Raw genomic sequence first — 57,671 nt, forward strand, 5'->3', positions numbered from 1 at the left:
GACTCGACCAGCACCGCGAACGACTCCCGCGCCACCGAGTCGCCGGCCATGAGCCGTACCGCCGCGACGTTGCCGTCCCGGACGCCGTCGACGCCGGCGGCCGCGCGTTCGATGTCGGTGGGATAGATGTTGCGCCCGCCCATGATGATGACGTCCTTGCGGCGGCCGCAGACCACGATCCGGCTGTCGACCAGGTAGCCCTCGTCGCCGATGTCCAACCAGCCGTCGTCGTCGAGGGCGGGGGCCGGACCGTCCTCGGTGAGGTAGCCGCGGGTCACCGAGTCACCGCGCAGCTGCAACCGGCCGACCTCGCGGTCGCCCAGCTCGGCGCCGGAGTCGTCGACGACCCGCACGGCGACGCTCGGGTGGGCGGCGCCGAGCATGGGCAGCCGGCGTACGCCGGCCGGGTGGTCGTCACCCGCCGGTACCGCCCGCCGGTTCTTCTCCAGCTCCAGGGCGTCGACGGTGTCGAGGAGCATCGGATCCGACAGCGCCGACAGCGAGATGACCAGGGCGCTCTCCGCCGCGCCGTAGCAGCAGTTCACCGCCTCCGGCCGCAGGCCGAACCGTGCGCCGGCCGCGACGAACGCCTCCACCGTCGACGGGTCGATCGGCTCCGCCCCGTTGCACAGGGCCTTCAACCGGGACAGGTCGAGCGAACCGGCGTCGGCGCGGGCGAGCTGCCGGGTCAGGATCGCGTACGCGAAGTTCGGCGCGGCCGTGATCGTGCCGCCGTAGCGGCTCATCAGCTCCGCCCACACCATCGGGCGGGCGAGGAACTCCGCGGGCGTGACCATCACCAGGTCGATGCCGGTGAACATGGGCAGCAGCAGGCAGCCGACCATGCCCATGTCGTGGAAGAGCGGCAGCCAGCTGACCAGCACGTCGTCGTCGCCGCACTCGAGGTGGGCCGCGGTGTCGACGAGGTTGGCGTGGATGTTGCGGTGGGTGATCCGCACCGCCTTCGGCTCGGCGGTCGAGCCGCTGGTCAGTTGCAGCAGCGCGGCGTCGTCCTCGGCGGCGGGCACGACGGTGAACTCCCGGTCGCTGTCCAGGTCGCCGATCATCAGGTGGGGGATGCCCCGCTCGCGCAGCACGCCGGCCATCGCCTCGAACGGGGCGCCCACCAGCACCAGCCGCGCGTCGATCATGCGCAGCACCCGCAGCGTGTCGTCGCGCCAGACGGACAGGTCGGTCCGCGGGGTCGGCTGGTGCAGCATGGTCACGCTGCCGCCGGCCAGCCACGTCCCCTGGGCGACCCGCGCGACCTCTCCCGGGTCGCCGGCCAGGACCGCGACGGCCTGGCGGGGGGCCAGCCCGCCCGCGACCAGCGCCGCCGCCGTACGCCGGGCAGCCTCGTGCAACTGCCCCCAGCTGCGCCGCACCGGGTCCGCGGGGGCGCCGGTGACCATGCCGCCCGGCGACCGCCCGGCGGTGCCGACCACGGCCTCGACGAAACGGCTCACCTCAGTCTCGCCAGAATCATGCGGGCCAGCCTAGACAGGCCGATCGACAAAGACCATAGATCCTTTGTGGAGTCCGTACGGGCGATTGTGCCCGCGACCATGGCCGATAAAGGATGACCGCTGCCCGGTAGTCGACCGCGGCACTGACGATGATGATCCGGAAGGCGGCCGCCTGCATGGGTGACTCCAGGACGCAGTGGTGGTTGGATGTCGTACGCACCCAGGCGGCCGAGGCGCTCGGCCGGCCGCGGGGTGACGTCACTCCGGACGGCGCCTTCGCCGACCTGGGCTTCGACTCACTGACCGCGCTCGAACTGGCCGACCGCCTGTCCGAGGCGAGCGGTCTCCAACTGTCCGGCACCCTCGCCTTCGACTATCCCAACCCGCAGGCGCTGGCCGAGTACCTGGCCGCACAGGTCGACGGCCCGGACCCGGACCCGGGAGCGGGGCGCCACAGCGCGGCCGGCGAGCCGGGCGGCACGCGGTCGGGTGAACCGGGCGGCACCCGGTCGGGGGAGCCGGAGCCGATCGCCATCGTGGCGATGGCCTGCCGCTTGCCCGGCGGAGCGGCCACCCCCGAGGACTTCTGGGCCTTCCTGGCCGACGGCCGCGACGGCGTCGGCCCGTTCCCGACCGACCGGGGCTGGGACCCGCAGGTGTTCCATCCCGACCCCGACCACCCCGGCTCCACCTACGCCCGGCACGGGGGATTCCTCTACGACGCCGGCGACTTCGACGCCGGGTTCTTCGGCCTGTCGCCCCGCGAGGCGTTGGCAACCGACCCGCAGCAGCGGCTGATGCTGGAGATCTCCTGGGAGGCGCTGGAACGCGCCGGCGTCGACCCCCGCACGCTGCGCGGAAGCCGCACCGGCGTCTACACCGGCGTCATCGCCAGCGACTACGCCCCGCGCCTCGGCGCCATCCCGGCGGAGGTCGCCGGCTTCCTGATGCCCGGCAACGCGTCCAGCATCGTCTCCGGCCGCGTGTCGTACGCCCTGGGCCTGGAAGGGCCCTCGCTGTCGGTCGACACCGCCTGCTCGTCGTCGCTGGTCGCGCTGCACCTGGCGGCCCGCTCGCTGCGTAGCGGCGAGTGCGACCTCGCCCTGGCCGGCGGGGTCACCGTGATCGGGACGCCGTTGGTGTTCACCGAGTTCAGCCGCCAGCGCGGCCTCTCCCCGGACGGGCGGTGCCGGTCGTTCGCCGCGTCCGCCGACGGCACCGGGTGGGCCGAGGGCGCCGGCGTGCTGGTCCTCGAACGGCTCGCCGACGCACGCCGCCACGGCCGGCGCGTCCTGGCGGTCCTGCGGGGCAGCGCGGTCAACTCCGACGGGGCGTCCAACGGCCTCACCGCCCCCAACGGCCCGTCCCAGCAGCGCCTCATCGCCGACGCGCTCGCCGATGCGGGGCTCGACGCCCGCGACGTGGACGTGGTGGAGGCACACGGCACCGGCACCCGGCTGGGCGACCCGATCGAGGCTCAGGCGCTGATCGCCGCGTACGGCCCCGGCCGGCAGCGTCCGCTGTGGCTCGGGTCGGTCAAGTCGAACATCGGACACACCCAGGCGGCGGCCGGCGTGGCCGGTGTCATCAAGATGGTGTCGGCGCTGCGGCACGGGCGGCTGCCCCGCACCCTGCACGTCGACGAACCCACCCCGTACGTGGACTGGTCCGCCGGCCCGCTGCGGCTGCTCACCGACGAACAGCCCTGGCCGGCCGGCGACCGGCCGCGCCGCGCGGCGGTGTCGTCGTTCGGGATCAGCGGCACGAACGCGCACGTCATCGTCGAGGAGGCGCCGCAGGACGAGCCCGCCGTCGCGACCGACGACGCGGCCGTGCCGGCGCCGCTGGTGCTCTCCGCGCGGACCGTCCCCGCGCTGCGCGAACACGCCCGCCGCCTCGACGCCTTCCTCGACGCCCACCCCGACCTGCCGGCCCGCGCGGCGACGGTCGCGGCGGCCCGGCGTACGGCGTTCGAACAGCGCGCCGTCGTCCTCGACCGCGCCGCCCTCGCGGCGCTCGCCGCCGGGCAGGACACCCCGGCCGTGGTCACCGGCACGGCCGGCGAGGGCAGGCTGGCCCTGGTCTTCCCCGGTCAGGGATCGCAGCGGCCCGGAATGGGGCGGGAACTCGCCGCGGTCGAACCGCGCTTCGCCGCCGCCCTGGACGAGGTCTGCGCCGCACTGGACCGGCATCTGGACCGCCCCATCCGCGCGGTCGTCGACGGCGAGCCGGACCTGCTGGACCAGACCGAGTACACCCAGCCGGCGCTGTTCGCCGTGGAGGTGGCCCTGTTCCGGCTGCTGTGGCACTGGGGCGTCCGGCCGGACTTCGTCCTCGGCCACTCGATCGGGGAGATCACCGCCGCCCACGTGGCCGGAGCGCTGTCGCTGGACGACGCCGCCCGCCTCGTCGTCGCCCGCGGACGGCTGATGCAGGCGCTGCCCGCCGGCGGCGCGATGGCCGCGATCCAGGCCACCGCGCAGGAGGTCGAGCCGCTGATCGCCGACCCCGCGGCGCAGGTCGGGCTCGCCGCCGTCAACGGCCCGACGTCGGTCGTCATCGCCGGCCCGCGCGACGCGGTGCGGGCCGTCGCCGACGCGTTCGCCGCCCGAGGCCGCAGGACCACCCGGCTACGCGTCAGCCACGCGTTCCACTCTCCGCTGATGGAGCCGGTGCTCGCGGACCTCGCCAAGCTGGAGGCGGACCTCACCCACCGGGCGCCGGAGATCCCGCTGGTCTCCAACGAGACGGGCCTGCCGGTGGACATGATCACGCCGGGGCACTGGAGTCGGCACGCGCGGCAACCGGTGCGGTTCGCGCAGAGCGTACGCCGGCTTCGTGAGCAGGGGGTGAGCCGGTTCCTGGAGGTCGGGCCCGGCGGCGTGCTGTCGGCCATGGTCCTCGACTGCGTCGGCGACCTGGACACCGACACGGGTGACCCGACGATCGCCGTGCCGCTGCTACGCGACGGGCGCGACGAACGGGACTCCGCCTGGGACGCCGTGGCCCGCCTGTTCGTCGGCGGCGTGGACGTCGACTGGCCCGCGCTGGTCGGCGGGGACGTCCCGCCCGCGGAGCTGCCCACCTATCCGTTCCAGCACCGGCGGTACTGGTTGACCCCGGCGGCCCGGCCGCTGCCCGGGGAGCCGGTCGAGACGCCGGGCGCCGCGGTGTTGACCGGCGAACTGTCGGTCGCCGCCCAACCGTGGCTCGCCCAGCACCGGGTGGGCAGGGCGGTCGTCGTGCCGGGGGCGCTGCTGGCGGAGCTGGCGGCGCGCGCGGGGGCGCACGCCGGCTGCCCCGAGGTGGTGGAGCTCCTGCTGCAGGCGCCGCTGGTGCTCCCCGAGGACGGTGCCGTGCAGACCCGGGTGGTCGTCGCCGGGACCGACGGCGACCCGACCCGCCCGCTGACGATCCACGCGCGCCCGCCCGGCGGAGCGTGGACGCCGCACGCGACGGGAACCGTCGCCCCGGTGCGGACCAGCGACGCCACCCGGTTGAAGCTGTGGCCGCCGCCGGGCGCGGCGCCGCTGGACACGGAGGGCTTCTACGACCGCCTGCGCGCCGGTGGCTACGACTACGGCCCGGTGTTCCGGGGCGTCGGCCGGGCCTGGCAGCGGGGCGACGAGATCTTCGCCGACGTGACGCTGCCGGCCGACGCCGCCGGCGCAACCGACGAGTTCCTGCTGCACCCGGCCCTGCTCGACGCTTCGCTGCACGCCCTCGGCCTGCTCGGCGACGCCGGCGCGGACGACGGGATCGCGCTGCCGTTCTCCTGGGCGGGCCTTCAGGTGCACGCCGCGGGCGCCACGGCGCTGCGGGTCCGGCTGACCCGCGACGGCGACGGTGTCGACGTCGTCCTCGCCGATCCGTCCGGTGCGCCGGTCGCCTCGGTACGGCACGTCGCGCTGCGGCCGATCGCCCCCGACCGGCTCGCCCTCGGGCCGTCCGGGTCGGGCGGCGGGTACGAGCTGCGCTGGGTGCCGGCCGCCGCGGTCCGCTCCGAGCGGCCGGTGGTATGGCTCGACGAGTCGACGGCCAGCGATGAGGTTCCCGACCTCGTCTTCACCGAACTGCCGCCGGGCGGTGACGACCCGCACCCCACCGTCGCCGCCACGCTCGACCTGGCACACCGCTGGCTGGCCGACCCGCGGTACGGCGCCGCCCGGTTGGCGGTGGTCACCCGGGGGGCCGTCGGCGACCGGTGCCGGGACCTGGCTCAGGCGGCGGCGTGGGGGCTGCTGCGCTCGGCGCAGTCCGAGCACCCCGACCGGCTCGTGTTGATCGACCTGGACGACGACCCGGCGTCGCGGCAGGCGCTCGCCGCGGCCGGCGCCGCCGGAGAACCGCAGGTCGCCGTCCGCGCCGGCGACCTGCTGGTGCCTCGGCTGCGCCCGTCGGCCGCCGACGGCCACGGCCCGGAGACCGCGGCCCCCACCGATTCCCCGGCCGTCACCGGCGTCGGAGCGCGGCCGTGGGCCCCGCAGGGCACCGTCCTCGTCACCGGCGCCACCGGCGCCATCGGCCGTCTCGTGGCACGGCACCTCATCGAGCGGCGCGGGGTGCGGCACCTGGTGCTCACGTCCCGGCGTGGGGCCGACGCCCCGGGCGCCGACGACCTGCTCGGCGAGCTGTCCGCGCTCGGCGCGGAGTCGGTGCGCGTCGTCGCCTGCGACGTCGCCGACCCGGCGGCCCTGACCGGCCTGCTGAGGTCCGTCCCCGCCGAGCATCCGCTCACCGCCGTGCTGCACCTGGCCGGTGTGCTGGACGACGGGGTCGTCGAGACGCAGACCCCGCAGCGGGTGGCCGCGGTGCTGCGGGCGAAGGCGGACGGCGCCCGGCAGCTGCACGAGCAGACCCGCGGCTGCGACCTGGCCGCGTTCGTCCTCTTCTCCTCCGCCGCCGGCCTGCTCGGCTCGCCCGGACAGTCGGGGTACGCCGCCGCCAACGCCTACCTCGACGCCCTCGCTGAGCAGCGGCGCGCGCAGGGGCTGCCCGGGCAGTCGCTGGCGTGGGGCCTGTGGGAGCTGCCGGACGGGATGGCCGGGCAGGTCGGCGCCACCGGCCTGCGGCGCATGCGCGGGATCGGGCTGACGCCGTTGTCGCCGGCACGCGGACTGGCCCTGCTGGATCGGGCGCTCGACTCGGACGCGGTGACGCCGGTCCTCGTCGACGTGGACGGCGCCCTGCTCGACGGGCACGACCGGCGGTCGGTGCCGCCGGTGCTGCACGACCTGATGGCCACCGCCCGCCTGGCCGGCGCGCACGACGCCGGCCTGGTGTCGCCGGCCACCGCGTCGGTCGACCCGATGACCGGAGGCGTGCCCGGCGGCACCCGGGCCGCGGGCACGGACCTCGCCGGGACGCTGCCCGGGCTCGCTCCCGCCGAACAGGACCGGGTGCTGCGTGAGCTGGTGCTCGCCGAGGCCGCGATGGTGCTCGGCCACACCTCCGCCGCCGACCTGGACGGCACCCGGAGCCTGCCCGAACTCGGATTCGATTCGCTGACGGCGGTCGAGCTGCGCAACCGGCTCGCCGCCGCGACCGGGCTGACGCTGCCGGCGACCCTGGTGCTGGACTACCCGAACGTGCGGGAACTCGTCGGCTACCTGCGCGGTGAGCTGCTGCCCGAGCAGGCTTCCACCCCGATCGGGGTGCTGGAGGAGCTGACCCGGCTGGAGTCCAGCCTGGCCAACCTGACGATGGACGCCGTGGCGCGCAAGCGGCTCGCCGACGCCCTGAACCAGCTGCTGTCGCTGGTCGACACCGAGTCGGACAAGGTCGACGCGGCGAAGGACGACTTCTTCGACCTGCTCGACTAGGGGTCCCGCCTCGGCCGCAGCAACGCGGGCCGTCCTCCAGCCGCTCCGGCGACTGGAAGGCGGCCCGCGGGTCGCTCAACCGACCGGGGCGGCCTCCACCACGGTGACCTCGATGTCGGAGCCGAACAGCCCGAGCAGGATGTTCCGGATCGAGTCGCGCATCGCCGTGCACGCCACCGGGTCGATCAGGCTCGCCAGGGAGGCGATGCCCAGGTCGAATCGGCTCTCGAACTCGACCCGCACCGCCTCGCCGGCCTCGACGACCAGCCACGAGCCGGTGAACGTCGCGAAGTCGCCCTTGGTCTGTTCGAAGTCGATGCGGCGGTTGACCGGGTCGATCTCGTCGCGTTCGGTCCAGACGAGGATGCCCCGGCGGAAGTTCACCTCCCACGTCGACTCCACCCGGGTCGGGCTGACCTGGGTCACCCCGACCGTCCGTACGGTGTCGGTGAACTCCGGATACGCCGCGAAGTCGGCCAGCCGGTCGAACGACTCCTTGGTCTCTGCCCTGGGCAGCAGAGCGTGCACGATGACGGAACACTCCATCGCGGGTGACCTCCTCAGCTCGGGTTGAGGATCACTGCCGCAACCCCCGGATCAGGTGACGCAGGCTGACCCGCCACGCGTCCTCGGCCTGCGCCGGGGTCATCGCGTCCGGTCCGCCGGGAATCGTGCCGAACGACGTCGGCAGCAGTTCGGGGATGATGACCAGCCCGCAGACGGCCACCACGCCGTCCAGCCGTGCCAGGTCCTCGGGGGGAAGGACGTCCGCGAACGCCGGCCGGACCAGCCGGTCCACGATGGACGGGTCGGCGATCCGGCCGTCGGGCACGTCCATGCCGCACTCGCGGGCGGTCTCCGTCACCAGTTCGAGGTAGCGCTCCACGGGGATGCCGGCGGGTCCGGCGGTCAGCCAGTAGTCGCCCTTGCGTAGGTCGGCGTCGAGCACCGCGCGGATCGCCTGCGCGACCATGTCCTGCGGGACGAGGTCGAAGAACGTGCCGGGATGCGCCGGAACGAAGGGCAGCTCGCCCGTCACCAGGTACTCGGCGAGCTGGTGCACCCCCTGGTGCTGGCGGATGACGCCGGTACGGGAGTCGCCGATGACGATCGCCGGCCGGACGATCACCGCGTCGATGCCGCTGTCGCGGACCAGCTGCTCGCCGAGGTACTTCGACGTGACGTACTCGTCGGTCCGGGCGGCCGCCTTCTCGGTGCCCAGCCTGCCGCCGCCGCCTTCGCAGCCGTACCGGGACACGTAGGCGGTGCTGACGTGGACCAGGGTCGCGTCCGCCTCGGCGGCGAACTCGACGACCCGGCCGAGGCCCTCGATGTTGAGCCGGTTCACCTCCGCCTGGTCGGCGGAGAAGTTGACGATGGCGGCCGAGTGGACCACCGCGTCGACCTCGGCGCACAGCTCGCGGTAGGCGCGGCGGTCGAGCCCGAGCGAGGGGGCGTGCAGGTCCAGCCTGACCACCCGGTTCGCGCCGCCCGGCAGGCGTCGGTAGGCGGCGGCGAGCACGTCGTACCCGGAGAGCTCGGCCAGCACGGCGGTGCCCACGACGCCGCTGGCCCCGGTGACCAGCACGGTACGTCGCGTCATGCGGGGGAGTCGCTTCCGGTGGCGGGGAAACGCGCGGCCAGGCCGGCGCAGGCCCGCTCGAACGAGGCGACCAGCCGCGTCTCCTCGTCGGGGGTCATCGTGGCGGGCGGGGTCAGCCGCAGCACCGGGTGCGCGTTCATCGAGTGGTTGACGACCACGTCGTTGTCGAGCAGGTCCATCAGGAACTCCGCGGCGTGCATGGCGGAGCGGAACTCCACCCCGATGAGCAGCCCGGCGCCGCGTACGTCGGCCACCAGATGCCCGATCGGGCGCACCGCCTCGGTGATCGCCGCGAGCAGCCGCGCGCCCAGCTCGGCGGCCCGCTCCACCAGCTTCTCATCCCTGATCACCTCGACCGTCGCGCGGACGGCGGCCATGGCGAGGGGGTTCGCGGAGAACGTGGACGTGTGCAGGTAGGGGTCCTTGTCGAACGGGGCGAAGGCCTCCGCGGTCGCCAGGGTCGCCGCGACCGGCACCAGCCCGCCGCTGAGCGCCTTGCCGACCAGCAGGACATCGGGCCGTACGCCTTCGCGGTCCGCTGCCCACCAGGTCCCGAGCCGCCCCAGCCCGGTCATCACCTCGTCCAGGACGAGCATCGCCCCCCGATCGCGGCACAGCGTCTCGACCGCCTTGAGATAGCCGGGCTGAGGGATGATCACCCCGCCCTCGCTCTGCACCGGTTCGACGACCACGCAGACGTCCCGGTCGACGACGGCGGCCAGCTCGTCCAGGTCGCCGAACCTGACGTGGGTGACCTCGGGCAGCAGCGGGCGGAACGGATCCTGGTAGAGCGACCGCGCGGTGAGCGACAGCGCGCCGACCGTCTTGCCGTGGTATCCGCTGTGCATGGAGACCAGCCGGTGCCGCCCGTTCGCCCGGGCGATCTTGATCGCGGTCTCGACCGCCTCCGCGCCGGAGTTGGAGAAGTGCACCTTGACCAGGCCCTCCGGCGCCACCGAGACCAACGCCTCGGCGGCCCGGGCGGCGGGCTCGTTCAGCAGCACCCGGGTGGACAACGCCTGCCGTTCGAGCTGCTCGCGCACCGCCGCGAGCACGACCGGATTGCCGGCACCGACGAAGAACACGCCGTAGCCGGCGCAGTTCAGCAGTTGGCGACCGTCCGCGGTGTGCACCACGGTGCCGGTGGCGCCGACCTCCAGTGGGGTGTGGAGCATGGCGGCGACCCGCCCCAGCCCCTCGCCGAGATGGCGGCGGTAGATCTCGAAGACACTGGAGGACACGGCGGAAGTCTGCCCCAACGGCACCAGCGGAACAATGGTCTACTCAGGACAGCCGACGGTGACCGAACAGCCGACCCGCCGAGCATTGCTGCGGGCGTTGACCTTGCTCTATGGTGCGGCCGTGGACACGTACCGCGAGATCACTTACTCCGTTTCGGACCGGATCGCCACGGTCTCGCTCAACCGTCCCGAGGAGCGCAACGGCTACACCCTGCGAATGGCCGACGAACTCGCCCACGCGTTCGACCGTGCCGACCGCGACGACGACGTCCGGGTCGTGGTCCTCACCGGTACGGGCGAGCACTTCTGCGCCGGGCTGGATCCGTCCGTGACGGAGTTCGACACCCCCGACGACCCCGAGGCCGAGTGGGCGGAACCGGCGGGGCGGTGCTCGATGCGGATCTTCGCGATGAACAAGCCGGTGATCGCCGCGATCCGGGGCGCGGCCGTCGGCGCGGGCGCCACCATCATCCTGCCGGCCGACTACCGCCTCGCCGCCACCGACGCACGATTCGGGTACGTCTTCAGCCGGCGCGGCATCTACGCCGAAGGCGCGTCCACCTGGTTCCTCCCGCGGCTGGTCGGGATGGGCTGCGCGCTCGACTGGATGATCAGCGGGCGGGCGTTCGACGCCGCCGAGGCGCTCTCGGCCGGCCTGGTGCACAGCGTCCACGAGCCGGAGCACCTGCTCGACAAGGCGTACCAGCTCGCGCGGACCATCATCACCACCACCGCGCCGGTGTCCGTGGCGGTCATCCGGCAGATGCTGTACCGCACCAGCGCGCTGGACTCGCCGTACCCGGCGCACCGGCTGGACTCCCGCCTCTCCGCCGAGGCGCTGACCAGCGCGGACGCGAGGGAGGGCTTCGACTCCTTCCGGCAGCGACGCGCTCCGGCCTTCCCCGGGCGGGTCAGCAGCGACCTGCCCGACCACCTCCCGTGGAGGAACGAATGACATCTGTGGTTGCGGCATGACGCGGGCAGCCGGGCACGGTCCGGAAATCGCCGAACAGATCACCGTCGCCGCACCGGCGGGGGCGGTCTACGCGGCCGTCGCCGACGTACGGCGGATGGCCCGATGGAGCCCGGAGTGCGTCGCGGTCTGGGTCACCCGGCGCGACGGCGGGCAGCCGCGACGGTTCGTCGGCTGGAACCGGCGGGGCCCGTTGCTGTGGTTCACCACCTGCCGGGTCGTCACCGCCACGCCGGGCAGCGAGTTCGCCTTCGACGTCACCACCTTCGGCCAACCGGTGGCCCGCTGGGGCTACCGGTTCAGCGAGACCGACGGCGGCACCGAGGTGACCGAGTACTGGCAGGACCGGCGCAACGGGGCGGCCCACGTTCTCGGCCGGATCTTCACCGGCAAGGTGGCGGGCGACCGCCCGACCGCGAACCGGAGCGGCATGCGTGAGACCCTGCGCCGGTTGAAGCGGGAGCTGGAAGCGGCCTGACCCGGGTCGCAACTTGAACATGGGCACTGATATCGCTGGTGGGGTGGAAGTCCGCCCGTACGGTCGTGGTTCGCCGTGGCTACTGGCCAATGTCAACCTGGATGCCCTACCTCGCCACTACGATGCCTTCGGACTGCTGTTTGGTGTACGAAACTTCGCCGGGTTCGCACCCGTTGCGCCCGGCCGCGGCCTACCGGAAGACGCCAGCCCGGAGTTGCTTGGCCTCCAGTGCGCGGACAGCGAACACGGTCAGACTTGGGTGTCATGGACGGAGCTGGCCCAAGTCGATTGGAGCGTACGAGCGCTCCGCGTTGACGACCGGATTCACGAGTACAGGCTGACAAGCGACGGACCGCGTCTCGTCGGCAAGGCCAGCCATCATGGGCATGCCTGGCGCGCGGTGGCCGGCGAGCGTGCCGATCCCAGGGGCAGCGCCTACCCGGAGGGAACCGAATGGCGTGCCGGCGATCGGTTGTGGCGAGTGGAGCGCCTCTCCCGCGGTGACGTGTTGCGTGTCGATCCGCAGTTGCGGGCACTGCTGGACACCATGCGTGATCTCGCCGAGCGGCATGGCGGCGACAACGTACGGCTGCTTGTGTGGTTCGACAGTTAGCAGCTGGCGACCAGGACCTCTACAGAGAGTTCGTCGCACTCCCGGGGCGGTTGCGGCCAGGCGGTGGCCCGGCTGCTGGAACTCATCGGTGTGGTCTGGCCAAGCCATACTCGGGAGTCATGGGGTTCGAAGAGGAGTGGCAGGACCTGGTTGCGGGTACCGACCGCGTTTCTAGCATCGGGGTCGCGGTCGGCGGGCTCGACGGTGACGTCCGGGCCGCCGGTCACGACCTGCTGTTCCCGGCGTGCTCGATCAGCAAGCACGTCGCCGCGTTCGGCACGCTGCGGCTGGTCGCCGACGCGACCCTCGACCTCGACACCGACGTCAACGCCTACCTGTCCGCCTGGCAGTTGCCAGGAACCGGCACGGTGACCGTACGCCAGCTTTTGGCCCACACCGCGGGCCTGACCGAGAACTGGTTCCCCGGGTACGCCGCGGGCGAGCCCGTGCCAGCACTGAAGCAGATTCTGCGGGGTGAGCCACCGGCCAACACGCCCAGGGTCCGGCGCGAGCTGCCGCCGGGCACTGAATTCCGTTACTCAGGCAGCCACTACGCGGTTCTCGAACAGCTCCTGACCGACGTGACTTCGACGCCGTTCGACAAGCTGATGGCGACGCTCGTGCTGGAACCGATGGGCATGGCGGACAGCAGCTACGATCAGCACTTCCCGAACAGGCACCGGGACCGTGCGGCCCGCGGCCACTGCGGCGGCACCCCCGTGCACGGCGGCTGGCACACGCAGCCGGAGATGGCCGGCGCTGGGCTGTGGAGCACCCCGGCAAACCTGGTGCGGCTGGAGCTGGAGATCGTCCGTGCCGCCGCCGGCAGATCCGCGCTACTGCCGCAGGATCTGGCCGCGCAGATGCTGACCCCGCAGGTGCCCGGCGGGTTTGGTCTCGGCACCGAACTTGGCGACGGGCGCTTCGGGCATACCGGGCAGAACACCGGCTACAGCTGCTTCTCGTTCGCCTGGCCGGTGTCGGGCACAGCGGTCGCCGTGATGATGAACGCCGAGGACTGCCACGACACGCTGCTCGCCCTCATCGAGCTGGCCGGCCGCAACTACGGCTGACGCCCGGCAGCGCCAACTCACCCGGCATCGCGGGCACGCAGACATTCTCCGAGAGAAGCTCCTCGGGGCTTTGTCGTCGCGGTTCGACGGGCATTTTGATGTCACCGACTGGGACCGGACTGCCGGCCGGGCCGGCTGGCGGGAGACGCTGCGCTGGTGCCCATGGCGGGACGAGGCCCGCGCGCCGGATCGAAGACGCCGGCGCGGAGGGCTGCGGCGGCTGCGGCGGCGGTACGTTGTGCGAACTCCTCGTCGATGGGTTCGTCGACGACGAGCAGCCGCAGGAAGAAGGGCGCGCCTAGGATCTCGATCGCGGCCCGGGTGTTGGTGCCCTGAGGCAGTTCGCCGCGGGCGATGGCGTGGTCGACGACGGCCTTGGCGAGGCCGAACCGTTCGGCGAAGAAGCCGCGGACGATCTGCGCGGCGCGCGGGTTGCGGGGCGCGGCCGCGGCCAGGGCCGTGATCAGCTCGCCGGGTTCGCCGGTCATGCCGCGCCGGACCAGCAACGCCAGTTCTTCCAGGTCCGTGTCGAGGTCGCCGGTGTCCGGGATCGGGACGACCTCACTGGCGTACTCGCTGAGCAGGTCGCCGAGGACGCCTTCCAGGTCGGTCCACCGGCGGTACACCGACGTCTTGTTGACGCCGGCCACCTGGGCGATCCGTTCGACGGTCAACTCGGCGTACCCGTCGGCGAGGAGACCATGGGCGGCTGTGAGGACCGCGGCCCGGACACGGGCGCTGCGCCCGCCCGGTCGCTGGCCAGCAGACATCGGACACCTCCTTTAACGCACCGGCTGTTGCGTTACCTCCTACCATCATGTCAGACTCAGAAAGCAACACAAGTTGCGATTGGAGGGGTTATGAAGACCACTGTCTGCGTCGTCGGCGGCGGGCCCGCAGGGCTCGTCCTGGGGCTGCTGCTCGCCCGGCAGGGAGTGGAGGTCACCGTGCTGGAGAAGCACGCCGACTTCCTCCGGGACTTCCGCGGCGACACGGTGCATCACTCCACACTGAACATGCTCGACGAGATCGGGCTCGGCGACCGGATGGCGGCGCTACCCGGGCGCAAGGCCGGCGCGTTGCACGCCACCTTCGACGACGGCACCTACACCGTCGCGGACTTCACGCGCCTGCCGACGCCACACAACTACCTGTACTTCGTTCCCCAGTGGGACTTCCTGGAAATGCTCGCGACCGAGGCGGCGAAGTGCCCCGCCTTCACGCTGCTCCGCTCCACCACCGTGACGGGCCTGCTCCGCGACACGTCCGGCTCCGTCACCGGCGTGCGCGCCGTAGGCCCGGAGGGCGAACTGGAGATCGAGGCATCGCTCACCGTCGCCTGCGACGGCCGCGATTCGGTGGTACGCCGCGAACTCGACCTGCAGCCGGTCGACTACGGCGCTCCCATGGACGTGCTGTGGTTCCGGATCTCGCGTCGCGCAGGCGACGGCGACGGCCTGGCGATCCGAATCGGCGCCGGCGGGCTGATGCTCGCCATCGACCGCGGCGACTACTACCAGTGCGCGTACGTCATCGCCAAGGGGGGCTACGACGAGATCCGCGCAGCCGGGCTGGAGGCGCTGCGGGAGCAGGTGACGCGCCGGCACCCGGTCCTCGCCGACCGGGTCGGTGAACTCGCCACCTGGGACGACGTCAAACTGCTGACGGTGAAGGTCAACCGACTGCAGCGGTGGCACGCACCCGGCGCGCTGCTCATCGGCGACGCCGCACACGCCATGTCCCCGATCGGCGGCGTCGGCATCAACCTGGCAGTGCAGGACGCCGCGGCCACCGCCCGGATGCTGGGCCCGAACCTCGCCGCCGGGCAGCCGGTCACCGAAGCGGACCTCGCCGCGGTGCAGAAGCGCCGGCACTTGCCGACGGTGGTGACGCAGAACATCCAGCGCGCCGCGCAGCGGCGCGTCGTCGACCCGCTGCTGCACGCCACCGGCCGCATCGAGGCCCCGGCACCGATCCGCCTGCTGCAGCGGTTCCCGGCGCTTCAAGCCCTCCCCGCCAGGCTCGTCGGCATCGGCGTACGCCCCGAACACCTGCGCTGACCGATGGTCCCGGCAGTCGGACGGAGACGTGATCTGCTGTGACGGGGACGGTTCCAGTTCTGCCCGTTGCGCCCGCCGCCCCAGGTGACGGACTCATTCGGCATCCGGATCCGCCGCGATCAGGGGTGGGGGAGCGTGGAGTCAGTGTGCCGTCGGTGCCGGTCTGCGGCGATCCCGCCACCACACCTCGACGAGGATCGGTGGCAGCGCGATCGCGGCGCCGGCGAACGCAAGTGCCGCGGTGCGTCGTTGCTGGATTTCTTCACGTAGTTCTTCGTAGGTGGCCTGGTGCTCGATGACGTCGCCGCGGGACCGTACGCATTCGTCGCCGGGCCCGATCAGGACATCGTGGTTGGCCGGGTTGGCCTCGAAGCAGGCGATCCTGGTCGGCTTCAGTTCCCAGTTGACGCGGTCCCAGTCGACATCGATCCACGACTGCGACGTGCACACGTCGCCTGAGCAGGAGGTGCGCATCGGCAACTCCCAGCCGGAACGCAGCATGAGAGCGCCGACGAACAGGCCCAGCAGGACAGAGCTGAGGGAGACGACCGCGCGCATGTCAGGTTGGACCGTCGGCAGTCGTGCCTGGTTCCACCGGCGGCCCTCCAGAATGATCCTTTTCGCGCTCGCCGCGGTGTACTCCACCGAGACGAGCCCGAGTTTGCGTCATCTCACCCGGAGTGGCCCGGCGGGCGGTTCACCGACCTCGACCGAGGCCGGGCAGTCCTCCGCGCCGTACACGCGTATCGCGGCCGGGTCCGAACTCGATGTCGTCGGTCGGCGGTTTGTCGTCCATCTCCGCCATCGCGAGTTCGATCCGTTCCGCGCGAATCCGCACGTCGCGTCGCTCGCGTCGTTCCGCGACCTCGTCGCTCGGCTGACGCGGACGCCCGTGCCCCTTAGCACTCATAGCGAGTAAGTGTGGTAACTCGACGGCATGCCCTCAAGAGCCAACTGGCCAGCACGCCTCGTCCTTCGGGCGCCGAGTCCCGCGATAGTCGGCTATCTGCTTCTGCCGCAAGGCGCGAGGTCGGCTGGCCTGTGTCGCTCTGGCGCTTTGCAACCGGTCAGCTCGCGCTGGCGGTGCCGTCGAGATAGCCGACGTCCGTCGAGCCCGACGCGACGTGGACCTGGTAGCCCCAATGCCGCAGAACCTGGACGATCTTCGTGGCACCAGCCGGGTTGGCGGAGTGGACGTAGACGACACCGATGTCGAACCGGCGATCCTCGAAGGCGGCCCGTTCCAGCACCTCCACGACCGGCCAGATCGTGTCGTTTCCGCCCAGGTCATGGTCCAGCCACAACTCGTCCAACCGCTGCCCCCGGTACCGATCGAGGAGCTGAACCCCAGCCGCACTGCTACGGGCCACTCCCGCACTGCGGCCGTCCACGAAGGAACGCAGATCATCAACCAGAACGATCCTGGCCTCGCTGGCATCCACCCAGAGATGATGCCTGAAGTCGCCGTGTTCCGGCATCCGGATCTGCCGCCGACCGCGCTACAGAACGTCCACGGCAAGCGGATCGAGTCGGCTTCCCGTCGTGCCGATGTGCGGATGCCGGCCGACGATCGGTCAGCCGAGGTGGTGGGCTCGGCGTTGAAGGTATCGCTGTTCGACCTGGTTATGGGTCAGAGCGGCTGCTTCGCGGTACCGCGCCGCCGCGCTGGCCGCGTCACCGGTCATCTCAAGCAGATGTGCGCGGATCGCGCGTTCGCGTTGCCGGGTCAGCGGATCCTCGTCCAAGTGGTAGCCCCGGTTGAGGTCGTCGAGCAGGGCCAGCCCCCGGGCCGGCCCGTACGCGTGCGCGACTGCGACCACCCGGCTCAGCCGTACCGGCGCGGTCGGACTGAGCCGTTCCAGTCCCAGGTACAGCGCCGCGATCTGGGGCCAGTCCGTGCGGTCCGGCGACGCGGCGGCGGCGTGCACGGCCGCAATCGCGGCCTGCAGCTGGTACGTGCCGACCTCGCACCGCCGCCAGACGCTGTCGATCAGCTCGGTGCCCTCGCGGATCAGCTCGGGATCCCACCGTGTCCGGTCCTGCTCGTCCATCGGCACCAGTTCGTCGCCGTCGGTACGGGCAGCGCGCCGCGACTCGGTGAGCAGCATCAGGGCGAGCAGCCCGGTCACCTCGGGGTCGTCCGGCAGGGAGTCGCGGAGCATGCGGGTCAGCCGGATCGCCTCGCGGGTGAGGTCCACGCGAGAGAGCTCGTCGCCGGTGGAGGCGGTGTAGCCCTCGTTGAAGATCAGGTAGAGCACCTGCATGACGGCGTTCATCCGGCTGTCGCGGTCGGCGTCGGTCGGCGGGGTGAACCGGGCGCCGGCGCGGGCCAGTCGCTGCTTGGCGCGGCTGATCCGGGCGCCCATGGTGTTCTCGCTCGTCCCGTACGCGTGTGCGATCTCCGCCGTCGTCAGGCCGCCGACCGCACGCAGGGTGAGCGCCACCTGGGAGGTGGGGCTCAGCGCGGGGTGGCAGCACAGCAGCAGGAGCGTGAGACTGTCGTCGGCTTCCTGCGTAGGGCCTGCCTGGCGGATCGGGTCCCGCATCGCCAGCTCGCTCATGCCGGCGTGCCGCTCGCGGCGGCGTCGGGCCTGGTCGGTGCGGAGCAGGTCGACCATCCGCCGGTACCCGATCCGGATCAGCCAGCTGCGCGGGTTCTCTGGAACGCCGTCCGTCGGCCACGCCCGGCTTGCGACGAGTAGTGCCTCCTGTACCGCGTCCTCGGCGATGTCGAAGTGGCCGAAGCGCCGCACCAGCGCGCCGAGGACCTGCGGCGCCTCGGTGCGCAGCAGGTGCTCGACGTCCGGCGTCACGCCGGTACTGCCGTTCGTGTGCCCTCCAGGCATGCCGCCGTCCGGCGACGCTGGATGCGGCGGCTCATGCCGCGAAGTCCGCGCCCATGATCGGCCGGATCACCATCGGCTCGCCCAGAACCTCGACCATCCGCGAGACGATCTCGACGGCGCGCTCCTGGCTGCCCACGTCGATCACCGCGAAGCTGGCCAGGACCTCCTTGAGCTCGACGAACGGGCCGTCGGTGGCCACCACGCCGGTCGGGGTCCTGCGGACCGTGGTGCTGACCGCCGGGTGACCGAGTCCCTCGCTGCTGACGAACTCGCCGGTCTCGATCAGCTCCTGTTCGAACCGCTGGTACGCGGCGAACGCGGCCAGCGCCTCCTCGGACGGGGTGTCGGCGGTCGCGGCGTCCCAGGCGGCGGCCGGTGTGTAGCTGAGCAGCAGATACTTCATGGTCATCCTCGTGTTCGCGGGGCTCGGATCACGCTACGCCGACCAGCTCGAACGGCGCAGGGAGAGGGCGACGACCGTCGTCCAGGTGAAGGCGACCAGGCCGTTCACGGCGATCTGGATGCTCATGTGGCTCGGCGACATCGGCATCAGCAGGATGAGCGCGGCGAGGCCGTTCAGTACCGCCGGCAGGGCGGCCCGACGGCGGACGTGACGGATGGTCAGCACGATGGCGGCGACGGCCAGCGCGGTGAAGGCGATGGCGGCCGCCGCCGAGTGCGCGATGCTGTGCCAGGACATCTCGTCGACCGGCCCGTCAGGAGTCCCTACCGGGAAGCCGTACTCCGGATCCATGGTGAACACCCCGGCCGCGACGAGCCCGGCACCGAAGATCCCGACGAGGATTGGCAGCACACGCCGGCCGGTGCCCTCGGTGAGCGTGCGCCGGACACCGATGGCGAGGGCGATCCCGCCGAGGCCGGCGAGCACGAACGTGGTGATCTGGATCCAGCCGAGACTTCCGGTGGCCAGCTGGCTGATCGGGTGCCGTGTGATGTCGTAGCCCTCCCGCATGAGCATCTGCGTCACGGCCGAGGCTGAAAAGACCGGTCCGGCGAGGCCGCCGGCAAGGAGCAAGCGGGCGGACGAGCGGCGGACGGCAGGAACGGTGGCGGCGATGGTGGCCATGACTTCCTCCTCGGTGGGTGCTTGCCGCTACCTCGCGCCCGCACCGCGAAACTTGACGCACCAGAAGTGCGACCTGAGTCACATCATGTCGATGTCGAAGCCCGGGTGCCGCCTCCGAGGTACCGGCAAGCACCCACCGAGGAGGACGCGATGTCTGAGAACACCCAGCCGAGTGCCGAACTGACCGCACTGGACCGCCTGGTCGGCACCTGGTCGGTGACCGGCGGCGCCGAGGGAACCGTGCGGTACGAGTGGATGGTCGGCCGGTTCTTCCTGCTCCAGCACATCGAACTGAGCCAGTTCGGCCAACCCGTCACCGGTCTGGAGGTCATCGGCAACCTGCACCCGTTCGGCGAGCCGGTCGGCGCGGACGTGGTGTCGCGGTTCTACGACGCGGCCGGCAACACCTTCGACTACGTCTACGAACTCGTCGGCGACAAGCTGACCATCTGGGGCGGCGCGAAAGGCAGCCCGGCCTACTACGAGGGCAGGTTCAGCGCCGACGACACCACGGTCACCGGCGAATGGACCTACCCCGGCGGAGGCGGCTACGCCTCCACCATGACCCGGATCTGAAATCGGAAAGCCGCACCGACCCGAGCGGCCGGAGCGCCAGTGCCTCCTCAAGGACGAGGAGACACTGGCGCTCCGGCCGACGAGCGTGCACCGGAGGCGCTACGCCCACGGTGGAATGTAGCGGCCTACGTACGCGCGAGCACGGGGGAGCGGGTCATGCCAATACTGGTTCGGCATACGGCTGTGGTGCTTCTCGCAGAACTCAGCGAGACTGACCGTGATCTTGACGCGCTCCAGCGGGCGGCCTTCGAACTCTGTGTTGACCGCCAGCAACTGCGCCTCGGGATGCCAGCCCGAGTGGTCGAACGCCCAGCCATCCCAGATCGCGTAGACGTGGAAGACCTGCCGCTCGCGGCGGATCTCGGCGACGGTCAACGCGATGATTGACGGGTCAGCGGGGCCTGGACACAGACATTCGGCGAACCGTGACGAGAACGCCGGCTCCCTACAAAATCGATGTTGCCAGGTCGCTCCTTGGGTTTGGATGCACCATGAGCATCATTTTGAGCACCCCGAGCGTTGATGAGCTGTCACCAGCGGTGGACGCGCTCAAGGGGTGGCAGTACGACGGGGGACCGCTGCATCTGCATTCCGGCGATCTCGGCTGGCACTCGGTACGTGGTGCCGAGGCTACGGCCGCTGCCATCCGGATGTGGTCGCGCGACGGGGAGGTTCTCGCGATCGGGCTGCTGGACGGCCCCGAACTGGTGCGCATGGCCGTCGCTCCCAACTGGCGTGATGACGAGGCACTGGCCCGCCGGCTCGCCGCTGATCTGGACGAACCAGGGCGTGTCCTGGCTCCCGACGGTGCGACCGTCGAAGCCCGAGGTGCGGGGCTTCTCACCCAGCTACTGCTGAAGCGGGGTTGGGAGCGGGATGAGCCGTGGACAACGTTCCACCGCAGTCTCTCGGACCCGGTGGAGGACTGCGGTCTGCGTATCGAGACGATCGAGCCCGATCGCGCCGAAATGTGGGTCGCCGTCCACTGGTCCGCGTTCCGCGGGTCGCCCTTCACTGATGCCGACCGACGCCGCACGGTCGGAGGTTGGCTCGCCATGGTTGGTGGCCCGTTCTACGGTGACGCACGCTGCCTCGCCGCATTCGATCAGAACGACGACGCCGTGGCAGTGGCGGCTGTGTGGTCAGCCGGCCCGGGGCGGCCAGGACTCCTGGAACCGATGGGCGTGCACCGCAGTCACCGAGGCCATGGTTACGGCACTGCGATCACGCTTGCCGCCGCTGCGGCCCTTCGCGACATGGGTTCGTCCAGCGCGAGTGTGTGCGTGGAGAGTTCCAACGTCGGCGCCGTAGCTACCTACACCTCGGCCGGCTTCACGCCGTCAGCCGAGGTGGCCGATCTGCGCCGCGGTTCCCGGTGAACACCGGGCGAAGGTCGATACCCCTCGTGCCGGTAGTCGTAGCCAGCGGGCCGCATTGATCTGGCCTACGTGTCACCGGCGGGGCGGGCGATGATCGATCGTCGGCTCTACCTGCCGGAGACAACCTGGCGCGACCGGCCCGACCGCCTCGCCGCCGCTGGTGTGCCGGATGACGTTGGGTTCGCGACGAAGCCGGCCCTGGCCCGGCAGATGATCGCCGCCGCGATCGAGGCTGGTGTCCCGTTCGGGTGGGTGACCGGCGCCAGTCTGCTGAAGTGACCTCGGACGCTACGGGAGGGTTGGGTGGAGGCCGCGCGCCCGTCGGGAGCGATCGACAATGGCCGCATGCTCTCCGACGTTCTTGCCTACTACAAAGACCTCGAGACCACTGGACTGCCGGTGGCGATGTGCTGGACGGTGACACAGCCGCTCGGCGCTGCCCTGGCCCTCGAGGACGTCGCGTCCCGACTTGGTGGCGACCCCGACGATCTCGAAGTGCTCGACCTGTCCGAAGCGTACGAGATCGGCCCGAACGACGGATGGGTCCTGCATCTCGATCAGGCAGGCCCCGCTGTCACCATCTTCGAAAACAACGGCTTCCAGGGCACCCGCCCGGAGGTGCTGCGGGCGCTCAGTATCGACGCGAAGGTTCACAGTGCCTGGTGGGATGTCGACGCGATGACACGGTTCAGCTTTGCGACACAGGGCGAGCTCATCACCGCGATGGAAGCTGGATGGCCATGCGCGGGAGTCAGACCCGACGCGCTCGACGCCGAGCTTGCTGATCTCTACGACGCCATGCGGACTCCCGGTCTGTGGGTGGCAGGGATGCTCGCTGCCGTCGAGCGCCGTACCGGTATCCGTCTTGATCGCGACTGGTTCGATCGCCCGCACGAAGCCATCGTGATTGCTCGCACGTGAACCAGAACGGCCACCGGCAGTGCCGCGCGCCCTTCCGCTGATCAGAAGGCGTTCTGACACGGACACCCGCCGGCTAGGCCTTCGAAGATCACAGATGACACATGCATCCGCTTCTGCCGCAAGGGCTCGTCACCGCAGGTGACGTCGGTGCCGGTCGCCGACGTCCGGACGCGCCAAGATCCGTTGCTCGAAGGTTGGGGTGGAACCAGCGGAGGCGGCATCAGGTCTCACTGACGTGAGAACCCGATTTCGACCTGCCTCGGTACTGATGTGGACATCCTTGGCGGCCCTGGCGGCGGGATGTGGAAGCACCACAGAACCACAGACCTCAAGGCCAGGTCAGACCTCTTCGCCCAATTCGAGTACATCGGCTCCGATGGCTACGGATGGCGATGCCGCCATCTGGAGTCTCGGTCCGGACCAGAGCCTTCAGCGATCGTCCACGAGGGTTACTGCCCTCGTCTCGCGACTGGGCTGTAACAGCGGGATCACGGGGCAGGTCTTGACGCCGGAGATTCGCACGAGCGAGTCCGAGATCGTCGTGACCTTCAGCGTCGCTCCGAAGCAGCCTGGCGGCGCAAGCTGCCCCAGCAACGATCAGGTGCCCTACGAGGTCGTGCTCGGCGAGCCATTGCGGAACAGAAGACTGGTTGATGGCCAGTGCCTGCCTGGCGGAGAAGCGATCACCACATCCTTCTGCGCCACTGGCCCCACGCGATCCAGTCCATGAGCCCCATCGGGGCGTCTCCTCCTGGAGTCCCGCCACGCACTGACATGCCGCCAACCGCGCGTTACACAGTGTCACCACACTCGGTCGAGGCGGCGCCCGGGGGCGTGTCGAAGCAGTAACGTATGGCACCCGCATCGTCGCCCGGATTAGCTTAGCGCCGGAGAACGTAGGCGAGTGTCGATAATCTGCGCTCTCTGGATTTTGAGAGGGTGGAGGCGTGCGGAAGATAGCTGTCATCGCCGAGCCCGGCGTGTTCGACGCTTGGGGCGCCGTGATGCAGCTCGGCGATGCCATGGGGCTCCAAGCACACAACGTGGGGGACCTCTGCCGAGCGGCAGTGCAGGGTGCCACGGCGTGGGGCTGGCGGTTCGCGAAACACATGCAGGCCGGCGAGCTGGTACCGGACGAGGTGTTGGGCGAGTTCGTTGCGTACACGTTGGCCGGGTCGCCGGGCTGCTGGCTGCTGTTCGGCTACCCGCGCACTATTCGCCACGCCGAACTGCTGGCCGAACACGGTCACGCACCGGATACCGTCATTCAGGTGATGCTCGATGAAGGCCGCGTCGACCAGGACTGGCGGCTGGCCGCGAAGCGCGACCAGATCCCGCAGATTCTCGCCGAGCACCGGCTGCGCATAGCTCCCGTGCGGGCCTTCTATCATGCGTCCGATACGTTTCACGTAGTACAACAGCCTGCATCGATCGAGGATCTCGTTGCCGACCTGCGGGCAATCGTGTCCGGTGCGAGGCAATAGCCGTCAGACTCCAGACGGTGTACTGATCTGCCGCGAGTCGCACGCTACGCAACGTCACGATGCTTGGTCGGTCGGCGTCCCGTCGTGCCGATGAGCGGCCGTCGCGACAGGAGCATCCGGCGCGTCTCGGTCAGGGGCATGTGCTGTGCGAGGTAGGGCCGGATGCGGCATTCGCCGCAGCAATTTCAGGGGCCTCCAGAGGCAGAGGCCCGGCCTACGATGGGTCCGGGATCGGTCCCTAACCATTAGGCGCATTTGCCCTCCGCTCACGAACTTGGAGGTACCTTGAAGCTCTTGCTTACGTCCGGCGGTGTCACGAACCCAAGCATCCAGTCGGCGCTCCTGCAGCTTCTCGGTAAGCCGGTCTCCGAGTGCCGCGCCCTTTGCGTCCCGACGGCACAGTGGGGTCACCCGATGTGCGGACCGGCATCGGTGCGGGGCTTCTTGGCCGCCGACCCTGCGCGCGATTGGCAGCACCTGTCCGGCCTGGGTTGGGCTTCGCTCGGTGTCCTCGAGCTCACGGCGCTGCCCAGCATCGGCGCAGAGCGATGGATTCCCTGGGTCCGGGAGACCGATGCGCTGCTGGTCGACGGTGGCGACGCGACATACCTGTGTCACTGGATGCGAGAGTCCGGGCTGGCCGATCTGCTGCCCTCGTTGCCCGACACCGTCTGGGTGGGGGTGAGCGCGGGAAGCATGGTGATGACGCCCCGGATCGGGTCGTACTTCGTCGAATGGCGGTCGGCGCCGGACGACCGAGCTTTGGGAGTCGTCGACTTCTCGATCTTCCCGCACCTGAACCACTTCCCCACGAACACCCTGGCCGACGCCGAGCGGTGGGCGGCCGGCATCGGCGTCCCGGCCTACGCCATCGACGAACAGACGGCCCTCAAGGTCGTCGACGGCTCCGTCGAAGTGGTTTCTGAAGGGCAGTGGACGAAGTTCGGGTGATTGCCAACTCGGCGGCCATCCGGATCTGCCGCCGACCGGGCGCGGGGTTCTCTCACCGTTTGCCCGACGGGCTGCGCCGCCCCCTCGTGCCGAGGGGCGCGTGCCTTGCCGGGATAGCGTTGGTGGCGTGACGGAGCCTGACTACAGCCTCGCGAAGATCGCCGTCCTTGAGTTCGACGACTCCGTACGCAAGCAGCCCGGTATGTATTTCGGGGTAGGCAGGGAAGATCCTCGTCTGGCGACTCGGGTGCTTTGCGCGGTTGTGGGGCACGCGTTTCATCCGCCAACCAGGGTCGCCGCGAGTCACACGCCCGACGTCGTGGCGGAAATCACTGCTGATCTGGTCTTCTCGGTGACCGACGACCAGGCGGACATCTTGACCGGGCGGGGCATGCCGAAGCTCGGCTACTACGACTCTCTCCTCGCCTGCGACCGATGGTCGAGCGCTGCGGCGGCGGCCGTGAGTGCGCAGACCGTCGTCGAAGTCTGGCGACATGGGCACGGCTTTCGGCAGAGCCTCATCGGCTTACGGCCGGTCGAGCCACCTGCGGAGTTCTCCGCTCCCGCCGGAGCCGGCACCCGTGTGGCCTACATCCTCGATCCCGCCTACTTCGGTTCAGCCGCGATCACCACCGATCTCGCCAGCCTCGACGTGCACGGTCCGCACTGCGCCAACACCACCGGGCCCGGCAAGGTCGTGGTCCGAGACCGCAGAGAGCGGGGCCGCCCGCACGAATACCGGTGTGCCTGACTCGGGCATCCGGATCTGCCGCGGACAGGTCATCGCAGTGCGGAGACCGAGCGGACGGGAGGCGGCGGAGCGGGCCCAGCGGGCCGCCGAGTTGTTGACCACCAGACGTCGTCGGACACCATGCCTCGCATACCCCATCAGTCAGCTGAGCCGAGCACCTGCTTGATCTTTCGGCTGGCGTAGTGACCGAAGGCGTGGTGTCAGCCCAGCCGAGCTGCCACCGCGCCGTTTGTTGGTCACCCGACGGCCGACGGGTCCGCAGACGCATCTTGGCGGACGTACTCCCAGACCGGTTCGGAGAGATCCTCATCGGATCGCTTCTGTCCCACCACCTCGTACCAGGCAAGGTTCTCGATCCAGAACCGGGCCACGATGCCGATCAGAATTGACCAGGCCGCCAGTCGGCGCAAGAAGGGATCGAGGGGTGGCCGACCGACCTTCACGCCGGATCGATGTTCCACGCCCGCGGCAGATCGCTACCACAGACATAACAGACGAAGTCGCCGTCTTTGACCACGCTCAGCTCGGCACAGTCCAGGCAGCGACGAAACACAAACTCGGACGTGAGCCGCCCAGGATGATCAAGTCCTGCCTGGTGCAGTGCTGCAGCCACCGCCGGCCAGCAAGACGGATCGGGACAATAACCCGTCGACTGGTTGCTGACCTCGCTGACTGACCATCCATCCGGACGCCGCACGAAGGCGATCTCTCCGGCTGCGAGCACCTCACCGCCCGCAGCGCATGCCACGTGCTCACTGCGTCGAGCCGCAAGCCGCAGTACGCCATTGGCATCCACCACATAGGTGAACGGCTCCGCCAACTCCCGGGCATCCACCGAATCCACCCAGGAGCTGAACTCCTTCGCCGACCGGATCAGCCGGCCCTCGCCACCCTGCAACGCGACCGACGCTATGTCCGCAGGCCCGACATAGCGATAACGCCGCCGATCACCAATCACAGCCTGACCGTAGGCCAGAACCGCGGAGTCGAGTGCCCGCTCACCACCGAGATGCAGCAAGGCGAGCAACGCAGGCATCAGGAGGCGGCGGGCGGTGGCTTCAGACGCTTTCGCTCGACCACGCTCGTCGCCGTCACCACAGTCAGCGGCGGCACGTCCTGCGCGACGACGGCGCCCGCGCCGACGACCGAGCCGCGACCGATCGTCACCCCAGGGGTGACCGTGGCGGCGGCGCCGATCCACACGTCATCCTCGATGACGATGGGCGCGTGCGTGATGAAGTCGTACCGTTCGTCGAGTTCGACGGGGTGCCCGGCCGTGCTCAGGGTCACCCGGGGACCGATCATGACGCGGTCACCGACGGTGATGCCCCCGTAGTCGAGGAAGAAGCACCCCTGGTTGATGAACACGCGCTCGCCGAACGACGCGCCAAGCCCGTAGTCGCAGTGGAACGGGGGCAGGATGGACAGGGAGTCCGGGATCGGTGCGCCGAAGATCTCGGTCAGGAGCGTCCTGCGCCCTTCGAGGTCGTCGAACGGCAGCGCGTTGAGGCGCGAGGTCAGGTCCATGACGAGCCGTACGCGCTCCGCGAAGGCTCGCGACTCGGGCGTCCGTGTCCGTAGGCGTTGCTGGTTGCGCACGAGGCCATGCTGGCACGGCGGGTCGGGGACCCGGTGAAGAGCACCGGCAGGGGGAGGGCGTCGCCACGTACCGATCCGCGCGGATCGGTACGTGGCGCAGGAGCGACGGCCCAGCGAGCGGTCCTGCCCATCAGCGGTCGCTTCGTGGTGCCGGGAGAACTCCGCCTGCTTCGCCAGTGCAGTGAACCGCGGAGATGGCCCGGGCCTTGGTCGGTGACCTCGGCCCGGGCGCTGTGACGGACCTCAGTTCAGGGCGATGTAGAGCCGTTGACCGGCAGGTCGGTAGCCGGCGCGCTCGTAGATCCGCCACGATTCCTCGCCGGAGGCCTCCAGCCAGGCGATCTCCGCGCCTGCCGTGAACAGGCGCCGGGTTGTCTCGGCGGTGATCGCGCCCGCCAGTCCCCGGCGGCGGTAGGGCTTGCGGACGGCGATGCCGGCGACCTCGCTCACCGCGCCGGTGGGCGGGGCCGCCCCGCCACCTCCTGCGCAGGTGCCGTCGTCAGTGACGGCCATGACGGCCACCCCTCCGGCGCCCTGCTGGTGCCGGAGGCGGGCCACGTCGGCCTCGGAGGCCACCGGGTCGCCGCCGAAGGCTTCGTTCTGCGCGCTGATCAGCGCGGCGCGCTGAGCATCGGTGCCCGGTTCGTGCAGACCGAGGTGGTCGAGCGTGGGTGGTGCCTTCACTGTGTCGGGCGTACAGAGCAGGTAGGTGTGCCGGGCTTCCACGGTGAAGCCGGCGGCGGTCAGGAGTGCTTCCAGGCTGGGGGCGCAGCTGGTGACGTACTCCAGGCGGGGTTTGCGATCAGCCGCCTGGAAGGCGGCGACCAGGGCGGTGACATCGGCCGCGGTGATGGCGGCACCGGGACGCGGCGTCGCGTAGTTGATGTAGGGACTGGTCGTGGTCGGATCCATCCCGATCACGAACGGCCCCACCTCTACGGGCGCGGGTCGGTTGGACAGGTTGGCGACGACGGACTGCTGGATGCGGACATCCATGATCAACGTGAACCTCGATGCAGGAGAGAAGCTGCGGTGCGCGGACAGAAACGTTGGACCGCTCATCCGTGATGGAGCCGCGCGACGATCATTCGTCGCGTCGTCAACACTCAGGCGGCCGCTCGGCCTACCCGGATCACAGGCGTCATTCCCTCATGCAGAGTGCCCACGCCGATCGCGTGGCCGGCTGCAAGGTTGCCGCAGCCGGCTCGGGCTTGTCAACCCGCTGTCACTGCCGCGTCCGCAGCTGCCGCCGACCGCGCGTCACCCGACGGAGCCCCTGTCCATGGATGGCGGTGCGCGGTCGTGCCGACGAGCGGACGCGACGCGGCCACGCAAACCGGTTGACGGCGCCGGCAGGATGCTCGGTGTGCGTACGTTCAGTGACCTGGTCGATGAGGCCGCCGCAGCGGACGTGTCCGGCTGGGACTTCGCCTGGCTCGAGGGCCGGGCAACGGAAGAGCGGCCGCCGTGGGGGTACTCGCGGTTGATCGCGTCCCGCCTGCCCCACGTCACCTCGGCCCTGGACATCGACACCGGTGGCGGCGAGATCATCGCCGGGGTGCCGCACCTACCGCCGAGAATGGTCGTCACCGAGGGCTGGCGCCCGAACGCCGAGCGCGCCCGTCGGGCGTTGTCGCCCCGCGGTGTCGAGGTCGTGCCCGTCGAGCAGGGCCGGCCCCTGCCCTTTCCCGATGCCAGCTTCGATCTGGTGACGAGCCGTCATCCGGTGGACCCCGACTGGAGCGAGATCGCCCGCGTGCTCACCGATGACGGCACGTACCTCGCCCAGCACGTCGGGCCGGCCTCCGCGTTCGAGCTCATCGAGTTCTTCTGCGGCCCGCTGCCGCGGGAGCGGCTCGGCCGTCAACCCGATCGTGAGGCCGCGGCCGCGCGGGCGGCGGCGCTCGAGATCGTGGACCTGCGCACCGCTCGTTGCCGGATGGAGTTCTTCGACATCGGCGCGGTCGTCTACATCCTGCGCAAGTGCGTGTGGTGGGTGCCCGACTTCACCGTGGAGCGGTACCGGGGCACCCTCGAGCGACTGGACGCCCACATCCGCCACCACGGCGCCTTCGTGGCCCACTCGACGCGGACCCTCGTCGAGGCCAGACGGGCACCCCGCTGAAACGCTGCACCGGCTCGTCGACCCGGACGCGGTGGGCGCTCGCATCGTCGCCTCGACCGCACGTTGGGACCCCCCCAGCCGACTGAGGCCGACACGCGTTCATGCCGATCGTGCGCGCCGGCCGCCCGATCGAGATGGTCCTGTCCGTCCGTCTGGTCGATCGCTACGTCACCGGCAGTCCTCACCTCACGGCGCGCGCATCCAGCACATGCGTTCTGAGTTCCCCTTCCGGGAACGTGGCCGAAGGATCCCGGTGGCTCACCCCGGGTGGACACCGTGACCGGCGAGCGGCAGGCGAGGGCCGAGGAGAGCGCGGGCGCTGAATACCAGTCCTCCGCTTGCGCGGAGGTACCGAATCGAACGGAATAGCAGGAAGCGCCCGCATGGCCTCGGCTCTCGCCGCTCACTCAGGGATCAGCTCACTGAGCCGATCAAGCGTATACGCCTCCGATCCGTCCGGCAGGTCGTCGGGCGCCTCGATGCCGATGAAGGTGACCGGCTCGTCCGGCAGCCGGCCGTTCCACATCGTCACCTCCGCCCGCGCCCGCCAGCGGTCGACAAGGTAGGACACGGTGAGGTGACGCCGCTCCATCAGCGCCCGTACCCGGTCGGCCGTGGTGAACGTGTTCTCCTCCACCCGGTTGAACGACGGCGTACCCCGCAGGTACAGGTGCAGCCACACGGCCTGCCAGCCATGCTCGCTCCTGGCGAACACCATCGGCAGCGCGACGCGACCCTGGCCGCGCAGGTGCGAACGCGCCCGCACGGTCCGTGCATCGAACGGGGCGCCGAGCTGGTCCCGTGCGCGGGTCTGGTATCCGAACATCGACTCGGCGACCTCGTCGAACGACTCGCCCGAATAGATGTTGACCTGCGGGACCACATAGTGCCCGCGGGCGGTCAGCGGCACGTCGATGAACTCAGTCGCGCCGTTCGTCGCGTCGGTGATGTCACCGGAATGCACCACGCCGTCGTGGCGGTAGTTCGTCCACGACACCTGGCCCGCACTGTGGAACGCGTCGTCGAGCAGCAGCACCGACAGGTCGTAGTCGGTGCGACGGCTGCTCTGGCGCCAGTACGTGAAGAAGCGCAGCAGCTCACCGGAGACCGATGCCCGCGAGCCTCTCGGCAGGACCGCGAAACCGTCCTCGGTCGCCTTGCCGGACAGCGGCAGGGCGACGTCGAGCACCTGCGGGTCCACCACCAGCGGTCGTGCCGACTCCGGCAGCCGGGCGCCGATCTCGGCGTCGAGCAGCGACGACAGCTCGGCCACCAGCCCGGCCGGCAGTGGCGGCCGCTCGTCGGGTCCGACCCAGGCGTTGCGCGAGCGGCTCGCGTACATCCGGGCGGACGCGGGCGTCAGCCGGTTGTCGACGTGCTCCCGCAGCGAGAGAAGCACCCGGCCCGACGCCGAGCCGAGCGCACCGGTGACCGCTTCGACGACGGCGGTGCGCTCCGATGCCGGCGCCAGCCGCAGCAGCCGGTCGGCGGATCGCAGGAGCAGGCCCGGCGCAGCCGACAGCACCGACGCGGCGCGACCGACGGCTCTGGCGCGGATCGCCGCCTCCGCGCGGCCGGCGATGGTGCGCACCCGCCGCTCGCCACGCGCGACCGCGAACACCTCCTGCGCGTGCGGCCACTGGTCGTACTCGTGCGGGTGCAGCCGTTCCCCGAGCCGCTTCCACCGCTCCGCGTAGCGCACGACGTCACCGAGCTTCTCCGGACTCGCACCGACGACCTCGTTCAGCGCGGCCAGCAGCATCCGCCGCTCCGGGCGCCGGAAGGCACGCAACCGCGTGGGCGTCGCGAGCGAGGCGTCCCCACCGGAGACCTGGCAGGCGAGGCGCAGCACGTCGGTCGTCGTGTCCACGCCGACCAGCGGCCGGCCGAGGACGAGCCGGATCCCGTTGAGCACGGCACGGTTCTCCCGCACCGGAATCTCGGCCGGCTGCGCGCCGTCCACGCAGGCGACCGCCAGTTCGCTGAGGATCGCGAGGTCCGCCTCGCCGTGTGGCGTCGCGCTGCCGGCCAGGGCCAGATAGAGCCGCGCCGCCTCCACGTCGGCGGTGTCGCCGAGACGCAGCAGGGTTACCCGGTCACCGGCTGCGGTGACCAGGTCGTCGTGCGCGGCCAACAGCTCGGCGTAGGTGTGCTGGTAGGTCCCGTAGGCCGGCAGGTCGAGCAGGTTCACCCCGCCCGACGCGACGGCGTCCCGCAGCTGCTCGTCGGTCGCCGTGCCGCCGCCGGTGAGGATGGCCGCCCGTAGCCGGTCCGTCCAGAACTCGATGGTGTCCGGCACGCCGTCGGGGAAGCCGATGAAGTAGGCGTTGTGCTGGACGTGGTCGCCCACCAGCTCGCGTACCGCCGAGACGACCGTGGCGGCGAGGTCCATCGCCGGCGCGGGGGCCAGGGTGCCGATGTGTTCCAGCAACGCCCGCGACGCCGAGAACCCGACATCGAGCAGCGCCGCGTCCAGTTGCCGGGCCACCGGTGTGCCGTCGCCGGCCGGGCCGCTGCTGGCCGGCACGCGCAGGGTCTTCTGGATGATCAGCTTCTCGAGCACGTGGTCCTCCGGTCCGGTCGACTCCGGCGGTTGCCGGCGTGCAGCCGCGGCACAGTGGGTCGCCGGGGACTCGAACCCCGAACCCTTCGATCCAACAAGGAGAAGGAAGCGCTGCCATGACCGCACAGGCGGAGAGCGGACGCGCTACTCAGTCGAATGCTCTGCCATTGAGCTAGCGACCCGGATGTCGATCATCGCATCGGCCGAGTCGGCATGGCTATCGGGTTTCGGAGTTCCAGAGGCGTGACGAATCCGTTGCAGGACAGGCTCGACGGCCCGGGTTCCGTCACCCCCTAGAGTTCGACCTCATGGGCTGGTTCGGGACGCTGCTGCTGGCAAGACCGACGACCGCCACGCTTGCGTCGCAGCCGGGGGTGCGCGAGGCGTTCGGCTCTTGCTTCGCCACGCCGACCCCCTGGGGCAACAAGCTCGGGCTCTACGACCTGGGCCAGGGCTGGCAGCGGGTGGGAGTCACGCCGTTCCGCACGGAGCGGCTGCGGTTGTCCGCGGGGGTGGAGGGTCTCGCGGCGGTCACGGCGGCACCAGCGCTGGCGGCGTACGTGTCCAACAGCGCCTGCGCCCACCTGGAGTGCCGGACGCCGGCGGGCCGCAGCTTCTCGCTGCACCTACCCGACACGGACGAGCCGTGCGGGTACCGGCACCCGGAGGGCAGGCCCGGGCGGGTCGACCCCGACGTCGCGGTGGAGGCGTTGCGTGGCTGGGCGGTGGAGGCAGGCCGGACGCCGTCGACGGACGCCGTGGCGGCCGTCGTCACCGGCCGCGAAGGCGACCTGCCGGTGATGCAGGACGCCGTGTTGATGCTGTTCGCGGGTCTGGGTTTCACGTCGGAGGCTGAGATCCCGCCCGTCGTCAACCCCGACGACCCGGCGTTCGGAAACTACGAACTCGTGGTGCGCATGGCCGACGTCAGGGCGGCTGGTGAGCAGTACATGGCGAGCAGAGGGTGGCCGCTCGACGATGACCAGAAGGCGACCCCACAGGACCTCGACTACCTCCGCTTCCGGGACCTGCTGTGGAGTTCCGTCTACGGCGGGGGAGCGACCCGGGACGAGTTGGTCGCGCAGTACCGGCAGTTGGCCGTGCGATGGAAGAAGCACTGACCTTCGCCCGGTCCCGCTGCTGCTCGGTCACCACAAGCGGTGTCTTCAGACCAGGAGACGCTCCCGCATCCTCGCGCCCAGGTTGATGGCACCCACGGCCCGGGGGCCGGCCGGATCGTGCACGTGGAGGGTGTTGTTGCGGCGCATCAGCTCACGGACCGCGGGTGGCAGCCGGGGCGGGTCGTCCATGGCCGCGAGGATCTGCCCGGCGCTCGAGATCAGTCGATCCGCCAGGGCGGCGGCGTCGGTGTCGATCCGCACCCGGCCGTACTCCCAGCCGGCGGTGGTGAGGTCGAGCACCTCGAAGACGTGGGTCACCAGCGGGTGCGGGTCGGTCACCCGGTCGAGCCGGGACGCCTGGCTGCCGACCACCGCGACGGCGGCGGCCACCTGGACGTACGGGTGGAAGCCGCTCGGCAACGCGAACAGTGGCCAGCGCAGCGCCGGGCCGGCCTCCACCCACAGCGGCCGGTAGTTGCGGCGGTGCACCAGGAGGCGCCGGCCCGTCCGTCGGTGTATCTCGTGGGCCTGGGACTGTAGGTCAGCGTAGGCCTCGTCGGCGACCTGGCTCACTATCCGGGCCGCCACCACCAGGCCGTCGTCGCCGGTCAGCATCCCGGTGATCGCCTCGACCTGCTCGGGAAACCGGATCTGCGCGTGGGCGCCGTACCGGTGCTGGACGTCCCGTAGCAGCGCCTGCTGTCGTCCCGGGTCGAGCTGGACCCGCCCGCCGCCCAGCAACCGCTGGAACCAACGCATTTCGCCTCGTTTCAGCAGAGCCGTCCCGGACTGGGGCAATGCTAGTGCGTCGGACCCCTCTCGTGTCCGAAGGGGTGGCTGAGCGATCCCTCGACCGTGATCGCGCCGTACGCAGACGGCGAGGGGGTGCGGCATGATGCTGGGGTGCGCGCGGAGAAGGACGACGCACAGCCTCGCGATCAGAGCAGCTCGCCGGCGCAGGATTCGTGCTCGCCGCAGCCGTAGCAGGTGTACCGCATGCAGCCGGTGCAGATTCCGAGGTTCTCCAGTCGGTACCGGTCATGGCAGGTCGAACAGGTCTCGCGGCGGTTGAGCATGGCGTTCCAGCCGGCGGGCCCGCCATTGGACTCGTACGAGGCGGTGACGAATTCGGCAAGCCCGGCGTCGTACGCCGGAGCCGTCGGGTCGCCGATCCGGTAGTTCACGCTCCAGCAGCGCACCGCGAAGAACGTCGTGCCGGTGACCAGGAAAGCGGTACCCAGGCTGTCGCCGCCCCGCCCGTCGCTGGCTCGGCGCGACCCCAGGGGAAGCGACGACGCGGTCGGGGCCCGGCTCCGCGCCGGGCCCCGACCGCGTGTCGGGGATCAGCCCTTGCGTCCCTGGGTGGCGACGCCTTCGATGAAGTACCGCTGGCCGAAGCTGAACAACAGCAGCATGGGCAGCGTGACGAGCAGCGAGGCGACCATGACGTACTGGTAGTCGCCCTCCCCGCCGGCCGTGGGGCTGTACTTCGTCATGGCGTACGCGATGCCGAGCGGAGCGGTGAAGTCCTCCATCGACTCCCCGTTGAGATAGATCAGCGCGCCCTGGAAGTTGTTCCACGCCGCCTGGAACTCGAACAGGAAGACGATGACGAACGACGGGATGGACAGCGGCATGGCAATCTTCCAGAACAGCTGCCAGTAGTTGGTCCCGTCGATCCGGGCCGCCTCGAACAGTTCCCGGGGCAGGCTCAGGTAGAACTGCCGTTGCAGGAAGATGTAGAACGCCGAGCCGAACAGGTTGGCGCCGAACAGCGGCACCCAGGTGCCGAGGAAGCCCGCTTCCTTCCAGATCAGGTACATCGGGATCATCGTGACCGCGCCGGGCAGCATCATCGTGCCCAGGACCAGCCCGAACAGGAGGTTGCGGCCGGGAAAGCGGAAGTAGGCGAAGCCGAAGGCCACCATCGAGCTGGAGATGGCGACCGTTACCGCGGCGAGCAGTGAGATCGACACACTGTTGAACACCCAGTGCAGCAGCGGCAGCTCGCTCCAGACCTGGACGTAGTTGTCCCACCGCCAGGTCTCGGGGATCAACGAGTTGTCGAACACCTGGCTGGCCGGCTTGAGGCTGGCCGCGACCAGCCAGACCAGGGGATACAGGAACAACGCGGCGAACCCGACGAGCAGGAGGGTGAGCAGTACCCGCCCGATCGTCCACCTCGTGGGTCGGCGCCCGGGATCCCGTCGCCCTCCGGGGGGCGCGGCGTCCACGGCCTGGGCCAGGACGGGGGCCGCGGTGGGTGCGGTGCTGGGGCCGATTGTCGTCACGACCGCTCTCCCTCGTAGTACACGAAGCGGTTGCCGACCTTGACCTGGATGAAGGTCAGGATCATCAGGATGACGAAGAGCAGCCAGGCCATCGCCGCGGCGAAGCCGAAGTTGAACTGCCGGAACGCCTCCTGGAACAGGTAGACCGCGTAGAACAGCGACGCCTCGGGCGCCACGTTGTTCTGGTCCCGCCAGAACAGCAGGTACGCCTGGTCGAAGACCTGGAAAGCCGCGATGGTCAGGATGATGACGTTGAAGAACATCGCCCCGGAGATCATCGGCAGGGTGATGGAGAAGAACTGGCGGACGGGTCCCGCCCCGTCGAGCGAGGCGACCTCGTACAGGTCACGCGGCACGTTCTTCAGCGCGGCCAGGAAGATGACCATCGTGCCGCTGACCGTCCAGAGGGTCATGAGCACGATCGACGGCTTGACCCACGTGGGGTCGACCAGCCACTGCGGGCCCTCGATGCCGATGAAGCGCAGGCCCTGGTTGATGGCGCCGGTGTTGCCGTTCAGCAGCAGGAAGAAGATCGACGCCGTGGCCACCGCCGGGGTCATCTTCGGCAGGTAGTAGACCGTGCGGAAGAACCCCGCGCCGCGGCCCACCCGGTTGAGCAGCACGGCCAGCAGCAGCGCGAAGCAGATCTCCAGGGGTACGGCCAGCACGGCGTAGAACAGGGTGTTCGCCAGCGACTTGGCGACCTTCGGATTCTCCAGCAACGCCTCGTAGTTGCTGGTCCCGGTCGGTCGGATGACGTTCGTCGCCAGGTTGTACTTGCTGAACGAGATGACCAGGCTGTAGATCATCGATCCGGCGGTGAAGACGAGGAAGCCGATGATCCACGGCGAGATGAAGAGGTAGCCGGCCAGCGCCTCCCGGCGGTTGTACTTCCTTCCCCGGCCCGGCCGTTTCCTGCTGCTGTCGCGAGTGCCGTCGCCGGAGGGTGCGACGGTGGTACTTGTCATCCAACGCCTCCATGGTGTGCCGGGTGCCGGAGATTCCCGGGGTGGATCGCAAGATCTCCACAATGCGGCGTGGCGGGCTCCCGCGCCATGCGAGGGCCCGCCACGCCCCACGAGGAACGTTGCTGGCGGTCAGCCGCCGGTAACGGTCTTGTACGCGCTCATCGATGCCGTCTGGGCGTCGGCGAGCGCCTGCTGGGCGGGCTTGCTGCCGAGCAGCGTCGCGGTGACGGCGTTCAGCAGCTCCTGCTTGATCTGCTGGCCGGCCGGCGAGGCTCCCACGCTCTTGCCGGCGCCCGCGACCTCGTAGTACGTGCTGATCACCTGGTCGAAGCCGGCGTCACCGCTGGGCTTGACGAACTTCTCCCGGATGGCCTTGTCGGACACCGGCGACCCGGTGAACAGGCCGGTGTTGATGGACTTCTTCTCCTGCACCGTCTTGGCCCGGGCCTCGGCGGCGGCGTTCCAGGAGCCCTCCTCGGTCAGCGCGAGCGCCCACTTGCAGGCGGCCGAGGGGTTCTTGGCCTGGGCGGGGATCACGAACGAGGTGCCGCCGGCCTGGGTGACCGGGTTGCCGTCCTTGCCCTTGAACGGCACGGCGCCCAGCTTGATCTTGTCCTTGTACGGCGAGAGGACGTTGGGGTACCACTGGGCGTCCACTTCCGCCCCGACCTGGTTCTGGACGAACTGGTTCTTCTCGCCGAACATGTCGAACGAGTCGGTGAAGCTCTTGTACTTGGCGAACCCGCCCTGCGCGTCCACGATCTTCTTGAGCAGCTCGAGCGCGGCCACGTTGTTCGGGTCGTCCAGGGTGGGCTTGCCGTCCGCGTCGGCGAGCTTGCCGCCCATGCCGACGAGCCAGAGATTGATCTGGCCGGTCGCCTGCGGGTTGAACCCGAGCGTCGTCGGCACGCCGTTGCTGGCCTTGTACATCTTCGCGACGGCGGCGAGCAGCTTGTCGGGGTTCGACGTGTCGATGTCGGCGTCCTGCACGCCCGCCGCGTCCATGGCCTTCTTGTTCAGGATGATCGCCGCCGGCTGGTAGAACTGCGGCACCGCCCACATCTGGCCCTTGTACGTGACGTCGTTGGCCACGGACGGGTACCAGCGGTCCTTGGTGACCTTGTTGACCTCCAGGCACTTGTCCAGCGGCTGGATGAGGCCCTGGGCGGCGTAGGTGAGGACCAGCTCGCGGTCCATCTGCACCACGTCGGGGACGTTGCCGCTGGCCTGACGGGTGGTGAACTTCTGCGCGTCGAAGCCGGTCTGGTCCATCTCGATCTTGACGCCGTCGAGCTGCTTCGCCGCGTACTCGATCCGGGCCTTGCCGACGTCGTCGGCGTTGTTGAAGCCCCAGGCACTCAAGGTGCCGGTGGGCTTGGCGTCGAAGTTCGCGGCCTCGCCGCCGTTGTCGCCTTCGGACGAGCCACAGGCGGCAGTCGCGACAAGTGCGGCGGCGACGCCTGCGGCTATGAAGGCAGCTCGCCTTTTCCTCATCTGGGTCCCTTCGACGGCGTGCGGGGCCGGCAGGGCCGGCCCTCAAGAGGCTGAAGTCAGCATGGAATCCGTACCAGGCGGGACCGTATCCGAACGTGACACCGGACACAAGTGGAGAATGTTTCCATTAGATATCGGCCCAGGTCAGCGGCAAAACTGGGGTTGTCAGACTGGCCGAAGTGGAGTTGGATCCGGTGTGACAACGATGCCACAATTGGGGGCCTGAGTGCCGGCCATCAGCCAGATCCTGCTCATCGGACATACCCACCACGACGTGGGCTACACCAACAGCCCGCGGCTGCTGGACGACCAGCACCGGCGCGTCGTCGCCGAGGTGCTGCGGCTCTGCGAGGCGTACCCGCAACCGGGCCCGGCCCAGTTCCGCTGGACGTTCGAGGTGGCCCGGCCCGTGCTGCGCCACCTCGCCGAGACCGGCGAGGCCGAGGCGGCGCGGCTGCGGCAACTCGTGCACGAGGGGCGGGTCGCCGTGACGGGTGGCTACCTCAACATGACCCAGTTGCCGTCCGATGCGGAGTTCGGGGCGGCGTACGACGCGCTCCAGGCGCTGCGGGCCGCCGGGCTGCCCGTCCGCACCGAGCAGCACGGCGACGTCAACGGGATCCCCTGGGGCGCCGTCGACGCGATGCGCCGGGCGGGGATGTCCCGGCTCGTGATGGCGCTCAACCCCGACCACGGCCGGGCGCCGTACGAGCAGCCGACCGGGTTCTGGTGGGAGGGTCCCAGCGGCGACCGGGTGTTCGTGTGGCTCTCCACGCACTACGGCATCGGCGAGGAGTGGGGGATCGTCGACGGCGACGTGGTCGCCGCGCAACGCCACATCGCGGCCTTCGTCGAGCGACTGGCGGCGCGCCCGGACTACCCGTACGACGTCGCGGTGGTCCACGCGGCGAACGACAACCGCTGGCCGACGCCGTTGTTCCTCGACGTGGTGCGGCACTGGAACTCCGTACCGGGCAACCCGCCGATGCGCACCGCGACCATCGACGAGGCCCTCGACCTGCTGGAGTCGCAGGCCAGCCGGGCGGACGTGCCGGTCGTACGCGGCGAGTGGTCGGACTGGTGGTCGCACGGCCACGGCTCCACGGCCCGGGAGGTGGCCGTCTACCGGGAGGCCCGGTCGTTCGCCCGGGCGGCCCAGACGAGTCTCGGGCTGAGCATGCTCAGGGGGGACGGCGAACCGGCCCTCGCCCACGTGCTCGGCTACCGGCGCGGGCCGACGCGGCTGCGCGACGAGGACGAGTTGGTCGCCGACCTGGCCAGGGTGGACGAGGACCTGCTGCTCTTCGGCGAGCACACCTGGGGCTCCTGGGAGACGTACTCCAAGCCGCACTCCACCTTCAGCCACTCGCACTGGAACGCCAAGGCGGGTTTCGCGTACCAGGCGTACGACCTCGCGCGCGACCTGGCCGTCGAGGGGATGTTCCGGCTTGCGGCGAGCGGCGCGGGCCCGGCCGACGCGGCGCCCGTGCCGGCCGCGGGCGACGGGATCCTCGTGGTCAACCCGACCGAGCGGGACCGGACCGAGCCCGTCGAGGTCGAGCTGGACACCACCCGCCGGTGCCGGCTGGTCGCCCGGGCGCCGGCCTTCGGTGTGGCCATGCTGCCGCCGCCCGCAGCGGCGTCGACGGCGCGGCACGGCCGGGAGATCGCCAAGGGGCCGTACCGGGTGGTGGTCGATCCGGCGCGCGGCGGTGTGGTGTCCCTGGTCGACCAGCGCGACGGTCGCGAACTGGTGGACACCGCCGTGCCGCACGGGCTGGGCGCCGTCGTGATCGAGAGGATCCCCGCCGGCTGCGAGCACCCGATGGTGGTGCGCTCGCCCAAGGACTTCCATCCGGACCACCCGGGGCCGGACTTCGAACGGCTGGTCGCCCGGGGCGAAGACGAACCGACCATCGCCGAGTCGGCCGAGCTGGCCACCATCACGTGGCGGGTCACCCCGCCGGATCTCCCGGCGGCCACCGTGGCGCTCACCCTCTACCGCGACGTCGACGTCGTGGACCTCGACGTGCACCTGGTCAAGCCCGCGCGACTGGAACCGGAGAGCATCTTCGTGGCGTTCCCGTTCGCGGTGCCCGACCCGGAGTTCCTGCTGGAGACCACCGGCGCGGTGTACGCGGCCGAGACCGAACAGCTCCCGGACACCAGCAAGGACTGGTACTCGGTCCAGCACGCCGTCGGCGTGACCAACCGCGACCACGGCATCCTGTGGGGCAGCTTCGACGCGCCGCTGGTGCAGGTGGGCGGCTTCCACACCGGGCGGTGGGCGCGGACCCTCGCGGTGGCCGGTGGGCAGGTGAACAGCTGGCTGATGAACAACCTGCACTTCACCAACTTCCAGGCGAGCCAGGACGGGACCCGGCGGTACCGGTACCGGTTCGCCGCGCGCCCCGGCCCCGTGACCCGCGAGCAGGTCCGGGTGTACGGCCGGAACCTGCTGGAACCGCTGCAGGCGCGGCGCTACGCGGGACCTGTCGCCGTGGCGGGCGGCAGCGGGCTCCGGGTGGAACCGGCGGACCGCCTGCTCGCCGAGGTCCGGCCGGCCGGCGGGCAGGCGGTGCGGGTACGACTGCGCAACATCGGCGCCGAACCGGTGACGGCCACCGTCGACTGGGCCGGCCCGGGGGTGACCGGCGGCGGCCCGGTGACCGTCGCCGGCCACGGGGTCGCCGACGTGACGCTGCGCCGCGCCGACCCGCCGTCCTGACCCCAGCGACCCGGGCGTGATCTTCGCTGACGGACTCAGCGAAGATCACGCCCGGGTGTCACCACGCTCTCTCAGGCCCGCGCCGGCCTGAGCCGGAGCGTCACCACCTGGAACGGCGTCAGGGCGAGGTGGACGGCGTCGCCCTCGACCGTGATCGGGGCCAGCGCGGCGACCGACTCGTCCACCCGCTCCAGCAGGTCGACCACCCGCGCCTCGGCGAGGTCGAACGAGGTGCGCAGGCGGGCGCGGGCGCGCCCGCCGAGCGACTCGTACAGCCGGACGATCACGTCGCCGGAGCGGTCGTCGGCCAGCTTCACCGCCTCCACCACGACGGCCGGGTCGCTGACCTCGATCAGCGGGTCCACCGGGTGCCCGCCGGTGCGCCGGCGCACCGGCAGGTTGGCCCGGTAGCCCTCGCGTACCGCGTCCTCGATCTCCGCCCCGCAGACCAGCGCGTAGCCGAAGCGGTGCGCGCCCCGGTCGGTGTCCGGGTCGGGATAGCGGGGGCCGCGCAGCAGGGACAGCCGCACGGTGGTCGGCTGCGCGCCCTGCGCGTCACCGGGCGGCCGGCGCGTCACGTCGTGGCCGTACGTGCCGTCGTTGACCAGCGCCACGCCGTATCCCGGTTCGCCGACGTGCAGCCACCGGTGCGCGCAGATCTCGAAGCGCGCCGCGTCCCACGAGGTGTTGGTGTGGGTAGGCCGCTGAAGGTGGCCGAACTGGATCTCCGAGCTGGAGTGCGGGGCCTGGACGTCGACGGGGAAGGCCACCTTGAGGAACGTCTCCCGCTCGTGCCAGTCCACCTCGGTCTCGAACCGCAGCACCCGCTCCCCGGCGGCGAGGGACACCGTCTGCACGTACGCGGAGTTCCGGTCGTTGCGGCTGATCCGGACGCGGACGCGCCGGGGATCGTCGGCCTGGACCGTCAGCCCGGTGACCTCGGTGAGGTCGTGCCGCCGGTTGCGGTAGAACTCGTCGACGTCCCAGGCGTCGAACTTGTTCGGCAGGTCCGGGTGCAGTTGCAGGACGTTGGCCGGGGCGCCGGCCGGCAGCACCTCCCGGTCGGCCACCAGGTCGCGGATCGCCGCGACGGTCCCGTCGGCGGCGATGCGCACCCGGAGCAGGCCGTTGTCCAGCACGGTGCCGTCCGGGCCCGTCCGCACCGACACCCCGTCAGCGGCGACGTCGGGCGCGGTGCCGTCCGCGCGGGTCGTCGCGATCCCGAGCGCCGGCACGCCGGGCCGCGCGTGCGGCGCGGCGTTGGCGACCAGCGGCACCGAGCCCGGGCCGGTGAGCGCCGCGAGCGCCGCGTCGATCAGCGTCTCGAGGCGGTCGGCCAGTCTCGCGTACGTCTGCCGGGCCTCGCGGTGCACCCAGGCGATCGAGCTACCCGGCAGGATGTCGTGGAACTGCAGCAGCAGGGTCTCCTGCCAGATGGCGTCCAGTTCGTCGTACGGGTACTCGTGGCCGGTCCGCGCCGCCGCCGTGGCGCACCACAGCTCGGCCTCGCGCAGCAGGTGCTCGGTGTGCCGGTTGCCGCGCTTCATCGCCGACTGGCTGGTGTACGTGCCCCGGTGGTATTCGAGGTACATCTCGCCGTTCCACACGGGCGCGTCCGGGTACTCGTGTTCCGCCTCGGCGAAGAACTCGGCCGGGGTGCGGATGGCCAGCCGGGGCGAGCCCTCGAGGTCGGCGACCCGGCGGGCGATCTCCAGCATCTCCCGGGTCGGCCCGCCGCCGCCGTTGCCGTAGCCGAACGGCAGCAGCGACGCGGTGGAGCGCCCGTGCTCGGTGAAGTTGGCGACCCCGAACGCCAGCTCGCGCCCGCTCAGCTCCGAGCTGTACGTCTCGGCCGGCGGGAAGTGGGTGAAGATCCGGCTCCCGTCGATGCCCTCCCACCAGAAGGTGTGGTGCGGGAAGCGGTTGGTCTGGTTCCAGGACATCTTCTGGCTGAGGAACCAGCGGAATCCGGCGAGGCGGGCGAGCTGCGGCAGGGACCCGGAGTAGCCGAACGAGTCCGGCAGCCAGACCTCGCGTGGCTCGACGCCGAACTCGGCGGCGAAGAACCGCTTGCCCTGGGTGAACTGGCGTACCAGGGCCTCGCCGCCCGGCATGTTCGTGTCGGACTCCACCCACATGCCGCCGACCGGCAGGAACTGCCCGCTGGCCACCTTCTCCGCCACGCGGCGGTACACCTGCGGGTGGTGCTCGCGCAGCCAGGCGTACTGCTGGGCGGAGGAACAGGCGAAGACGAGCTCGGGGTACTCGTCGGCGAGCGCCACGACGTTCGAGAAGGTGCGCGAGCACTTGCGGATCGTCTCGCGTACCGGCCAGAGCCAGGCGGAGTCGATGTGCGCGTGACCGACGGCGGTGACCCGGTGGGCGCTCGCCGCCGCCGGGGAGGCGAGGACGCCGGCCAGCCGCTTGCGGGCGGCGGGCGCGCTGCCGGTGAGGTCGCCGAGGTCCAGCTCGTCGAGCATCAGCTCCAGGGCGCGACGGATCTCGTGGTGCCGCGGGTCGGTCACGGCCAGCTCCAGGGCGAGCTGGTGCAGCACCTGCACGTCCAGGACGAGCGCGTACACCTCCTCGTCCCGCATCGCCAGTTCCGCCCGGTCGAGCCGGTAGAGCGGCGTGTCGGGGGCGGTCTCCCGGTCCCCGAGCTGCGTGACGGTGCCGTCGAAGCGGGGGTTCGCCGCGGCCTCGACGTACACCTCGACGCGCTCGCCGCCGGCCGCCTCCCGCGCCACGGGCACGTACGCCGTCCGCGGCTCGATGCCCTTGATCGGCGTGCCGTCCGCCGTGTACGCGAGACCCTCCGAGCGGAAGCCGGGCCCGGCCCGTTCGAAGCCGAGATCGACGATCAGTTCCACCCGCCCGCCGCGCATCCGCTCGGGCACCTCGCCGGTGAACCGGAACCAGGTGGTGCTCCAGGCGGGGCCCCAGAACTGGCCCACGGTGAACGGCGCGTAGGGCAGCGCCAGCCCGACATCGGCGGGCACCGGCTCGCCGGGCAGGTGGGCCGCCTCGACGGTCACGGGTTCGACGTCGCGGTAGATCGCGGGGATCAACCGTTCGAGCAGCACCCGGTCGATCCGCTGGGTCAGGTTGGACAGAGAGCGATGCATCGGGAAGCTCCCGGGGGGGGGGTGAGCGGCCGGGGCCGCTTGTGGGAACGAATCCACAGACGCAACCACACGCTTTTTGCTCGTGTCAATGCGTTCTGTCCGTCCGATCCCTGGCCCAGTAGGGGTACTTCCGCTATCTTGGCGGCTCAATAGTGGTATCGATCCCAGAGAGCGAAGGATGTGCACGCCAAGGTGACCGGCCCCCTGCCCGCTGCGGTCGCAGCTCCCACGCCACTGCGCAACACGGCCGGTCAGACAGTCGGCTCGGCGCCCGGCACGGTCGACGTCGTCTGGGCCGACGGCCGTGCCGAACCGGCCGCCGACGGGCCGTTCACGGCCACCGTCGACTGGGCGCCGCCGTCGGCCACCGGGCGACGGAACGTCCGGCTGACCGTCGAGTACCGGGGCGAGACGGTGGTGGACGCGGGAATCCGGTACCGGGTGGACCTCGCCGCCGACCCCGACCCGCCGTGGTGGCTGCTGCCCGGCGCGTTCTACGGCGAGAACCGGCCGGCGGACTGCCTACGGGTGTATCCCCGGTTCGCGGTCGACGGCGTCGACCACGCCGGCATGGTGAGCGACCACTGGGAGTTCCGGGCCGACCGGGCGGCCACCCCGGCGGTGTTCGGCTGGGCCGGCGAGGGCGGCGTCGCCCTGGTCGCCGACGAGACCACCGCCCTCGGCATGACCGGGCTGGGGTTCGGGCACGACGCCGGGCGCGGCCGCGGACACCTGCACCTGACGTTTCCGTTCCGGGAGGCCCCGGTCAGCTACGACGGATCCGCGGTGCCGGGGCCCGCAGAGGTCAGCACGCACACCTGGCACCCGGGCGAGCGGGTGGAACTGGAGTTCGCCGTCTACGCGCTGGACCGGGACCGGCACGGCTACGCGGCCGTGCTGCGCGAGGAGCACGCCCGCCAGGCCGCGGCCGCCCCGCTGCGGCCCTGGGTCGACGTCACGCAGGCCGCGACGCTGGCCGCCGAGGGGTTGCGCCGGTGGCACTACGCCGAGCCCGGCGTGCTGCTGGAGACGGTCGCGTTCGACCGGGGCATCAGCGGCCAGGACGGGCTGCCCGTGGACCGGCAGGCCATGCACGTGGGCTGGATCAGCGGCATCCCGTGGGCGTACGCGCTGCTGGCACACGGCCGGCGGGTCGGCGCGACGGCCGACGTCACGGCCGCGGAACGGGTCATCGACTTCTGCTGCGCCGAGCTGTCCCCGTCCGGCACCTTCTGGGGCGTCTGGTACCGCCACCGGGGCTGGTCGCAGAGCTGGTCACCGGTGCCGCACACGCTGCACTCGCGCACCCTCGCCGAGGCGACGCAGTTCCTCGTCCGGGCCCTGGAAATCGACGGCGACCCGCGCGGTACGCGGCCGGCGTGGGTCCACGCGGTACGGTCCAACCTCGACGCGGTCGTCGCCCGGCAACGGCCGGACGGCAACCTCGGCTCGACCCACCACGCGCTGACCGGCGAGGTGCTCTCCTGGGCCGGCTGCGCGGGACTGGCCTGGGTGGGCGCGCTGGCCGAGGCCGCCCGCTGGGACGGGCCGGACGGCGCCGGGGGCGCTTACCTGGCCGCCGCCGTCCGGGCCGGGGCGTACTACGCGCCGTTCGTGGAGAGCGAGTTCCTGCACGGCGCGCCGGAGGACGTGGACCTGGCCCCCACCTCGGAGGACGGCTACGTCGCCGTGATGGCGTACCTGGCGCTGCACCGCCGCACCGGCGAGCGGCGCTGGCTGGACCTCGCCCGCCGCGCCGCCGACTGGACGCTGACCTTCCGGTACACGTACAACACCGCGTTCCCGGCCGGCACCCTGCTGCACACCTACCGGTTCGCCACCCGGGGGGCCGACAACGCCTCGCCCTCCAACCAGCACCTGCACGCGTACGGGCTGATCTGCACCGCCGAGTTCGCGGAACTCTCCGCCGCCTGCGGCGACCCGCACTACGTCGAGCGTGCGCGCGAGGCGCTGGCCTGCTTCCGCCAGTTCGTGGCGCGCTTCGACGGCGACTTCAACGCGTACCGGGGAATGGTGAGCGAGCGGTACTACCAGACCGCCTGCTTCCAGCCGAAGGGCATGCTGCTGACGCTGTCGCACGCGTGGAGCGTGGGAGTGCTGCTGCTCGCCTGCGAGCAGGCACTGGCCGACCCCACCCTCCTGGTCCCGCCCCGCTGACCCCGCCCCGGACGCGGGGGGCGGGGTCAGCGGGGGAGCGGTCCCGCGCCGGGGCTCAGCCGACCTCGCGGCGGCGCTGGTTCGGGGCCAGCCGCTCGGCCGGCATCGTCGCGTCGGAGGACTCGTGGTCGGGCTCGGTGCTGCGCCGCCCGCCCGGCGCCGCCGGCATCGTCGACTCCGTGACCGACCCGGGCGACGCCTCGGCGAGGTCCCACTCGATGAGGTCGACCTCCCGCACGGCGCCCCCGTCGACCGGCACCCGGAAGGTGCGGAGCTGACTGGGACCGAAGTCGGCCTCGACGACCCGCCCGAGCACCGGCAGGTCGATGCGGACCCGGGCCGGCCGGCCGGTGGTCTCCACCGCCCGGACGATCAGGTCCGGGGTCGGGCCGCCGTCCTCGTGGCCCTTCACCGCGGTCACCATCACCTGGTCACCGCCGTCCGACAGGTAGCTCTGCTCGGCCGGCAACGGACCCCGGTGGAAGCTCTCCAACATGGCCCGGACCGGCGCGCCCAGCTCGGCCGCCCGCCGGGCCAGGCCGGCCTGCCGCCAGTCGCCCCCGTGCGGCACGAGCAGGTAGCGGAAGGACTGGATCCCCTGGTCCTGGTACGAGTAGAACCCGTCCGGATCGAGCTGGCGCGGATCGTGCCAGGAGTAGACGGGACTGCGCACGGCCGTGATGCCGATGCTCGGGGTGTCCCCGCCGGGAGTGCCGGGCGAGACGTCGTACCCGTGCTTGGCGTTGTTGACCACCGCGAGCCCGGCGGGCCGGCCGCCCACCGTGCCGGTGACGTCCACCCACGACTGTGCGGGGTTCTCCCCGCCGTCGACCGGCTGCCCGATGGAGCCGAACGGGATCTCGTAGGTGGCGACCGGGTCGCTCACGGCCGTCGGGAAGCAGAGCTTGAGCAGGTGCGCCCGCTCCCGCCAGTCGAGGGTCACCCGGACCTCGACGTGGTCGTCGCGGTGCCCGAGGATGAACTCCTCCACCAGGGTGGAGCGGTTCCATTCCCGTTCCACCCGGAGCCGGGCGCGCAGCGGCCCCGCCTCGCGCAGGGTGACCCGGCTCGTCCGCATGGGCGTCCCGGGCCACCGGTACGAGACGACCCGGTGCCCCCAGGTGTCCGTCGGGTCCTGGCAGATCTGGGTGTGCTCGCCCCTGGCGTCGGCCACCAGGTCCACCCCGGTCCGCTTGTCGAGCAACCCGCGCAGCCACCCGGTCTCCGGGTCGATCTCCACCCGGAGCAGGTCGTTCTCCAGGACCGTGTCGGTGGCCCGCAGGCTGCCCGTGTGCCGCTCGCTGACCTGCGCGTCCGTCGGCGCGGCACCGGAGCGCAGCCGGTAGAGCCGGTAGCCAAGCGGCGGCAGCACCGCCTCGAACACCGTCGCCCCGCGTCCCTTGTCGTCCGTGGTGGCCACCGACTGGGTCCGCTGGGCGACCGTCACGCGGTCGTCGGCGTCCACCACGTGCACCCCGGTGGGCTGCGCGCCGTACTGGAGTTCCACCTGCGCCGTCACCGGCCAGGGATGGGGATTGAAGACCAGGACGGGCTGGGTGCCCTCGGCCAGCGGGATGTCGACGTGCCGGGCGATCACGTTGTGCGTACGCGTGACGATCCGCTTGGCGACCGCCACCGCCTCGCCGAGCTGGTCGCGGGCGTCGTCGTACGCGCTCTCGATGGCGGAGCCGGGCAGCACGTCGTGGAACTGGTTGAACAGGATCTGCCGCCAGGCCCGGCCGAGCTCGTCGGTGGGGTGGTCCAGCCCGAACAGCGTCGAGCCGATCACCGCCCACCGCTCCGCGGACAGGATCGCGGCCTGCGCGCGGCGCTGCCAGAGCTTGATCCCGGAATGCGCCGAGTAGCAGCCCGGGGCGTGCATCTGCAGGTCGTCCCGCCACACCGGGAGCTTCGCCAGCCCTTCGGCGCCCTGGTTCTTGGCGAACTCGTCGAAGTAGCGGGCCGGCGAGGAGATGACCATCCGGCCGAACGAGCCCATCCGGTCGTAGCGGTGGATGGACTCGATGTTGGCCCGGGTGGGCCCGCCGCCGTGGTTGCCGACGCCGAAGTAGATCATCATGTCGCCCAGGCCGTGGTCGAGCACGCCGAGCGACTTGTCGGTCTGCCCCGCCACGTCACCGGGCGGGCTGCAGTACTCGAACGGGATCCGGTAGGCGAGCACCCGGGAACCGTCGGGCGACTCCCACCAGAAGGCGGTGCCGGTGAGGCTGGACTCGTGCGGGCCGGGCCGCAGGAAGCAGTACGCGTGCATGCCCTGGCCGCGCAGGATCTGCGGCAGCATGCCGTGGTGCCCGAACGGGTCGACGTTCATGCCGACCGTGGCGGTGACCCCGAACTTCTCCTTGAGGTAGCGCTGGCCGTAGAGCCCCTGCCGGACGAACGACTCGCCCGAGGGCATGTTGCAGTCGGGCTCCACCCACCAGCCGCCGACCATCTGCCAGCGGCCCTCGGCGACCCGTTCCCTGATCCGGGCGAACAGCTCCGGGTCGGACTCCTCCACCCAGCTCAGCAGCACCACCTGGTTGCAGGTGAACACGAAGTCCGGATACTCCTCCATCCGGTGGATCGCCGACCAAAAGGTGGCCCGGGCCTCCTGGTAGCCCTCCTGCCACGGCCACAGCCAGACCGGATCGAGATGGGCGTTACCGATCATGTGCAGGGTGCGTTGCGGCGTCGCCGCCGGGCGGCGCGCGGGGTACAGGCCGGGCGGCTGGTCGCCGGAGGGAGCGTTGGCGACCGGCGCCGCCGGGTGCCCGGCGGGGGCCGGCGCCGCCGTCCGCTGCCGGGGCGGTTCCGCCGGTGCCTCCGGCAGCGGGATGCCGGCGTCGTCGCGGTGGTCGGGCTCGGTCACGCCGTGGGCTCCTCGCCGGCGGCCCACGCGTCGACCATCTCGCTGATCACGTGCAACATCAGGGTGTGCATCTCCTGGATCCGCTGGGTGCTCTTGCTGGGCACGAGCAGGGCGTGGTCGGCGTGGATCCGGGCCGGACCGCCGTCGCCGCCGGCGAACAGCACCGTCGTGGCGCCGTTGGCCTGCCCGGCGGCGAGGGCCGCCACGACGTTGGGGGACCGCCCTGAGGTGGTGAAGGCGATGACCACGTCGTCCGGGCGGGCGAGCGCGCGCACCTGGCGGGAGAAGACGTCCTCGTACGAGTAGTCGTTGGCGATGCAGGTCATCACGCTGGCGTCGGTGCTCAGTGTCACCGCGGGCAGTGGCCTGCGGTCGCGCTTGTAGTGGCCGATGAGTTCACCGGCGAGGTGCTGCGCGTCCGCGGCGCTACCACCGTTGCCGAGGGTGTAGACGACGCCGCCGCGGCTGAGCCGGTCGCAGACGAGGCTGCCCACCGCTCGGATGTCGTCGGTCAGCGTGGCGGTCGCCTCGGCGACGGCCACGTGGTCGCCCAGTTGGGTCTCCAACCAGTCAGACATGGGCTCGCTCCACTCGTAGGTCCTGGGCCAGCCCGCCGGCCAGAGCGGCCTCGTCGAGCAGGTCGTGGCCGATGGTTCCGGCGCCCACCACACAGACCAGGTCGCCGAGTTCGGCCAGGGCGACACGGGCGGCACGGGCGGCCGGCGCCATGGCCTCCCGCGCCACGAGGGCGCGGATCGGGTCGATCAGCATGGCCCCGGCCCGGGTGACCCCGCCGCCCAGCACCACCAGATCGGGTTCGAACACGTTCACGAGGTCGGTGACCGCCGCGCCGAGCAGGTCGACGGTCTCGGCCCACACCCGCACGGCGAGCGGGTCACCGGCGGCGGCCGCCGCCGAGACGTCCGCGGCGGTCAACGTGGGCAGCGCCGACATCGACGAGGCCGCGCCGCCGGCCAGTGCCTCACGGGCGCGCTGGGCGATCGACGTGCCCGAGGCGTACGCCTCGACGCAGCCGTGCCGTCCGCAGCCGCATTGCCGGCCGCCCCGGTGCACGGTCAGGTGCCCGAACTCTCCGCCGTTGCCCGCGGCGCCGCGGTGCAGGGTGCCGTTGACGATGGCGCCACCGCCGACCCCGGTCGAGACGGTCAGGTAGAGCATGGTGGCGGTGCCCCGGCCGGCGCCGAAGCGGTACTCGGCGACGGCGCCGACGGTCGCGTCGTTCTGCAGCGCGAACGGCACCCCGAACGCGTCCGCCGCGAGCGGCCCGATGGGCACGTCGGTCCAGCCGGGCAGGTGCGGTGGGGACAGCAGCCTGCCGGACGGGCCGTCCAACGGTCCGCCGCAGGCGATGCCCACCGCCTGGACGGGGCCGAGGCCGGCGAGTTCGACGGCGCGGCGGCCCATCTCGAAGAGCCGTCGTGTCACGACGCGCCAGCCGTCCTCCCGGCGGGTGGGCTCCACCACCAGGCCGTGGCAGGAGCCGTCGGCCGTCACCACGCCCACGGCCAGCTTCGTGCCGCCGATGTCGAGGGCCAGAACCGGGACCGGGCTGCCGACGGGCGGCAGGGCGAACGGGTCAGGGTCGGTCATAGGAGTCCTTTCGGTCGGCCCCGGGGGCTGGTGCGGCGGGATGCCCGCGGGGTCGCCGGCGCGGCCGTCGGAAGGGCGAGCGGTCTATGGGATCGATCCCAGACAGAGCCTATGAGTGAGCCCGGACGTCGTCAAGGGAGGGTGCCCGGGTGCGTGCCGGGCGGGTCACGGTGGCGCGGGCGTGCCGGTGCGGTCGGGCGCGAGGCGTCGCCGCCCTGGTCAGCGGGCGGGGGGCGGGGCCGTCGAGCCGCGGGAGGTGACCGTGGCCGAGAGCAGCACGGTGCGCACCGGCGCGAGCGGCGACTGGATGCGCTCGAAGAGTTGGGAGATGGCCGCCTCGCCGAGGGCCACCGGATCCTGGGCCACGGCGGTCACCCCGGGTTGGACCAGGCTCATCCACGAGACGTCGTCGAACGACACCAGGCTGAGCTGGTCCGGGATGGTCAGGTTGAGTTCGGTCGCGGCCCGCCACACGGCCTCGGCCAGGACGTTGTTGGCGGCGAACACGGCGGTCGGCGGCTCTGGCCGGCTGAGCAGTTTGTGTGCCTCGATGCGGGCGGCGTCCACGTCCCAGCCGGCGCTGACCACCAGCGAGTCGTCGAACGGCACGCCGGCCGCCGCGAACGCCGCCCGGTAGCCGGCGAGCCGGTCCCGGCCGGTCGTCCAGTGCATCTCGTCGATCACCATCGCGATGCGCCGGTGACCGAGGTCCAGCAGTTGCGAGGTGACCTGCCGGGCGGCACTGCTGTTGTCGACCATGACGGCGTCGCAGGCGCCCAGCGAGAACTGGCGGTCCACCTCCACCACCGGGATCCGCTGCCGCGCCAGGTAGGTGCTGATCTCCGCCGACACGGGGGTGACGATGACCCCGGCCACCCGCAGGGCCACGAACGCCTCGGCCGCCTCCGCCTCGACCTCCGGGGAGCCGCCGTCGTCGGCCAGCATCATCGTGTACTGCCGCTTGCGGGCCTGCTGACTGATGCCGGCCGCGAGCCCCGCGTAGAACGGGTTGTTCAGGTCCGACACCAGCACGCCGATCGACTGGCTGGCCTGCTGCCGCAGGTGTCGGGCGGTCGCGTCGGGCACGTAGCCGAGGCTGCGGGCGACCTCCCGGACCCGGTCCCGCACCGCCGGTGCGACGTAACCGCGACCGGTCAGCGCCCGGGAGGCGGTCGATCGGGACACCCCGGCCGTCTCGGCGACCTCCCGGATGGTAGGCCGACGTGCCGGAGGGAACCCGTCGGGCACCGTCAGCCCACTGTTCATTCGGCCACCTGTCCAGCTTCCGTCACGTCGACCCAGCTTCTGTCACGTCCACCAGCGCCTCCGCGTGCTGACCCAGGTGGAGATCGCCGATGCTCACATCGGCGGCCATCCGGGCCCGCCGCCGCGCCGGCCCTGTCATCGTCACCTCGACCTCGATCTCCCCCCGCCCGAGCGGGGGCAACGAGATCGCCGCGACGTCCGGCACAGCGACCCAGCCTACCGGCAGCACGAGACATACCACGGCTTTCTCGACGGAGGGTCGTGGGTTGCTCACGCTGACGACGAAGCGGGCGACCGTGCCAGTCTGCGCCCGCGAGTAGTACGGCGCAATTCGGGCGAGTACGCCGTCCTCGACGACCTCGCCCTCGTCCAGCGGCAGCAGGTCCCGGTGGATCCGGACGAGTTCGTCGCCCGCCTCGGTCAACAGCTCCAGGTAGTCGTCGGTGACCCACCGCGGCGACCAGTGCCCGGAGACCATCAGCCCCGGGCCGACCCGGCGGTACAGGTCGGCGCTCGCCCGGTAGTCGCCGATGCGGAAGCGGTTGCGGTACTGGTAGTTCAGGACCTCACGGGGGCCGCCCCGCACTCCCGCGCCGACCTGCTGGTCGCTGGTGACCAGGACGGTCACTCCGTCCACCACGAACTCGTACGCCGCCGCGTAGAGGGTGTGGCCGGGCAGCTCGTGGACCATGATCTCGTACTCGTGCCAGGTGAAGCTCTCGCCCAGCGGGAGCCGCCGGTCCACGGGGATCGGGTCGTACCAGGTGCACGGCAGGTCCTGGACCATGGGCTCCTCGAGGATCCCGGCCACGTTCTCCGGCGCCCAGATCTCGGTGCCCGCCACGTCCCGCAGCAGATTCATGCCGGCCACGTGGTCGTCGTGGTAGTGGGTCGGCAGGGCCACCTCGATCGACGTGACGCCGTGGTGGCGCCGCAGCGCCGGCAGGGAGGCCAGCCAGGGGCGGCGCGACGCCCGGTCGGTGCCCGAGGGCAGGCCGGTGGTCATGTCGTAGCCGTAGTCGATCACGAGTGCCGCGCCCGTCTGCGACAGCAGGACGTAGCTGCACGAGTTGCTGGTCCGGTTCAACAGCAGGTGCTCGGTGAGCGCGGTGAACGGGTTGTCCAGCCGGTCGCGCAGGTCCCAGGGGTACGGGCGGCGCGAGTCGACGTACTGGCCCATCCGGGTGGCGAGCAGGCCCAGGGCCGCCCGCGGCTCGTCCATCGCCTCGCCGTGCGAGGGCAGCAGCAGGTCGAGGTCGCGCTCCATGAGCTGGTAGCAGCTCAGCACCGTCATCGCCGGGCCCTCGTTGTCGGTGTACGACCACTGCGTGGCGGCCAGCGACCAGACCTTGCCGGGGGCGTAGATCAGGTCGCCGGTGAACGCGAGGCGACGGCCGTCGCGCTCGACGAGGTAGGTCACCGATCCGGTGGTGTGGCCGGGCGTGGGCAGCACCTCGACGGTGCTCCCGGCGTACGCGCGCCGCCGGTACTCGGGCACCACGTCGTGCACCGGTACCGACTCCAGCAGCGAGAACCTGTCCTGCCGCAGGTTGTAGTCGTTGTGGAGGGTGCGCGCCTGCCACATCCCCTCCACGTCGGCGAACAGGTCCCGCTCGACCGGCGGCACGTGGATCCGGATGCCCGCGGCCACCGCCAGCGGCAGGCCCTGACCCTGGTCGCGGTGATGGTGGGTCATCAGGACGTCGGTGATCCGGTCTATCCCCATCTCGGCCAGGTGGTCGAGCGCCAGACCGGAGCCGAAGTCGATGGCGAAGGCGGTGCGCGGGGCCGGGGCGGCGCCCTGGCCGGGCACGCCGCCCGGTCCCGCGGACCCTTCCGGCGAGCGCACCACGTAGACGTTGCAGGTGTCCCTTACCCGGAAGATGCCGGGCGCAATCTCCGATACGCGCGACGCGGTCATGTGCGGCATGGTATCGATCCCATAGCTCTTGGGGAAGATTCAGTTTTCGCACCAAGACAAGCGTTGGTTCATAAGGGAAGAGCCTGCTGATAACGTTCCCAGAATGTCGGCTTACATCCCGTCCCCGGCTGGTCAGCCGCCCCCCGCCCTGTCCACCCGCGGCACCGTCGAGGGTTTCTACGGGCCGCCCTGGTCGCACGCCGAGCGCCTGGCGCACCTGGAGTTCTCCGCCCGCATCGGCCTGAACGCGTACGTCTACGCCCCGAAGAACGACCCCTACCACCGGGCCCGCTGGCGGCACCGCTACCCGGCGCCCGACCTCGCCCGGCTCGCCGAGCTGGCGGAGACCGCCCGTGCGCTGGGCATCCGCTTCACGTACGCGATCAGCCCCGGCCTCTCGATGCGGTTCGCCGAGGAGGTGGACTACCGGGCGCTCGCCGAGAAGGCCGCCCAGTTGTACGACGCCGGAGTGACCTCGTTCGCCCTGTTCTTCGACGACGTACCGGCCGAACTGACCCGGCCCGAGGAGGTCGACCGCTGGCCCGGCGCCGGGGCGGCCGGCGCCGCGCACGGCGAGACGTGCACCCGGTTCGTGGCGGAGTTCCTCACGCCTCGCGGCATCCGGGAGCCGCTGCTGGTCTGCCCCACGGACTATGCCGGGGTCGAGGAGACCCCGTACCGCCGGCGGTTCGCCGCGACCGCCCCGCCCGACGTCACGGTGGCCTGGACCGGGCACGACATCGTGGTGGGCGAGATCAGCCGGTCGGACATCGACAGGGCCTCGGCCAGCTACCGGCGCCGCCTGGTGCTGTGGGACAACTTCCCGGTCAACGACTTCGAGCCGAGCCGGCTCTTCCTCGGTCCGCTCACCGGGCGTACCACCGAGCTGGCCGGCTCGCCGCTGGTCGGGGTGCTCACCAACCCGATGATCCAGGCCGTGCCGTCCCGGATCCCGTTGCTGTCGGTGGCCGACTGGGCCCGCGACCCGGACGGCTACGACCCGGCGACGTCGGCCCGGCGTGCGCTGGCCACGGTGGCCGGAGCCGGAGCGGAGCACCTGGCGCCGCTGATCCGGGTCTGCGACTCCTGGCCGCCGAGCGCCGAACCGGACGCCGAGCTGGTCCGGGCGGTGGGCGACACCCTCGCCGGGCGGCCGGGCGCCGCCGACGTGCTGACCGGGCGCCTCACCGGGTTGGCCCGGGCGTGCCGCGCGGCGACCGAGCCGGAACCGCTGGTGGCGGCCCTGCGCCCCTGGCTCGTCGCGGGCGCCGACATGGCGGCGGCGGGGCTGGCGGCCGTCCGCCTGCTGGACACCGCGACCACCGACGCGGGCGAGGAGACCCGGCGGGCCCTGGCGCGGGCCGAGAGCCACTACGCCGACGTCCTGCGCTCGGTCGTCCCGCCGTTCGTGCGGGAGGTACTGGACCGCACCGGTCAGGCGCAGCCGGGGCTGCCCGGACAGGCGGAGCGGGACGCCGACGGCCAGGCCGCGCGCGCCGACGGCCGGCCGGTGGCACTGCTGGTCACCGGCGAGCGCCGGACCGCCGGGGACGAGGCATTCACCGCGTTACTCGGCGAACGGGGATACGCGGTGCGCCGGCACCACGCGCCGGGCCCCGACGAGGTCGCGGCGGCGTCGCTCGTCGTCGTCACCCGGGGCGCCGACGGGCCGGCGATCGAGGCGGTCGCCCGCGCCGACGCACCGCTGCTGGCGTGGCACGGCCTCGTCCCGCTCGGGCTCGCCCGGCACAGCGAGGTGCTGCTCGCCCGCGACCGGGTGCGGATCGTGGACCCCGCCGACCCCGGCGCCGCCGGGCTCGACGACGTGGTCCCGGTCTACCGGGGACCGGCCAAGCTGACGGTGGCCGAGGTCGGGCCGGACGCACAGATCGTGGCGCTGGTCGTCGACGAGAACCGCCCGGCCCTGTTCCGCTACCCGCCAGGTGCCCGACTGCCGGACGGGACCAGCGCACCCGCGCCGCGCGTCGGCGTGTTCCTGGGAGCGGACGGCCTGGCGCCGTGGCTGATGACCGCCGAGGGGAGGGCGCTGGTCGTGGCCGCGCTGGACGCCTGCGCGGCCCGGAGCCGTCCCGTGTCCGCCGCGGGGGAACAGCCGGCCGCGGTCGCGGGCCGGCCGGGCGGGACGTCACAGCCCGAGAACCTGCCCCGCGTCCCGGAGGTGTCGCTGTAGCAGCTGGGTGTCCACCGACTGCACGGGACGGCCGTCGCGCAGCGCCAGCGTGGCGGCCAACCCGGCGGCGTGCCCCAGCATCTGGTACTGCACCTCCATCCGGATCGACGAGAACGCCACGTGCGAGGCGGAGACGCAGACGGGGACGAGGAGGTTCAGGCAGTCGGCGTAGCGGGGCACGAGCGCGCGGTACGGGATCGGGTACGGCGGCACCGGGACCGACAGGTAGCCCTCGGTGAACACCATCGCCACCGGCCGGGGATGCTCGGGCACCCACCGCCAGGTCCGCTGCACCTCCCGGACGTCCAGGTGGTACGAGCCCAGGGCGATGACGTCGTGCTGCGGCCGGGCACCGAGCAGGTCGTGCTCGGTGAGGACGTACTCACCGCGCATCCGGCGCGCCTCCCGGACGTAGAGCTGGTGCGGCAGGTGCCCGGTGTCGGGGAACTCGTCGGCCGGCAGGCCCCAGCGCCGCAGCTCCCGCCGTACGCCCGCCGGAACGGCCGGGTCGTGGGACAGGAACCAGAGCAGGTCCTGGGTGTGGTGCAGGTGGCGCAGCCGCAGTTCCTCCCGCCGCACGGGGTCGGCGTCGGGATACTCCCAGGCCGAGCCGTCGAGGACGTTGAGCGAGAACGGCCCGAGCGAGTTGCCGTCGCACTTGCCGTTCGGCAGGTTGGGCTCCAGCCCGAGCAGTGCCCCGGCCGCCGGCTCGAAACCCTGCCGGCGCCAGTGGTGGAACAGGCGGCGGCCGAGTTCCCAGTGGGCCTCGTCGTAGCCGTCGCGGCGGGAGAACGGGATCCGGTCGGCGTCGGTGGTGAGGCAGACCCGGTAGCCGTACGCCATGACGCCGCCGTCGCCCGTGCCGACCGGGGCGAGCGGGCCGGTACGCAGCTGCGGCAGCACGGGGCCCTCGCGGTGGCCCGCCGGGTCCTCCAGGAACGGGGAGATGAACGGCGGCATGGTGTGCCGGCCGGGCAGCAGCTCCTGGCGTCCCGCCCAGCGCTCCCCGTACGACGTGCGGTCCTCCCGGCCCACCGCGTACGGGACCCCGGCGAGCGCGAGGAGGTCGCCCTCGTAGCTCGCGTCGACGAAGACACCGCCGGCGAACGTCCGGCCGTCGCCGGTGCTCACCTCGACGATCCGGCCGTCCCGCAGCCGCGCCGAGCGCACCGCGCCGTCGGTGACCAGCCGGATCCTCGGGTGGTCGAGCCAGCGCTGGAAGATCGCCTCGGCGACCCGTGGCTCGGGGCCCGCGTAGCGGCCCACCGGCACGCCGTAGTGCTCCGCGACCTCCCGCCGGAACCGGGCAGCCGGGCCGCCCAGCACCCGCACGTCACCGACGTCCGTGTAGCCGAGTCCGCCGGAGGTCATCCCCCCGACGTGCCGGCCCGGTTCGAGGAGCAGGACGTCGGCGCCCGCGTCCGCGGCCGCCACGGCCGCGCACACGCCGGCCGAGGTGGCGGCGTACACCACCACCTCGGCCGCCGTGGTCACCCGACCTCCACCGGCCGGGGCGCGGTCGCCGCCGGAACACCGCCGGCCGCGGCCTGCCCGGCCCGGTAGTCCTGCCAGGTGCGGGCCACCAGGGCGAGGTCGTCCCCGGTCAGCTCCTCGGCGGAGCGGTCGATGCGTTCGGCGTAGTAGAGCGCCGGCACGCCGAGCCGGCGCTGCGCCTCGACGTACGCGCGCCACTCCGCCCGGTCCGCGATCGGCCACTGGTCGGTGTCGACGAGATGGCCGGGCATCGTCGCCGCGACCACGGCGTGCCGGAAGGCGAGCTGGTCGACGGCCGGGACGACCCCGCCGGCCGGATCGCGTTCGAGGATGTCGTTCAGGCGGATCATGTCGCAGACGTCACCGAAGCCGGGATGCGGCGTGTGGGTGACGACGAGAGCGTCCGGCTTGACCGCCTTCGCGGCCCGGTACAGCGTCTCCAGCATCCGGTGCAGCGCCGCGACGCCCCACGGGGCGTCGGCCGGGGCTCCCGGTCGCCGCAGCCCCCGGCCGGCCGGCGCGCGCTGGGTGAAGTCGATCTTGAAGCCGTCCGCGTCCAGGCCGTCCGGGCCGAGCAGCCTGGTCACGATCCCGGCCAGCCGGTCGAGGTACGCGGGGCTGCCGGGGTCGACGGCGACCGGCCGCCCGCCCGGGTCGGTCACGCATTCCGCCGCCGGCAGGCCGGTCGGGTCCCATGCCTTCCACCAGAGCAGCACCCGCTGGCCGGCGGCGTGCCGCTGGTCGATCCAGGACCGCAGGTCGGGCCAGCGGGCCGGGTCCGGCTCGGCGGTGCCGTACGC

General features: G+C 71.5%; 46 protein-coding genes, 1 tRNA gene and 1 pseudogene (2 of these 48 only partly in view). 18 read left to right on the forward strand and 30 right to left on the reverse strand.

Annotated elements, in window-relative coordinates; genetic code table 11:
- Window positions 1-1,466: the 5' portion of a fatty acyl-AMP ligase gene (locus AB0G08_RS05945; protein ID WP_358083747.1), read on the reverse strand. The gene continues 178 nt to the left of window position 1, outside the view; the window shows 1,466 of its 1,644 coding nt (coding positions 1-1,466); the start codon lies at window positions 1,464-1,466; the stop codon falls past the left edge of the window.
- Window positions 1,467-1,642: 176 nt separating this feature from the next.
- Here AB0G08_RS05945 and AB0G08_RS05950 point away from each other — a divergent pair, with 176 nt between their 5' ends.
- Window positions 1,643-7,288 carry an SDR family NAD(P)-dependent oxidoreductase gene (locus tag AB0G08_RS05950; protein WP_358083750.1) on the forward strand — a complete coding sequence of 1,882 codons (5,646 nt, stop codon included), beginning with the start codon at window positions 1,643-1,645 and terminating at the stop codon, window positions 7,286-7,288.
- A gap of 75 nt (window positions 7,289-7,363) precedes the next feature.
- On the opposite strand, the gene AB0G08_RS05955 is transcribed toward AB0G08_RS05950, so the two are convergent.
- Genes AB0G08_RS05955 through AB0G08_RS05965 form a run of 3 tightly spaced genes read right to left on the reverse strand, consistent with a single transcriptional unit; the run spans window position 7,364 to window position 10,132 of the window.
- Window positions 7,364-7,834 (reverse strand): SRPBCC family protein, encoded by a 471-nt coding sequence (locus AB0G08_RS05955; protein WP_358083753.1) that lies wholly within the window; start codon window positions 7,832-7,834, stop codon window positions 7,364-7,366.
- Between the two features lie 31 nt (window positions 7,835-7,865).
- Complete coding sequence (locus AB0G08_RS05960; protein ID WP_358083756.1) at window positions 7,866-8,891, reverse strand: SDR family oxidoreductase; 1,026 nt, start codon at window positions 8,889-8,891, stop codon at window positions 7,866-7,868.
- Window positions 8,888-10,132, reverse strand: coding sequence for an aminotransferase class III-fold pyridoxal phosphate-dependent enzyme (locus AB0G08_RS05965; RefSeq protein WP_358083759.1), 1,245 nt, complete (start codon window positions 10,130-10,132; stop codon window positions 8,888-8,890). Before AB0G08_RS05965 ends, AB0G08_RS05960 begins: the two co-directional genes overlap by 4 nt.
- 121 nt (window positions 10,133-10,253) lie before the next feature.
- Between AB0G08_RS05965 and AB0G08_RS05970 the strand changes: the two genes are divergently transcribed.
- The 4 genes from AB0G08_RS05970 to AB0G08_RS05985 all read left to right on the forward strand — a co-directional run bounded on the left by AB0G08_RS05970 (window position 10,254) and on the right by AB0G08_RS05985 (window position 13,269).
- Window positions 10,254-11,087 (forward strand): enoyl-CoA hydratase-related protein, encoded by an 834-nt coding sequence (locus AB0G08_RS05970; RefSeq protein WP_358083763.1) that lies wholly within the window; start codon window positions 10,254-10,256, stop codon window positions 11,085-11,087.
- Between the two features lie 16 nt (window positions 11,088-11,103).
- Window positions 11,104-11,583, forward strand: coding sequence for an SRPBCC family protein (locus AB0G08_RS05975; RefSeq protein WP_358083766.1), 480 nt, complete (start codon window positions 11,104-11,106; stop codon window positions 11,581-11,583).
- A gap of 13 nt (window positions 11,584-11,596) precedes the next feature.
- Window positions 11,597-12,196, forward strand: a complete 600-nt coding sequence (locus tag AB0G08_RS05980; RefSeq protein ID WP_358083769.1) for a hypothetical protein — start codon at window positions 11,597-11,599, stop codon at window positions 12,194-12,196.
- A gap of 119 nt (window positions 12,197-12,315) precedes the next feature.
- Window positions 12,316-13,269, forward strand: a complete 954-nt coding sequence (locus AB0G08_RS05985; protein ID WP_358083772.1) for a serine hydrolase domain-containing protein — start codon at window positions 12,316-12,318, stop codon at window positions 13,267-13,269.
- A 101-nt stretch (window positions 13,270-13,370) separates the two neighbouring features.
- Here the strand turns inward: AB0G08_RS05985 and AB0G08_RS05990 are convergent, their stop codons facing one another.
- On the reverse strand, window positions 13,371-14,039 hold the full coding sequence (locus AB0G08_RS05990; RefSeq protein WP_358083775.1) for a TetR/AcrR family transcriptional regulator: 669 nt from the start codon (window positions 14,037-14,039) through the stop codon (window positions 13,371-13,373).
- Between the two features lie 90 nt (window positions 14,040-14,129).
- Here AB0G08_RS05990 and AB0G08_RS05995 point away from each other — a divergent pair, with 90 nt between their 5' ends.
- On the forward strand, window positions 14,130-15,329 hold the full coding sequence (locus AB0G08_RS05995; protein ID WP_358083778.1) for an FAD-dependent oxidoreductase: 1,200 nt from the start codon (window positions 14,130-14,132) through the stop codon (window positions 15,327-15,329).
- Between the two features lie 141 nt (window positions 15,330-15,470).
- On the opposite strand, the gene AB0G08_RS06000 is transcribed toward AB0G08_RS05995, so the two are convergent.
- From AB0G08_RS06000 to AB0G08_RS06020, 5 genes are all read right to left on the reverse strand, one after another.
- The gene (locus AB0G08_RS06000; protein ID WP_358083781.1) at window positions 15,471-15,974 is read right to left on the reverse strand and encodes a hypothetical protein; all 504 of its coding nucleotides are present in this window, start codon (window positions 15,972-15,974) and stop codon (window positions 15,471-15,473) included.
- Between the two features lie 422 nt (window positions 15,975-16,396).
- Window positions 16,397-16,771, reverse strand: a complete 375-nt coding sequence (locus AB0G08_RS06005; protein WP_358083785.1) for a cyclic-phosphate processing receiver domain-containing protein — start codon at window positions 16,769-16,771, stop codon at window positions 16,397-16,399.
- Window positions 16,772-16,903: 132 nt separating this feature from the next.
- Window positions 16,904-18,142, reverse strand: a complete 1,239-nt coding sequence (locus tag AB0G08_RS06010; RefSeq protein ID WP_358083788.1) for a sigma-70 family RNA polymerase sigma factor — start codon at window positions 18,140-18,142, stop codon at window positions 16,904-16,906.
- 64 nt (window positions 18,143-18,206) lie between these two features.
- On the reverse strand, window positions 18,207-18,578 hold the full coding sequence (locus AB0G08_RS06015) for a YciI family protein (RefSeq protein WP_358083792.1): 372 nt from the start codon (window positions 18,576-18,578) through the stop codon (window positions 18,207-18,209).
- A gap of 33 nt (window positions 18,579-18,611) precedes the next feature.
- The gene (locus AB0G08_RS06020) at window positions 18,612-19,154 is read right to left on the reverse strand and encodes a DUF998 domain-containing protein (protein ID WP_358084181.1); all 543 of its coding nucleotides are present in this window, start codon (window positions 19,152-19,154) and stop codon (window positions 18,612-18,614) included.
- 258 nt (window positions 19,155-19,412) lie between these two features.
- Between AB0G08_RS06020 and AB0G08_RS06025 the strand changes: the two genes are divergently transcribed.
- Complete coding sequence (locus tag AB0G08_RS06025) at window positions 19,413-19,838, forward strand: hypothetical protein (protein WP_358083795.1); 426 nt, start codon at window positions 19,413-19,415, stop codon at window positions 19,836-19,838.
- 99 nt (window positions 19,839-19,937) lie between these two features.
- Here the strand turns inward: AB0G08_RS06025 and AB0G08_RS06030 are convergent, their stop codons facing one another.
- Window positions 19,938-20,213: a hypothetical protein gene (locus AB0G08_RS06030; RefSeq protein WP_358083799.1), complete on the reverse strand. Its 276-nt coding sequence runs from the start codon at window positions 20,211-20,213 to the stop codon at window positions 19,938-19,940.
- 116 nt (window positions 20,214-20,329) lie between these two features.
- Between AB0G08_RS06030 and AB0G08_RS06035 the strand changes: the two genes are divergently transcribed.
- The 6 genes and pseudogenes from AB0G08_RS06035 (at window position 20,330) to AB0G08_RS06060 (ending at window position 25,324) form a co-directional block, all read left to right on the forward strand.
- Window positions 20,330-21,217 (forward strand): GNAT family N-acetyltransferase, encoded by an 888-nt coding sequence (locus tag AB0G08_RS06035; RefSeq protein ID WP_358083802.1) that lies wholly within the window; start codon window positions 20,330-20,332, stop codon window positions 21,215-21,217.
- A gap of 63 nt (window positions 21,218-21,280) precedes the next feature.
- A pseudogene (locus AB0G08_RS06040) lies at window positions 21,281-21,475 on the forward strand (transposase); the annotation flags it as partial.
- A gap of 45 nt (window positions 21,476-21,520) precedes the next feature.
- Window positions 21,521-22,138, forward strand: a complete 618-nt coding sequence (locus tag AB0G08_RS06045) for a DUF6461 domain-containing protein (RefSeq protein ID WP_358083805.1) — start codon at window positions 21,521-21,523, stop codon at window positions 22,136-22,138.
- 947 nt (window positions 22,139-23,085) lie between these two features.
- Window positions 23,086-23,622: a nucleoside monophosphate kinase gene (locus tag AB0G08_RS06050; RefSeq protein ID WP_358083808.1), complete on the forward strand. Its 537-nt coding sequence runs from the start codon at window positions 23,086-23,088 to the stop codon at window positions 23,620-23,622.
- A gap of 285 nt (window positions 23,623-23,907) precedes the next feature.
- On the forward strand, window positions 23,908-24,573 hold the full coding sequence (locus AB0G08_RS06055; protein ID WP_358083811.1) for a Type 1 glutamine amidotransferase-like domain-containing protein: 666 nt from the start codon (window positions 23,908-23,910) through the stop codon (window positions 24,571-24,573).
- A 127-nt stretch (window positions 24,574-24,700) separates the two neighbouring features.
- On the forward strand, window positions 24,701-25,324 hold the full coding sequence (locus AB0G08_RS06060) for a hypothetical protein (RefSeq protein WP_358083813.1): 624 nt from the start codon (window positions 24,701-24,703) through the stop codon (window positions 25,322-25,324).
- Between the two features lie 236 nt (window positions 25,325-25,560).
- On the opposite strand, the gene AB0G08_RS06065 is transcribed toward AB0G08_RS06060, so the two are convergent.
- The 4 genes from AB0G08_RS06065 to AB0G08_RS06080 form a co-directional block, all read right to left on the reverse strand.
- Entirely contained in the window at window positions 25,561-25,767 is a 207-nt protein-coding gene (locus tag AB0G08_RS06065) for a hypothetical protein (protein WP_358083816.1), read from the reverse strand.
- On the reverse strand, window positions 25,764-26,351 hold the full coding sequence (locus tag AB0G08_RS06070) for a hypothetical protein (RefSeq protein WP_358083819.1): 588 nt from the start codon (window positions 26,349-26,351) through the stop codon (window positions 25,764-25,766). The genes AB0G08_RS06065 and AB0G08_RS06070 overlap by 4 nt, the downstream gene beginning before the upstream one ends.
- An 8-nt stretch (window positions 26,352-26,359) precedes the next feature.
- Entirely contained in the window at window positions 26,360-26,923 is a 564-nt protein-coding gene (locus AB0G08_RS06075) for a sugar O-acetyltransferase (RefSeq protein ID WP_358083822.1), read from the reverse strand.
- Between the two features lie 243 nt (window positions 26,924-27,166).
- A complete protein-coding gene (locus AB0G08_RS06080; RefSeq protein ID WP_358083824.1) occupies window positions 27,167-27,985 on the reverse strand; it encodes a GNAT family N-acetyltransferase in 819 nt (272 codons plus the stop codon).
- A gap of 304 nt (window positions 27,986-28,289) precedes the next feature.
- Here AB0G08_RS06080 and AB0G08_RS06085 point away from each other — a divergent pair, with 304 nt between their 5' ends.
- Complete coding sequence (locus AB0G08_RS06085; protein ID WP_358083827.1) at window positions 28,290-29,048, forward strand: methyltransferase domain-containing protein; 759 nt, start codon at window positions 28,290-28,292, stop codon at window positions 29,046-29,048.
- Window positions 29,049-29,451: 403 nt separating this feature from the next.
- Here AB0G08_RS06085 and AB0G08_RS06090 read toward each other — a convergent pair whose 3' ends face one another.
- Complete coding sequence (locus AB0G08_RS06090) at window positions 29,452-31,611, reverse strand: hypothetical protein (RefSeq protein WP_358083830.1); 2,160 nt, start codon at window positions 31,609-31,611, stop codon at window positions 29,452-29,454.
- A 55-nt stretch (window positions 31,612-31,666) separates the two neighbouring features.
- A tRNA-OTHER gene (locus AB0G08_RS06095) sits at window positions 31,667-31,793 on the reverse strand.
- A gap of 126 nt (window positions 31,794-31,919) precedes the next feature.
- On the opposite strand from AB0G08_RS06095, the gene AB0G08_RS06100 reads away from it, so the two are divergent.
- Window positions 31,920-32,732, forward strand: coding sequence for a hypothetical protein (locus tag AB0G08_RS06100; protein ID WP_358083833.1), 813 nt, complete (start codon window positions 31,920-31,922; stop codon window positions 32,730-32,732).
- A 45-nt stretch (window positions 32,733-32,777) separates the two neighbouring features.
- Here the strand turns inward: AB0G08_RS06100 and AB0G08_RS06105 are convergent, their stop codons facing one another.
- The 5 genes from AB0G08_RS06105 to AB0G08_RS06125 form a co-directional block, all read right to left on the reverse strand.
- Window positions 32,778-33,491, reverse strand: coding sequence for a hypothetical protein (locus AB0G08_RS06105; protein ID WP_358083836.1), 714 nt, complete (start codon window positions 33,489-33,491; stop codon window positions 32,778-32,780).
- A 179-nt stretch (window positions 33,492-33,670) separates the two neighbouring features.
- A complete protein-coding gene (locus AB0G08_RS06110) occupies window positions 33,671-33,916 on the reverse strand; it encodes a hypothetical protein (protein WP_358083840.1) in 246 nt (81 codons plus the stop codon).
- Window positions 33,917-34,075: 159 nt separating this feature from the next.
- On the reverse strand, window positions 34,076-35,023 hold the full coding sequence (locus AB0G08_RS06115) for a carbohydrate ABC transporter permease (protein WP_358083842.1): 948 nt from the start codon (window positions 35,021-35,023) through the stop codon (window positions 34,076-34,078).
- A complete protein-coding gene (locus AB0G08_RS06120; protein ID WP_121398025.1) occupies window positions 35,020-35,991 on the reverse strand; it encodes a sugar ABC transporter permease in 972 nt (323 codons plus the stop codon). The genes AB0G08_RS06115 and AB0G08_RS06120 overlap by 4 nt, the downstream gene beginning before the upstream one ends.
- 129 nt (window positions 35,992-36,120) lie before the next feature.
- Window positions 36,121-37,485 (reverse strand): hypothetical protein, encoded by a 1,365-nt coding sequence (locus tag AB0G08_RS06125; RefSeq protein ID WP_358083845.1) that lies wholly within the window; start codon window positions 37,483-37,485, stop codon window positions 36,121-36,123.
- 226 nt (window positions 37,486-37,711) lie between these two features.
- On the opposite strand from AB0G08_RS06125, the gene AB0G08_RS06130 reads away from it, so the two are divergent.
- Window positions 37,712-40,213: a hypothetical protein gene (locus tag AB0G08_RS06130; RefSeq protein ID WP_358083848.1), complete on the forward strand. Its 2,502-nt coding sequence runs from the start codon at window positions 37,712-37,714 to the stop codon at window positions 40,211-40,213.
- A 71-nt stretch (window positions 40,214-40,284) separates the two neighbouring features.
- Here AB0G08_RS06130 and AB0G08_RS06135 read toward each other — a convergent pair whose 3' ends face one another.
- A complete protein-coding gene (locus AB0G08_RS06135) occupies window positions 40,285-43,338 on the reverse strand; it encodes a glycoside hydrolase family 38 C-terminal domain-containing protein (protein WP_358083851.1) in 3,054 nt (1,017 codons plus the stop codon).
- 192 nt (window positions 43,339-43,530) lie between these two features.
- On the opposite strand from AB0G08_RS06135, the gene AB0G08_RS06140 reads away from it, so the two are divergent.
- Window positions 43,531-45,516 (forward strand): hypothetical protein, encoded by a 1,986-nt coding sequence (locus AB0G08_RS06140; RefSeq protein WP_358083854.1) that lies wholly within the window; start codon window positions 43,531-43,533, stop codon window positions 45,514-45,516.
- Window positions 45,517-45,571: 55 nt separating this feature from the next.
- Here the strand turns inward: AB0G08_RS06140 and AB0G08_RS06145 are convergent, their stop codons facing one another.
- The 5 genes from AB0G08_RS06145 to AB0G08_RS06165 form a co-directional block, all read right to left on the reverse strand.
- Window positions 45,572-48,388, reverse strand: a complete 2,817-nt coding sequence (locus AB0G08_RS06145; RefSeq protein WP_358083857.1) for a glycoside hydrolase family 38 C-terminal domain-containing protein — start codon at window positions 48,386-48,388, stop codon at window positions 45,572-45,574.
- The gene (locus AB0G08_RS06150; RefSeq protein WP_358083860.1) at window positions 48,385-48,966 is read right to left on the reverse strand and encodes an SIS domain-containing protein; all 582 of its coding nucleotides are present in this window, start codon (window positions 48,964-48,966) and stop codon (window positions 48,385-48,387) included. The genes AB0G08_RS06145 and AB0G08_RS06150 overlap by 4 nt, the downstream gene beginning before the upstream one ends.
- Window positions 48,959-49,999 (reverse strand): ROK family protein, encoded by a 1,041-nt coding sequence (locus AB0G08_RS06155; protein WP_358083863.1) that lies wholly within the window; start codon window positions 49,997-49,999, stop codon window positions 48,959-48,961. Before AB0G08_RS06155 ends, AB0G08_RS06150 begins: the two co-directional genes overlap by 8 nt.
- A gap of 219 nt (window positions 50,000-50,218) precedes the next feature.
- On the reverse strand, window positions 50,219-51,265 hold the full coding sequence (locus AB0G08_RS06160; RefSeq protein WP_358083866.1) for a LacI family DNA-binding transcriptional regulator: 1,047 nt from the start codon (window positions 51,263-51,265) through the stop codon (window positions 50,219-50,221).
- 22 nt (window positions 51,266-51,287) lie between these two features.
- Entirely contained in the window at window positions 51,288-53,186 is a 1,899-nt protein-coding gene (locus tag AB0G08_RS06165; RefSeq protein WP_358083869.1) for an MBL fold metallo-hydrolase, read from the reverse strand.
- 103 nt (window positions 53,187-53,289) lie between these two features.
- Here AB0G08_RS06165 and AB0G08_RS06170 point away from each other — a divergent pair, with 103 nt between their 5' ends.
- On the forward strand, window positions 53,290-55,377 hold the full coding sequence (locus AB0G08_RS06170) for a protein O-GlcNAcase (RefSeq protein ID WP_358083871.1): 2,088 nt from the start codon (window positions 53,290-53,292) through the stop codon (window positions 55,375-55,377).
- On the opposite strand, the gene AB0G08_RS06175 is transcribed toward AB0G08_RS06170, so the two are convergent.
- Together AB0G08_RS06175 and AB0G08_RS06180 are read right to left on the reverse strand one after the other, a co-directional pair.
- Entirely contained in the window at window positions 55,333-56,871 is a 1,539-nt protein-coding gene (locus AB0G08_RS06175; RefSeq protein ID WP_358083874.1) for an FAD-dependent oxidoreductase, read from the reverse strand. The two genes, AB0G08_RS06170 and AB0G08_RS06175, sit on opposite strands and share 45 nt — an antisense overlap.
- On the reverse strand, window positions 56,868-57,671 hold the 3' portion of the coding sequence (locus AB0G08_RS06180; protein ID WP_358083877.1) for a hypothetical protein. It continues 1,038 nt past the right edge of the window; the window shows 804 of its 1,842 coding nt (coding positions 1,039-1,842); its start codon lies beyond the right edge, outside the window; the stop codon is at window positions 56,868-56,870. Before AB0G08_RS06180 ends, AB0G08_RS06175 begins: the two co-directional genes overlap by 4 nt.

Source organism: Micromonospora sp. NPDC023644, from assembly GCF_040640115.1.
Taxonomy (GTDB): Bacteria; Actinomycetota; Actinomycetes; order Mycobacteriales; family Micromonosporaceae; genus Micromonospora.

What these genes read in the sequence shown, in the direction of transcription:
- AB0G08_RS05950 (WP_358083750.1), top strand. Translation starts at nt 1,643, where the DNA reads ATGGGTGACTCCAGGACGCAGTGGTGGTTGGATGTCGTACGCACCCAG.
- AB0G08_RS05955 (WP_358083753.1), bottom strand. Translation starts at nt 7,834, where the DNA reads ATGGAGTGTTCCGTCATCGTGCACGCTCTGCTGCCCAGGGCAGAGACC.
- AB0G08_RS05960 (WP_358083756.1), bottom strand. Translation starts at nt 8,891, where the DNA reads ATGACGCGACGTACCGTGCTGGTCACCGGGGCCAGCGGCGTCGTGGGC.
- AB0G08_RS05975 (WP_358083766.1), top strand. Translation starts at nt 11,104, where the DNA reads ATGACGCGGGCAGCCGGGCACGGTCCGGAAATCGCCGAACAGATCACC.
- AB0G08_RS05985 (WP_358083772.1), top strand. Translation starts at nt 12,316, where the DNA reads ATGGGGTTCGAAGAGGAGTGGCAGGACCTGGTTGCGGGTACCGACCGC.
- AB0G08_RS05990 (WP_358083775.1), bottom strand. Translation starts at nt 14,039, where the DNA reads ATGTCTGCTGGCCAGCGACCGGGCGGGCGCAGCGCCCGTGTCCGGGCC.
- AB0G08_RS05995 (WP_358083778.1), top strand. Translation starts at nt 14,130, where the DNA reads ATGAAGACCACTGTCTGCGTCGTCGGCGGCGGGCCCGCAGGGCTCGTC.
- AB0G08_RS06015 (WP_358083792.1), bottom strand. Translation starts at nt 18,578, where the DNA reads ATGAAGTATCTGCTGCTCAGCTACACACCGGCCGCCGCCTGGGACGCC.
- AB0G08_RS06020 (WP_358084181.1), bottom strand. Translation starts at nt 19,154, where the DNA reads ATGCTCATGCGGGAGGGCTACGACATCACACGGCACCCGATCAGCCAG.
- AB0G08_RS06025 (WP_358083795.1), top strand. Translation starts at nt 19,413, where the DNA reads ATGTCTGAGAACACCCAGCCGAGTGCCGAACTGACCGCACTGGACCGC.
- AB0G08_RS06035 (WP_358083802.1), top strand. Translation starts at nt 20,330, where the DNA reads ATGAGCATCATTTTGAGCACCCCGAGCGTTGATGAGCTGTCACCAGCG.
- AB0G08_RS06080 (WP_358083824.1), bottom strand. Translation starts at nt 27,985, where the DNA reads ATGAGCGGTCCAACGTTTCTGTCCGCGCACCGCAGCTTCTCTCCTGCA.
- AB0G08_RS06100 (WP_358083833.1), top strand. Translation starts at nt 31,920, where the DNA reads ATGGGCTGGTTCGGGACGCTGCTGCTGGCAAGACCGACGACCGCCACG.
- AB0G08_RS06105 (WP_358083836.1), bottom strand. Translation starts at nt 33,491, where the DNA reads ATGCGTTGGTTCCAGCGGTTGCTGGGCGGCGGGCGGGTCCAGCTCGAC.
- AB0G08_RS06120 (WP_121398025.1), bottom strand. Translation starts at nt 35,991, where the DNA reads ATGACAAGTACCACCGTCGCACCCTCCGGCGACGGCACTCGCGACAGC.
- AB0G08_RS06125 (WP_358083845.1), bottom strand. Translation starts at nt 37,485, where the DNA reads ATGAGGAAAAGGCGAGCTGCCTTCATAGCCGCAGGCGTCGCCGCCGCA.
- AB0G08_RS06135 (WP_358083851.1), bottom strand. Translation starts at nt 43,338, where the DNA reads ATGCATCGCTCTCTGTCCAACCTGACCCAGCGGATCGACCGGGTGCTG.
- AB0G08_RS06150 (WP_358083860.1), bottom strand. Translation starts at nt 48,966, where the DNA reads ATGTCTGACTGGTTGGAGACCCAACTGGGCGACCACGTGGCCGTCGCC.
- AB0G08_RS06155 (WP_358083863.1), bottom strand. Translation starts at nt 49,999, where the DNA reads ATGACCGACCCTGACCCGTTCGCCCTGCCGCCCGTCGGCAGCCCGGTC.
- AB0G08_RS06160 (WP_358083866.1), bottom strand. Translation starts at nt 51,265, where the DNA reads ATGAACAGTGGGCTGACGGTGCCCGACGGGTTCCCTCCGGCACGTCGG.
- AB0G08_RS06165 (WP_358083869.1), bottom strand. Translation starts at nt 53,186, where the DNA reads ATGACCGCGTCGCGCGTATCGGAGATTGCGCCCGGCATCTTCCGGGTA.
- AB0G08_RS06170 (WP_358083871.1), top strand. Translation starts at nt 53,290, where the DNA reads ATGTCGGCTTACATCCCGTCCCCGGCTGGTCAGCCGCCCCCCGCCCTG.